General features: G+C 71.9%; 37 protein-coding genes and 2 pseudogenes (1 of these 39 only partly in view). 17 read left to right on the top strand and 22 right to left on the bottom strand.

Annotation, left to right across the window (positions count from 1 at the left end):
* Positions 1 to 152: 152 nt before the first annotated feature.
* From AB0J04_RS03920 to AB0J04_RS03900, 5 genes and pseudogenes are all read right to left on the bottom strand, one after another.
* Complete coding sequence (locus AB0J04_RS03920) at positions 153 to 1,595, bottom strand: SidA/IucD/PvdA family monooxygenase (RefSeq protein ID WP_363166775.1); 1,443 nt, start codon at positions 1,593 to 1,595, stop codon at positions 153 to 155.
* Positions 1,592 to 2,920: an aminotransferase class V-fold PLP-dependent enzyme gene (locus tag AB0J04_RS03915; RefSeq protein WP_363166780.1), complete on the bottom strand. Its 1,329-nt coding sequence runs from the start codon at positions 2,918 to 2,920 to the stop codon at positions 1,592 to 1,594. The genes AB0J04_RS03920 and AB0J04_RS03915 overlap by 4 nt, the downstream gene beginning before the upstream one ends.
* A 111-nt stretch (positions 2,921 to 3,031) precedes the next feature.
* Positions 3,032 to 3,439, bottom strand: a pseudogene (locus AB0J04_RS03910) (aspartate aminotransferase family protein); the annotation flags it as partial.
* 123 nt (positions 3,440 to 3,562) lie between these two features.
* Entirely contained in the window at positions 3,563 to 6,085 is a 2,523-nt protein-coding gene (gene pepN / locus AB0J04_RS03905) for an aminopeptidase N (RefSeq protein WP_363166774.1), read from the bottom strand.
* Between the two features lie 122 nt (positions 6,086 to 6,207).
* Positions 6,208 to 6,561 (bottom strand): chorismate mutase, encoded by a 354-nt coding sequence (locus AB0J04_RS03900; protein WP_363166773.1) that lies wholly within the window; start codon positions 6,559 to 6,561, stop codon positions 6,208 to 6,210.
* Between the two features lie 79 nt (positions 6,562 to 6,640).
* Here AB0J04_RS03900 and AB0J04_RS03895 point away from each other — a divergent pair, with 79 nt between their 5' ends.
* Positions 6,641 to 7,525, top strand: coding sequence for a hypothetical protein (locus AB0J04_RS03895; protein WP_363166772.1), 885 nt, complete (start codon positions 6,641 to 6,643; stop codon positions 7,523 to 7,525).
* 34 nt (positions 7,526 to 7,559) lie between these two features.
* Here the strand turns inward: AB0J04_RS03895 and AB0J04_RS03890 are convergent, their stop codons facing one another.
* Complete coding sequence (locus AB0J04_RS03890) at positions 7,560 to 8,465, bottom strand: SDR family oxidoreductase (protein WP_363166771.1); 906 nt, start codon at positions 8,463 to 8,465, stop codon at positions 7,560 to 7,562.
* A gap of 1 nt (position 8,466) precedes the next feature.
* Positions 8,467 to 9,309: an SDR family oxidoreductase gene (locus AB0J04_RS03885; protein ID WP_363166770.1), complete on the bottom strand. Its 843-nt coding sequence runs from the start codon at positions 9,307 to 9,309 to the stop codon at positions 8,467 to 8,469.
* A gap of 55 nt (positions 9,310 to 9,364) precedes the next feature.
* Between AB0J04_RS03885 and AB0J04_RS03880 the strand changes: the two genes are divergently transcribed.
* From AB0J04_RS03880 to AB0J04_RS03865, 4 genes are read left to right on the top strand one after another with little or no spacing between them, the layout of a single operon-like run.
* Positions 9,365 to 10,138 carry an enoyl-CoA hydratase family protein gene (locus tag AB0J04_RS03880; RefSeq protein ID WP_363166769.1) on the top strand — a complete coding sequence of 258 codons (774 nt, stop codon included), beginning with the start codon at positions 9,365 to 9,367 and terminating at the stop codon, positions 10,136 to 10,138.
* Positions 10,131 to 10,967, top strand: a complete 837-nt coding sequence (locus tag AB0J04_RS03875) for a CoA-transferase (protein ID WP_363166768.1) — start codon at positions 10,131 to 10,133, stop codon at positions 10,965 to 10,967. Before AB0J04_RS03880 ends, AB0J04_RS03875 begins: the two co-directional genes overlap by 8 nt.
* A complete protein-coding gene (locus AB0J04_RS03870; protein WP_363166767.1) occupies positions 10,964 to 11,695 on the top strand; it encodes a CoA-transferase in 732 nt (243 codons plus the stop codon). The genes AB0J04_RS03875 and AB0J04_RS03870 overlap by 4 nt, the downstream gene beginning before the upstream one ends.
* Positions 11,695 to 12,744 carry a nitronate monooxygenase gene (locus tag AB0J04_RS03865; RefSeq protein WP_363166766.1) on the top strand — a complete coding sequence of 350 codons (1,050 nt, stop codon included), beginning with the start codon at positions 11,695 to 11,697 and terminating at the stop codon, positions 12,742 to 12,744. Before AB0J04_RS03870 ends, AB0J04_RS03865 begins: the two co-directional genes overlap by 1 nt.
* Positions 12,745 to 12,759: 15 nt before the next feature.
* Here the strand turns inward: AB0J04_RS03865 and AB0J04_RS03860 are convergent, their stop codons facing one another.
* The 3 genes from AB0J04_RS03860 to AB0J04_RS03850 are packed head-to-tail and all read right to left on the bottom strand — an operon-like array spanning position 12,760 to position 15,386.
* A complete protein-coding gene (locus AB0J04_RS03860) occupies positions 12,760 to 13,917 on the bottom strand; it encodes an acetyl-CoA C-acetyltransferase (protein ID WP_363166765.1) in 1,158 nt (385 codons plus the stop codon).
* Positions 13,918 to 13,951: 34 nt separating this feature from the next.
* Entirely contained in the window at positions 13,952 to 14,563 is a 612-nt protein-coding gene (locus AB0J04_RS03855; RefSeq protein WP_363166764.1) for a TetR/AcrR family transcriptional regulator, read from the bottom strand.
* Positions 14,564 to 14,585: 22 nt separating this feature from the next.
* Positions 14,586 to 15,386 (bottom strand): SDR family oxidoreductase, encoded by an 801-nt coding sequence (locus AB0J04_RS03850; RefSeq protein WP_363166763.1) that lies wholly within the window; start codon positions 15,384 to 15,386, stop codon positions 14,586 to 14,588.
* A gap of 83 nt (positions 15,387 to 15,469) precedes the next feature.
* On the opposite strand from AB0J04_RS03850, the gene AB0J04_RS03845 reads away from it, so the two are divergent.
* Entirely contained in the window at positions 15,470 to 16,609 is a 1,140-nt protein-coding gene (locus AB0J04_RS03845) for an acyl-CoA dehydrogenase family protein (RefSeq protein WP_363166762.1), read from the top strand.
* Positions 16,609 to 17,559, top strand: a complete 951-nt coding sequence (locus AB0J04_RS03840) for an acyl-CoA dehydrogenase family protein (protein WP_363166761.1) — start codon at positions 16,609 to 16,611, stop codon at positions 17,557 to 17,559. Before AB0J04_RS03845 ends, AB0J04_RS03840 begins: the two co-directional genes overlap by 1 nt.
* Positions 17,560 to 17,586: 27 nt before the next feature.
* Here the strand turns inward: AB0J04_RS03840 and AB0J04_RS03835 are convergent, their stop codons facing one another.
* The gene (locus tag AB0J04_RS03835) at positions 17,587 to 18,078 is read right to left on the bottom strand and encodes an FBP domain-containing protein (RefSeq protein WP_363166760.1); all 492 of its coding nucleotides are present in this window, start codon (positions 18,076 to 18,078) and stop codon (positions 17,587 to 17,589) included.
* A 112-nt stretch (positions 18,079 to 18,190) separates the two neighbouring features.
* Here AB0J04_RS03835 and AB0J04_RS03830 point away from each other — a divergent pair, with 112 nt between their 5' ends.
* Both AB0J04_RS03830 and AB0J04_RS03825 read left to right on the top strand, forming a co-directional pair.
* Complete coding sequence (locus AB0J04_RS03830; RefSeq protein ID WP_363166759.1) at positions 18,191 to 18,760, top strand: WHG domain-containing protein; 570 nt, start codon at positions 18,191 to 18,193, stop codon at positions 18,758 to 18,760.
* A complete protein-coding gene (locus AB0J04_RS03825) occupies positions 18,757 to 19,971 on the top strand; it encodes a GDSL-type esterase/lipase family protein (protein ID WP_363166758.1) in 1,215 nt (404 codons plus the stop codon). Before AB0J04_RS03830 ends, AB0J04_RS03825 begins: the two co-directional genes overlap by 4 nt.
* Here AB0J04_RS03825 and AB0J04_RS03820 read toward each other — a convergent pair.
* The 3 genes from AB0J04_RS03820 to AB0J04_RS03810 all read right to left on the bottom strand — a co-directional run bounded on the left by AB0J04_RS03820 (position 19,931) and on the right by AB0J04_RS03810 (position 22,971).
* Positions 19,931 to 21,607: a cytochrome bc complex cytochrome b subunit gene (locus tag AB0J04_RS03820; RefSeq protein WP_363166757.1), complete on the bottom strand. Its 1,677-nt coding sequence runs from the start codon at positions 21,605 to 21,607 to the stop codon at positions 19,931 to 19,933. The genes AB0J04_RS03825 and AB0J04_RS03820 overlap by 41 nt on opposite strands.
* 84 nt (positions 21,608 to 21,691) lie before the next feature.
* Entirely contained in the window at positions 21,692 to 22,255 is a 564-nt protein-coding gene (locus AB0J04_RS03815; RefSeq protein ID WP_363166756.1) for a HutD family protein, read from the bottom strand.
* Positions 22,252 to 22,971, bottom strand: coding sequence for a VWA domain-containing protein (locus AB0J04_RS03810; protein WP_363166755.1), 720 nt, complete (start codon positions 22,969 to 22,971; stop codon positions 22,252 to 22,254). The genes AB0J04_RS03815 and AB0J04_RS03810 overlap by 4 nt, the downstream gene beginning before the upstream one ends.
* A 118-nt stretch (positions 22,972 to 23,089) precedes the next feature.
* Here AB0J04_RS03810 and AB0J04_RS03805 point away from each other — a divergent pair, with 118 nt between their 5' ends.
* Complete coding sequence (locus AB0J04_RS03805) at positions 23,090 to 23,920, top strand: chitosanase (RefSeq protein ID WP_363166754.1); 831 nt, start codon at positions 23,090 to 23,092, stop codon at positions 23,918 to 23,920.
* A 141-nt stretch (positions 23,921 to 24,061) separates the two neighbouring features.
* Here AB0J04_RS03805 and AB0J04_RS03800 read toward each other — a convergent pair whose 3' ends face one another.
* The 3 genes from AB0J04_RS03800 to AB0J04_RS03790 all read right to left on the bottom strand — a co-directional run bounded on the left by AB0J04_RS03800 (position 24,062) and on the right by AB0J04_RS03790 (position 31,258).
* Positions 24,062 to 25,522, bottom strand: a complete 1,461-nt coding sequence (locus AB0J04_RS03800) for a glutamate synthase subunit beta (RefSeq protein ID WP_363166753.1) — start codon at positions 25,520 to 25,522, stop codon at positions 24,062 to 24,064.
* Entirely contained in the window at positions 25,515 to 30,113 is a 4,599-nt protein-coding gene (gene gltB, locus AB0J04_RS03795; protein ID WP_363166752.1) for a glutamate synthase large subunit, read from the bottom strand. Before gltB ends, AB0J04_RS03800 begins: the two co-directional genes overlap by 8 nt.
* 413 nt (positions 30,114 to 30,526) lie before the next feature.
* On the bottom strand, positions 30,527 to 31,258 hold the full coding sequence (locus AB0J04_RS03790) for a VIT1/CCC1 transporter family protein (protein WP_363166779.1): 732 nt from the start codon (positions 31,256 to 31,258) through the stop codon (positions 30,527 to 30,529).
* A 280-nt stretch (positions 31,259 to 31,538) separates the two neighbouring features.
* Here AB0J04_RS03790 and AB0J04_RS03785 point away from each other — a divergent pair, with 280 nt between their 5' ends.
* From AB0J04_RS03785 to AB0J04_RS03755, 7 genes and pseudogenes are all read left to right on the top strand, one after another.
* Positions 31,539 to 32,573, top strand: a complete 1,035-nt coding sequence (locus AB0J04_RS03785; RefSeq protein WP_363166751.1) for an ADP-ribosylglycohydrolase family protein — start codon at positions 31,539 to 31,541, stop codon at positions 32,571 to 32,573.
* A 26-nt stretch (positions 32,574 to 32,599) separates the two neighbouring features.
* On the top strand, positions 32,600 to 33,817 hold the full coding sequence (locus AB0J04_RS03780) for an ADP-ribosylglycohydrolase family protein (protein ID WP_363166750.1): 1,218 nt from the start codon (positions 32,600 to 32,602) through the stop codon (positions 33,815 to 33,817).
* A gap of 8 nt (positions 33,818 to 33,825) precedes the next feature.
* The gene (locus tag AB0J04_RS03775) at positions 33,826 to 35,025 is read left to right on the top strand and encodes an ADP-ribosylglycohydrolase family protein (RefSeq protein ID WP_363166749.1); all 1,200 of its coding nucleotides are present in this window, start codon (positions 33,826 to 33,828) and stop codon (positions 35,023 to 35,025) included.
* Complete coding sequence (locus AB0J04_RS03770; RefSeq protein WP_363166748.1) at positions 35,013 to 36,386, top strand: ADP-ribosylglycohydrolase family protein; 1,374 nt, start codon at positions 35,013 to 35,015, stop codon at positions 36,384 to 36,386. Before AB0J04_RS03775 ends, AB0J04_RS03770 begins: the two co-directional genes overlap by 13 nt.
* Positions 36,383 to 36,607: pseudogene (locus AB0J04_RS03765) on the top strand (PfkB family carbohydrate kinase); the annotation flags it as partial. The gene AB0J04_RS03770 and the pseudogene AB0J04_RS03765, both read left to right, overlap by 4 nt.
* Positions 36,608 to 36,720: 113 nt before the next feature.
* Positions 36,721 to 37,947, top strand: a complete 1,227-nt coding sequence (locus AB0J04_RS03760) for a CoA transferase (RefSeq protein WP_363166747.1) — start codon at positions 36,721 to 36,723, stop codon at positions 37,945 to 37,947.
* Positions 37,944 to 38,774, top strand: a complete 831-nt coding sequence (locus AB0J04_RS03755) for a CoA ester lyase (RefSeq protein WP_363166746.1) — start codon at positions 37,944 to 37,946, stop codon at positions 38,772 to 38,774. The genes AB0J04_RS03760 and AB0J04_RS03755 overlap by 4 nt, the downstream gene beginning before the upstream one ends.
* Before the next feature lie 64 nt (positions 38,775 to 38,838).
* On the opposite strand, the gene lgt is transcribed toward AB0J04_RS03755, so the two are convergent.
* The 5 genes from lgt to trpC form a co-directional block, all read right to left on the bottom strand.
* On the bottom strand, positions 38,839 to 39,888 hold the full coding sequence (gene lgt, locus AB0J04_RS03750; RefSeq protein ID WP_363166745.1) for a prolipoprotein diacylglyceryl transferase: 1,050 nt from the start codon (positions 39,886 to 39,888) through the stop codon (positions 38,839 to 38,841).
* Between the two features lie 106 nt (positions 39,889 to 39,994).
* Positions 39,995 to 40,771, bottom strand: coding sequence for a thioredoxin domain-containing protein (locus AB0J04_RS03745; protein ID WP_363166744.1), 777 nt, complete (start codon positions 40,769 to 40,771; stop codon positions 39,995 to 39,997).
* A 105-nt stretch (positions 40,772 to 40,876) separates the two neighbouring features.
* Entirely contained in the window at positions 40,877 to 41,695 is an 819-nt protein-coding gene (gene trpA / locus AB0J04_RS03740) for a tryptophan synthase subunit alpha (protein WP_363166743.1), read from the bottom strand.
* The gene (trpB, locus tag AB0J04_RS03735) at positions 41,692 to 42,975 is read right to left on the bottom strand and encodes a tryptophan synthase subunit beta (RefSeq protein WP_363166742.1); all 1,284 of its coding nucleotides are present in this window, start codon (positions 42,973 to 42,975) and stop codon (positions 41,692 to 41,694) included. The genes trpA and trpB overlap by 4 nt, the downstream gene beginning before the upstream one ends.
* Before the next feature lie 328 nt (positions 42,976 to 43,303).
* A protein-coding gene (trpC, locus tag AB0J04_RS03730; protein WP_363166741.1) for an indole-3-glycerol phosphate synthase TrpC crosses the window boundary here: on the bottom strand, positions 43,304 to 43,618 show its 3' end. The gene runs 495 nt beyond the window's last position; 315 of the gene's 810 nt are visible here — the last part of the coding sequence; its start codon lies off the right edge, out of view; it ends in the stop codon at positions 43,304 to 43,306.

Here is a 43,618-nt window from a genome sequence, read left to right as displayed (position 1 = left end):
GTCGCTGAGCTGGTGGATCGGGGCGAAGCCGGAGCTGCCGCTCTCGGCGTGCCGGCCGGAAGTCCTCGTACTGGACGTACTTGGGCTTTCGGCCGGTGCGGCGAGAGTGCGCACCGGACGCCGCGACGGGGCGAACGTTGCCTGCCGCGGCACTAGCGTCGGTCGACGAGGGGGGTGAGGGTGGGTGGGGCTTGTCGGGCGGGTGGGACTCGGGGTTGTTGTTCGAGTCCGAAGGTGGTGAAGGCGGTTCGGGTGGGGAGGGGGTAGGTCTCTTTGTCGGTGAGGGTGTTGAGGATGGTGGCGCTGCGCCAGGCGGCGAGGCCGAGGTCGGGGGCTCCTACGCCGTGGGTGTGGCGTTCGGCGTTCTGGACGTAGATGTTGCAGCCGGTGGCGGTGACGGAGGGGTCGAGGACGAGGCGGAAGTGTTGGTCGACGCGGGGGCGTTCGCTGTTGTCGCGGCGGATGTAGGGGTCGAGGCCGGCGAGGATGCGGTCGAGGGGGCGTTCGCGGTGGCCGGTGGCGAGGACGACGGCGTCGGTGGTGAGGCGGGTGCGGGTGTTCTGCTGGATGTGTTCGAGGTGAAGTTCGATTTTGGTGGTGGCGATGCGGCCTGCGGTGCGGACGCGGACGCCGGGGGTGAGGACGGTGTCGGGCCAGCCGCCGTTCAGGGTGCGGCGGTATAGCTCGTCGTGGATGGCGGCGAGGGTGTCGGCGTCGATGCCTTTGTGGAGTCGCCATTGGGTGGTGACGAGGCGGTCGCGGACGCCTTCGGGGAGGGCGTGGAAGTAGCGGGTGTAGTCGGGGGTGAAGTGTTCGAGGCCGAGTTTGGAGTACTCCATGGGGGCGAACGCGTCGGTGCGGCCGATCCAGTGGAGTTGTTCGCGGCCGGTGGGGCGGTTGCGGAGGAGGTCGAGGAAGACTTCGGCGCCGGATTGTCCTGAGCCGACGACGGTGACGTGGCCGGCGGTGAGGAGGGTGTCGCGGTGGGCGAGGTAGTCGGTGGCGTGGACGACGGGGACGCCGGGGGCGTCGACGAGGGGGCGTAGGGGGTCGGGGACGTAGGGCTCGGTGCCGATGCCGAGGACGATGTTTCTGGTGTGGGTGCGGCCGAGGGCTTCGGCTTCGCCGTCGGCGTCGAGGTGGGTGAAGTCGACTTCGAAGACGTCGTGTTCGGGGTTCCAGCGGACGGCGTCCACCTGGTGGCGGAAGTGGAGTCCGGGGAGGTTGTCGGCGACCCAGCGGCAGTAGGTGTCGTATTCGGCGCGTTGGATGTGGAAGCGCTCGGCGAAGTAGAAGGGGTAGAGGCGTTGGTGGGTCTTGAGGTAGTTGAGGAAGGTCCAGGGGCTGGTGGGGTCGGCGAGGGTGACGAGGTCGGCGAGGAAGGGGACCTGGATGCGGGCGCCGTCGATGAGGAGGCCGGGGTGCCAGTCGAAGCGGGGGCGTTGTTCGTAGAAGACGGCGTCGAGTTCGGCGAGGGGGTGGGCGAGGGCGGCGAGGGAGAGGTTGCTGGGGCCGATGCCGATGCCGACGAGGTCGCGGGGGGTGTCGGTGTCGTGGGGGGTGGTGGGGTGGTCGGGGTGTGGGGGCGTGTTCATGCGGGGGTGTGTCCTTCCACCAGTCGCAGGAGGGCGGTGAGGTCTTCGGGCCGGGTGTGGGGGTTGAGGAGGGTGGTCTTGAGCCAGAGCCGGCCGTCGAGGTGGGCGCGGCCGAGGACGGCGTGGCCGTCGGTGAGGAGGCGGCGGCGTATCTCGGCCACGGTGTCGTCGGTGGCGCCTGCGGGGCGGAAGAGGACGGTGCTGATGGTGGGCGGGGAGTGGAGTTCGAGGCGGGGGTGGTCTCGGATGGTCCGGGCGAACTCCTGGGCTTGTTCGCAGACTTGGTCGATGAGGGCGGCGAGTCCGGTGCGGCCGAGGGTTTTGAGGGTGACGGCGATTTTGAGGGTGTCGGGGCGGCGGGTGGTGCGCAGGGAGCGGCCGAGGAGGTCGGGGAGGCCGGCTTCGGTGTCGTCGTCTGCGTTGAGGTAGTCGGCGTGGTGGTGGAGGGGGTCGAGGTCGTGGGGGTCGCGGACGGCGAGGAGTCCGGCGGCGATGGGCTGCCAGCCGAGTTTGTGCAGGTCGAGGGTGAGGGTGTGGGCGGTGTCGAGGCCGGTGAGTTTGGTGCGGTGCCGGTTGCTGAAGAGCAGGCCGCCTCCGTAGGCGGCGTCGATGTGGAGGCGGGCGTGGTGGGTGGCGCAGACGGCGGCGATCTCGGGGAGGGGGTCGATGAGTCCGGCGTCGGTGGTGCCGGCGGTGGCGGCGACGAGGACGGGGCCGTCGGGGAGGGCGGCGGCGAGGGCGGTGGGGTCGAGGGTGCCGGTGGGGGTGGGGATGACGAGGGGTTCGGGGAGGCCGAGGAGCCAGGCGGCGCGGGGCAGCGAGTGGTGGGCGTTGGCGCCGCAGACGAGCCGTAGATCGCGTCCGTGTGCTTCGCGGGCGAGGAGGAGGGCGAGTTGGTTGGCTTCGGTACCGCCGGTGGTGATGATGGCGTCGCCGATCCGGGCGGGCGTGGACCGACCCGGCGTCCGCCTGCTGGACGCGCTGCCGGTCCGGGGGCTGCCGACCCGGAGTTCGGCGGCCCTCGGACCACCGGACTCCGTGCCGCCGGACTCCGTGCCGCCGGACTCCGTGCCGCCGGACCTCGGGCCGCCGCCCTGGCGGCTGCCGGGCTCCACACCACCGGAACCGAGGCCACCGGGACCAAGGCCGCTCGGCCCGAGGCCGCCAGACCCCGCACTACCGGACCCCTCACGGCGGGAGTGCGGGCTGCGGGAGCCGAGGCCGCCGGACCCCGGACTGCAGGAGCCTGAGCCGCCAGACCCCGGACTGCCGGCCCCCCGACTGCGGGAGCCCAGGCCATCCGAGCCCAGACCTCCGGCGCCCAGGCCGTCGGGCGCATCCTCGTCGGGTGCATTCCCGTCCGGCGCATCCCCGTCCGGCGCATCCCCGTCCGGCGCATCCCCGTCCGGCGCATCCCCGTCGGGTGCTCGCCCGTAGATCTCTGTGGCGAGTACCCGCGTGACCAGTGTCTCGAGTTCGGAGGCGGCTGGGGACTGGTCCCAGGAGTCGAGGGACGGGTTGAGGGTGGAGATGGCGAGGTCGGCTGCGGTGGCGACGGCGAGGGGCGGGCAGTGGAGGTGGGCGGCGCAGTGGGGGTGGGCGGGGTCGGCGGCGCCTTCGGCGAGGGCGTGGACGAGGGTGGCGAGGGCGGTGGGGTCGCCGTGGTCGGGGAATACGTCGCCGGTCGCTTCGCGTAGGCGGGCGGCGACGGCTGCCGGGCCGCCGGCGGGGAGTGGTCCGCCGCGGGCGGTGCGGCCGGTGTCGAGTGCGGCGAGGACGGTGTCGAGCAACGGCCGTAGGGCGCCGGTGCCTTCGGTGCCTGAGGCGAGCGGTGGGGTGCTCATGGGCGGCTCCGGGCGGGCGCGGGGCGGAGGGGGTTTCCAGCTTGTACGCCGTTGTGGAGACACGCCCGAAAACAGCAGCGATCGGTACCCGAAAGGGGGTACCGATCGCTGCTGGTGCGGGGGTTACGCCTGGTGTGCGGGGTCGTGTGCGGAGTCGTGTGCGGAGCGGACTTTCAACACCCGTGCGAGGTCGTCGAGTTGGTCGACGAGTTTGCGGCGCAGGGCCGGGATGGGGTCGACGTCGGCGTCGGCGAGGCATTCCTGGCCGAGGCGGAGGGTGTCGGGGTCGACGGCGTGGGCGGGGAAGGCCCAGCGTCCGGCGGCGTCGGCGATGGCGGGGCCGCGGCGGGCGGCGACGGCGACGGCGTCCTTGTAGAAGCGGGGGACGTATTCGCGTACGAGGTCGGCCTGTTCGGGTTGCCAGAAGCCTTGGGCGGTGGCGGTGAAGAGGTAGTTGGAGAGGTCGTCGTGGTCGAACATGGCGGCCCAGGCGGTGTGCTTGGCGTCCGGGTCGGGGAGGGCGGCGCGGCAGCGGGCGGCGCCTTCGCGGCCGGTGGCGGAGGGGTCGCGGGCGAGTTCGGCCGCGATGGCGGCTTCGTCGGTGGCGCCGAGGACGGCGAGTCGGGCGAGGACGCGCCAGCGCAGGTCGGGGTCGAGTTCGGGTCCGCCGGGGACGGTGCCGTCGGCGAGCCAGGCGGCGATGGTCTCGGGGTGGGCGGCGACGTCGATGTAGTGGCGTACGGCGATGAGGCGCAGGCCGGGGTGGTCGCCGTCCTCGGTGCGGCGGATGAGGTCGCGGCACAGGGCGGTGAGGGTGGCGAGGGCGGCGGGGCGGCGGTCGGGGGTGAGGTAGCGGTCGGCGGCCTGGCCGGAGGCGAAGGCGAGGACGCCTTGGACGAGGGCGAGGTCGGTTTCCTGCGGGAGGTGGGCGCGGGCCGCTTCGAGGTAGGCGGTGGGGGCGAGTTCGCCGTCGCGGACGGCGTCGCGCAGGGCGTTCCAGACGACGGCGCGGGTGAGCGGGTCGGGCAGGCCGGAGAGGTTGGTGCGGATGGTCTCGAAGGATTCGGGGTCGAAGCGGATCTTGGTGTAGGTGAGGTCCTGGTCGTTGAGGAGGAGCAGGGCGGGGCGTTTGCCGATGGGCTGGGGTGTGCTGTGCGGGATGTCGACTTCGAGGCGGCGGCGCAGGGTGAGGTGGCGGGCTTCGTCGGCGAGGTCGAGGTCGTAGAGGCCGACGGCGATGCGGTGGGGGCGGCTGCCGTGGTGTTCGACGGTGAGGGTGCGGTCGCCGTTGACGCCGCTGACGGTGGGGGTGAGGGTGTCGACGCCGGTGGTGCGCAGCCAGGCGTCGGCCCAGGCATGGACGTCGCGGTCGGTGTGGGCGGCGAGGGAGTCGATGAAGTCGGCGAGGGTGGCGTTGGCGAACTTGTGGCGGGTGAAGTGGGTGTTGATGCCGGCGAGGAAGTCGTCCTCGCCGAGCCAGGTGACCAGTTGTCGTAGTGCGGAGGCGCCCTTGGCGTAGGAGATGCCGTCGAAGTTGAGGAGGGCGGCGGCGGTGTCGTCGACGTTCTCGGGGGCGACGGGGTGGGTGGAGGGGCGTTGGTCGGCGTCGTAGCCCCAGGCTTTGCGGACGACTCCGAAGTCGGTCCAGGTGTCGGTGAAGCGGGTGGCTTCGGTGAGGGTCTGGTAGCCCATGTACTCGGCGAAGGACTCGTTGAGCCAGATGTCGTCCCACCACTGGAGGGTGACGAGGTCGCCGAACCACATGTGGGCCATCTCGTGGGCGATGACCATGGCGCGGGTCTGGCGTTCGGTGTCGGTGACGGCGGAGCGGTAGACGAACTCGTCGCGGAAGGTGACGAGGCCGGGGTTCTCCATGGCGCCGGCGTTGAACTCGGGGACGAAGGCCTGGTCGTAGGAGTCGAAGGGGTAGGGCTCGGCGAACTTCTCGTGGTAGCGGTCGTAGCACTGCCGGGTGATGTCGAGGAGTTCGTCGGCGTCGGCGTCGAGGTGGGGGGCGAGGGAGCGGCGGCAGTGGATGCCGAAGGGGAGTCCGCGGTGTTCGGTGCGCACGGAGTGCCAGGGGCCGGCGGCGACGGCGACGAGGTAGGTGGAGATGAGGGGGGTGGGGGCGGCCTGCCAGCGGCCTTCGCCGAGGTGTTCGGTGATGCCGTTGGCGAGGACGGTCCAGGTTTCGGGGGCCTTGACGGTGACCTCGAAGACGGCTTTGAGGTCGGGCTGGTCGAAGGCGGCGAAGACGCGCTGGACGTCGTCCATGAAGAGCTGGGTGTAGAGGTAGGTCTCGTCGTCGGTGGGGTCGGTGAAGCGGTGCATGCCCTCGCCGGTGCGGGAGTAGCGCATGCGGGCCCGGACGCGCAGTTCGTGGTCGCCGGCGGTGAGGTTGTTCAGGGGGAGCCGGTTGTCGTCCAGGGTCGCCGGGTCGAGGGGCTCGCCGTCGAGGGTGACGGAGTGCAGTTCGGCGGGCCTGACCTCGACGAAGGTGTCTCCGCCCGTACGCGCGGCGAACCGGATGACGGTGAGGGACTCGAAGGTCTCGTCGCCGGTCGTCACATCGAGCTCGATGGTGTAGCGGTGAACGTCGAGGAGCTTGGCACGGTTCTGCGCTTCGTCGCGCGTCAGTACGGACATGCACGACATGCTGCCTGATACCGCTGCTCGGGCACAGGGGCGGATCGGTACGCGCGCTATGTCCGTTCCCGTGCCGGAGCGCCGCTGCGGGTCGACCGGTGGGGCGGGGGGTGGCTCGCAGGTCAGCCGGTTGCGGGGGCGGAGCCGTTGACGGTGTCCTCGGCGATGCGCTCGTGGTGGCGGATGACCTCGGCGATGATGAAGTTGAGGAACTTCTCGGCGAAGGCGGGGTCGAGCTTGGCGTTCTCGGCGAGGCTGCGCAGCCGGGCGATCTGGCTGGCCTCGCGGGCCTGGTCGGCGGGCGGCAGCTGGTGGCGGGCCTTGAGGTGGCCGACCTGCTGGGTGGCCTTGAAGCGTTCGGCGAGCATGTGGACGACGGCCGCGTCGATGTTGTCGATGCTGTCGCGCAGCCGGGCGAGCTCCTCGCGGACGGCGGGGTCGACGTCTGCGGGTCCGGGGGTGTTGCTGGTGGTCATGGGCGTTCAGCCTAGTGCGCCGGGTCCTCGTACAGTGGAACCGGGTGTACTGGGTGCACGGCGTCTTGGGGGTGCGGACGTGGCGAACGGCGGTCCGGTCGAGCACGGTTACCCGCACCTGGAGACGGTGCGGGCGGCTGTGACGGCGTTGTACAGGCGGTTGTCGTACGACACGATCCACCAGTTCGCGGCGAGTGTGGCCCCGGCGGACGTGGCGTTCTGCGACACCGACGATCTGCATCTGGGGGCGCAGCGGGTGGCGCGTGAGCTGGTGCGGCACTATCGGCTGCCGGATGCGCGGATGATCGTCGCGTTCCGGGAGATGGAGCATGCGGCGAATGTGGAGCTGACCGCGGGGCCGGAGTACTTCGTGGAGCTGAACGATCGTTTCCGGACGCATCGGCGGGACATCGGCGCGGCGCTGGCGCACGAGATCATGCATGTGTATCTGCATCGGGTGGGGCTGTCGTTCCCGGGCACGCGGGACAACGAGATCCTGACGGACACGGCGACGACGTATCTGGGGGCGGGCTGGCTGCTGCTGGACGCGTACCGGGAGGACGCGGCGTCGTCGCAGAAGCTGGGGTATCTGACGCCGGAGGAGTTCGGGTATGTGCTGGCGAAGCGGGCGTCGGTCTTCGGTGAGGATCCGTCGGTGTGGTTCACCAGTCCGCAGGCGTACACGTCGTATGTGAAGGGGCGGGCGCGGGCCCGGGAGGACGGGGAGCAGCCTCCGTTGACGGGGGCGGGGTGGGCGGGGCGGCGGCGGTATGCGCGGGATCGGCGGCATGCGGCTGCGCCGCAGCAGCCTGGGGTGCCCTATGTCTTCACCCCCGATGGCGGGGGGCGTCTGCGGGTCTCGTTCCCCTGCCCTACCTGTCATCAGCGGGTCCGGGTGCCGGTGCGGGGGCGGGTGCGGGCTCGGTGTGCGTTGTGTCGGACGGTGTTGGAGTGCGATACGTGAGGGTCGCGGCCCCGCGCCTCCAGGGGGTGTCCCGCTACGCTCCGTATACGTGTCCTGGCGTTTCCGCTTGGCCCAGTAGCTTCAGTGCTGTTTCTCCTGCCTCCGACGGGGTCCACCTTGCGCCCTTGTCTGTTGTGGGGCCTGGCCGCCAGCCCTCCATGACCGTGATCCGGCCTGCCTCTGTCTCGAAGATCCTGCCGGTCACGCCCTCGCTCGCCGCTGAGCCGAGCCAGACGACCAGGGGGGAGACGTTCTCGGGGGCCATGGCGTCGAAGCCGGTCTCGGGGGCTGTCATGGTCGCGGCGAAGGTCTGTTCCGTCATGCGGGTGCGGGCGGCCGGGGCGATCGCGTTGACCTGGACTCCGTAGCGGGCGAGTTCCGCGGCCGCGACGAGCGTCAGGCCGACGATCCCGGCCTTCGCGGCGCTGTAGTTGCCCTGGCCGACCGAGCCGAGGAGTCCCGCGCCGCTGCTGGTGTTGACGATGCGGGCGACCGGTGTGCGGCCTGCCTTGGCTTCGGCGCGCCAGTGTGCGGCGGCGTGTCTGAGGGTGAGGAAGTGGCCCTTGAGGTGGACGCGTACGACGGCGTCCCAGTCGTCCTCGGCGAGGTTGACGAGCATGCGGTCGCGCAGGAAGCCGGCGTTGTTGACGAGGGTGTCGAGCCGGCCGTAGGTCTCCAGGGCGGTCGTGACGAGGGACGCGGCGCCCTCGGGCGTGGCGATGTCGCCGCCGTGCGCGACCGCTTCGCCGCCTGCCGCGCGGATCTCCGCCACGACCTGGGCGGCCGGGCTGTCGGGGTCGGGGGTGCCGTCGAGTCCGACGCCGAGGTCGTTGACGACGAGCCGTGCGCCCTCCGCCGCGTACGCGAGGGCGTGCGCGCGTCCGAGGCCGCGGCCCGCGCCGGTGACGACGACGACCCGGCCTGCGCAGATTCCGCTCACTTCACTCCTTCTTGTGGTCGGCGTTCTTGTTGTTGTCGGCGTTCTTGTTGTTGTCGGCGTTCTTGTGGTCGGCGTTCTTGTTGTTGTCGGCGTTCTTGTGGTCGGCGTTCTTGTTGTTGGCGGTCGCGGCGTCGAGGAACGCGGGCCGTTCCCCGCCGCCGTGCACGAGCAGGCTCGCCCCGCTGATGTACGCGGACGCGTCGGAGGCGAGGAAGACGGCTGCCGCGCCCACGTCGGCGGGCTGGGCGAGCCGGCCGAGCGGGACGGTTCGCGCGACGGCCTCGACGCCCTCGGCGCCGCCGTAGTGGAGATGGGCCAGTTCGGTGTGGACCATGCCGACGACGAGCGTGTTGACCCGCACCTCGGGCGCCCACTCGACGGCCATCGAGCGGGCGAGGTTCTCCAGACCGGCCTTGGCGGCTCCGTAGGCCGCCGAGCCGGGTGACGGGCGGCTGCCGCTGACGCTGCCGATCATCACGACCGAGCCCCGGGCCCGTCTGAGGTGCTCGTGGGCGGCGAGGGAGACGGTCAGCGGGGCGAGCAGGTTGAGCTCGATCACGCGCGCGTGGCGCTCGGCGTCGGCCTGGGCGAGCGGCCGGTAGGGAGCGCCGCCCGCGTTGTTGACGAGGACGTCGAGTCGGGGCAGCCCGGCGAAGAACTCCCGTACGGCGTCGCAGTCGCGTACGTCCAGCGCCATGAACCCGGTCCTGGGCAGCGGGACTTCGGGCGGTCGGCGCGCGACGACGATCACCTCCGCGCCGGCGCGCGCGAAGGAGCGCGCGATGCCTGCGCCCACTCCGCGGGTGCCGCCGGTGACGACGGCGACCTTCCCGTCCAGCTCCATTCGCTGCTACCTTTCCACCTAACAAACGTTTGGTGGAAAGGTAGCTGATGCTTCCATGACTGTCTCCACCTCGTCCCCGGAAAAGGGGCCGGAAAAAAATGGAATCGCGGTACTGACGGTCGACTTCCCGCCCGTCAACGCGCTGCCGGTGAGCGGTTGGTTCGCGCTGGCCGACGCCGTGCGCGCGGCCGGCCGCGATCCGGAGACCCGGTGCGTGGTGCTGACCGCCCAGGGGCGGGGGTTCAACGCGGGCGTGGACATCAAGGAGATACAGGCGCGGGGCGCGGGCGCGCTCATCGGGGCCAACCGCGGCTGCTTCGAGGCGTTCGCGGCGGTGTACGAGTGCGAGGTACCGGTGGTCGCGGCCGTGCACGGCTTCTGTCTGGGCGGGGGCATCGGACTCGTCGGAAACGCGGACGTGATCGTGGCCAGCGAGGACGCCGTGTTCGGGCTTCCCGAGCTGGACCGCGGCGCGCTCGGCGCGGCCACGCACCTCTCCCGCCTGGTCCCCCAGCATCTGCTGCGCGCCCTGTACTACACCTCGCGCACCGTCACCGCGGCCGAGCTGCACACGCACGGCTCGGTGTGGCGGGTGGTGCCCCCGGGCGAACTGCACGCGGCCGCCCTGGAGTTGGCCGGCGAGATCGCCGCGAAGGACGGCGAGCTGCTACGGCTGGCCAAGGCGGCCCTCAACGGCATCGACCCGGTCGACGTGCGCCGCAGCTACCGCTTCGAGCAGGGCTTCACCTACGAGGCGAGCGTCGGCGGGGTCGCCGACCGGGTCCGGGACACCTTCGGCAAGGAGAAGGAGGGGCGTGGGCGTGAGTGACAAGACGATGACCGCCGAGGAGGCGGTCTCCCGGCTGGAGAGCGGCATGACCCTCGGCATCGGCGGCTGGGGCTCGCGCCGTAAGCCGATGGCCCTGGTGCGGGCGCTGCTGCGGTCGGAGGTCACCGACCTGACGGTGGTGTCGTACGGCGGCCCGGACGTCGGCATGCTGGCGGCGGCCGGACGGATCCGCAAGCTGGTCGCCGCCTTCGTCACCCTCGACTCGATCCCGCTGGAACCGCACTACCGCGCGGCCCGTGAGCGCGGTGCGTTCGAGCTGATGGAGATCGACGAGGCGATGTTCATGTGGGGGCTTCGGGCGGCCGCGAACCGGCTGCCCTTCCTGCCGGTGCGGGCTGGCCTCGGCTCGGACGTGATGCGGGTCAACCCCGGCCTGCGGACGGTGACTTCGCCGTACGACGACCAGGAGACGTTCGTCGCGATGCCCGCGCTGCGCCTCGACGCGGCGCTGGTGCACGTCAACCGGGCCGACCGGCTGGGCAACGGGCAGTACCTGGGCCCGGACCCGTACTTCGACGACCTGTTCTGCGAGGCGGCGGACACGGCGTACGTGTCGTGCGAACGGGTCGTCGACACGGCCGAGTTGACGAAGGAGGCGGCCCCGCAGTCGCTGCTTCTCAAGCGGCATGTGGTGACGGGTGTCGTCGAGGCCCCGAACGGGGCGCACTTCACGTCCTGCGCGCCCGACTACGGCCGGGACGAGGCGTTCCAGAAGCGGTACGCGACCACGCCCTGGCCAGAGTTCGCGGCCCGGTATCTCGCGGGGGACGAACAGGCCTACCGGTCGGCGGTCGGGGAGGACTCATGACACAGCCCTTGACGGCGATCACGCGCGCGGAGTACTGCGTGATCGCCTGCGCCGAGGCCTGGCGCGGTGCGGGTGAGATCGTGGCCAGCCCGATGGGCCTGATCCCGTCCGTGGGGGCCCGCCTCGCGCGGCTCACCTTCGCGCCGGACCTCCTGCTCACCGACGGCGAGGCGCTGATCGTCCGTCCGGACGGCACTTCCGAGGGCTGGCTGCCCTACCGGCAGCACCTGGCGCTGGTCACCGGCGGGCGGCGGCACGTGATGATGGGCGCGAGCCAGATCGACCGGTACGGCAACCAGAACATCTCCTGCATCGGCGACTGGGCGAGGCCGACGCGGCAGCTGCTCGGGGTGCGCGGAGCACCGGTCAACACCCTCAACAATCCGACGAGTTACTGGATACCGCGGCACTCCCGGCGGGTGTTCGTCGAGAAGGTCGACATGGTGTGCGGGGTGGGCTACGACCGTGCGGCCGGCGCCCGCTTCCACCGCATCCCGCGGGTCGTGTCCGACCTGGGCGTCTTCGACTTCGCCACGCCCGACCGCTCGATGCGGCCGGCCTCGCTGCATCCGGGCGTCACGCCGGAGGAGGTCAGGGAGGCGACCGGCTTCGCGCTGAGGGTCCCGGACGAGGTGCCGGCGACCCGTGAGCCCACCGCCGAGGAGCTGCGGCTGATCCGCGAGGTCCTCGACCCCGCGGGCGCCCGTTCCCGGGAGGTCCCCGCCTGATGGACACGCCACTGACCCGACTGGTCGGGGTCCGCCATCCGATCGTGCAGACCGGGATGGGCTGGGTGGCGGGCCCGCGCCTGGTGTCGGCGACGGCGAACGCGGGGGCGCTGGGCGTCCTGGCCTCCGCCACGATGACCCTCGACCAGCTGCGGTCGGCGGTGCGCGAGGTGAAGTCCCGGACGGGCGCGCCGTTCGGGGTCAACCTGCGGGCCGACGCGGCGGACGCCGGGGACCGGGTGCGGATCATCCTCGACGAGGGGGTGCGGGTCGCGTCCTTCGCCCTCGCGCCCTCCCCGGAGCTGATCGCCGAGCTCAAGGAGGCGGGGGTCGTCGTCATCCCCTCCATCGGGGCCCGCCGGCATGCCGAGAAGGTCGCCGCGTGGGGTGCGGACGCGGTGATCGTGCAGGGCGGCGAGGGCGGCGGCCACACCGGGGAGGTGGCGACGACGGTACTGCTGCCGCAGGTGGTGGACGCCGTGGACATCCCGGTCGTCGCGGCGGGCGGCTTCTTCGACGGACGGGGGCTGGTGGCGGCGCTGGCGTACGGGGCGGCGGGCGTCGCGATGGGCACGCGGTTCCTGCTGACGTCGGACTCGACGGTGCCGGACGCGGTGAAGGCCCGCTATCTGGCGGCGACGGTCCGGGACGTCACGGTCACCCGGGCGGTGGACGGCCTGCCGCACCGCATGCTGCGCACGCCCCTGGTGGCCGACCTGGAGGCCGCCGGCCGCACCAGAACCCTCTTCCGGGCCCTGCGCCACGCGGCCGGCTTCCGCAGGCTGTCCGGCCTCACCTGGCCCCAGCTGGTCCGCGAGGGCCTGGCGCTGCGCCACGGCAAGGAGCTGTCCTGGAGCCAGGTCCTGCTCGCCGCCAACACCCCGATGCTGCTGAGATCGGCGATGGTGGACGGCCGCACGGACCTCGGCGTCATGGCCTCCGGGCAGGTCGCCGGGGTGCTCGACGACCTGCCGTCCTGTGCGGAACTGGTGGAGCGGATCATGAAGGAGGCGGAGCAGGTCAAAGACCGGCTCACCGCCTCTCGATGACCGTCACACCCGCCTTCACAGCCTCTCGATGATCGTCACGTTCGCCTGACCGCCGCCCTCGCACATCGTTTGCAACCCGTACCGGCCGCCCGTGCGCTCCAGTTCGTGCAGCAAGGTCGTCATCAGCTTCGCTCCCGTCGCGCCCAGGGGGTGGCCGAGGGCGATCGCGCCGCCGTTGACGTTGACCTTCTCCGGGTCGGCGCCGGTCTCCTTCAGCCAGGCCAGGACGACGGGCGCGAAGGCCTCGTTGATCTCGACGAGGTCGATGTCGTCCATGGACAGCCCGGTCTTCTTCAGGGCGTGCGCGGTGGCCGGGATCGGGGCCGTCAGCATGCGGATGGGGTCCTCGCCGCGTACGGAGAGGTGGTGCACGCGCGCGCGTGGCGTCAGCCCGTGCTCGCGCACCGCCCGCTCGGAGGCGAGCAGCAGCGCGGCCGCGCCGTCGGAGACCTGCGAGGAGCAGGCGGCGGTGACGGTCCCGCCGTCGATGACGGGCTTCAGCGCGGCCATCTTCTCCAGGGTGGTGTCCCGGCGCGGCCCCTCGTCGGCGGTCACCGGCCCGTAGGCGACGGTCTCCCGCGCGAAGCGGCCCTCGTCGATCGCGCGCACCGCCCGCCGGTGCGAGCGCAGGGCGAACTCCTCCTGGTCCTGCCTGCTGACGCCCCACTTGGCGGCGATCATCTCGGCCCCGGCGAACTGGTTGACGGGCCGGTTCCCGTACCGTGCGCGCCAGCCCTCGCTGCCCGCGAAGGGCCCCTGGGTGAAGCCGAGCGGCTCGGCGGCCTGGCGGGTGGCGTAGGCGATGGGGATCTGCGACATGTTCTGCACGCCGCCCGCGACCACCAGGTCCTGCGTCCCGGACAGCACGCCCTGGGCGGCGAAGTGCACGGCCTGCTGCGAGGAGCCGCACTGCCGGTCCACGGTCACGCCCGGCACCTCCTCGGGCAGCCCGGCGGCCAGCCAGCAGGTGCGCGCGATGTCACCGGCCTGCGGTCCGACCGCGTCGAGGCAACCGAAGACGACGTCCTCGACGGCCGCCGGGTCGATGCCGGAGCGCGCGACCAGTTCCTTGAGGACATGCGCCCCGAGGTCGGCCGGATGCACCTCGGACAGCCCTCCCCCGCGCCGCCCCACGGGCGTACGGACCGCTTCGACGATATAGGCCTCGGCCATGGCGACTCCCCAACGAGTACCGGTGAACAGTGGGTTATGTGCGTACGGCGATCCCGTCCAGCACCATCGACAGGTACTGCCGGGCGATCTCCTCCGGGCTGTGCTGTCCGCCGGGCCGGTACCAGGACGCGGCGACCCACACCGTGTCACGGACGAACCGGTAGGTGAGGCGGACGTCGAGGTCGGATCGGAAGACCTGTTCCTCGACCCCGCGTTCCAGCGTGGACAGCCACGCCTTCTCGAATCTGCGCTGCGAGTCGGCGAGGAACGCGAACCGTTCCTGCGCGACCAACTGCTTGCTCTCCTTCTGGTAGATCGCGACGGCGGCGCGGTGCCGGTCGATCTCCCGGAACGACTCGGTGACCAGTGCCTCCAGCGTCTCGCGGGGGCCGCTCCCGGCGTCCAGGACGGTGTCGTAGCCGTCCCAGAGTTCGTCGAGGAAGGTGCGCAGGATCTCTTCCAGCATCGATTCCTTGGAGTCGAAGTGGTAGTAGAGGCTGCCCGCGAGCATGCCCGCGTGGTCGGCGATCTTGCGCACGGTGGTGGCGTTGTAGCCCTGCTCGGCGAATACCTCGGCGGCGGTGTTCAACAGCTCGCCGCGTCGGGCCGGCGCGGCGGTCACCTGGGGCTTCTTCTTGGTCGGCACGCGTCCATTGTCGTCTGTCGCCCTACGCGTGCTGGCTGCTGACGGAGACGGCCTCGCCGGTCATGTACGAGGAGTAGCCCGACGCCAGGAACACGATCACGTTGGCGACCTCCCAGGGTTCGGCGTACCTGCCGAAGGCCTCGCGCGCGGTGAGCTCCGCCAGCAGCTCGGGGGTGGTGACCTTGACCAGGTGCGGGTGCATGGCCAGGCTCGGCGAGACGGCGTTGACCCGTACCCCGTACTCGGCCGCCTCCACGGCCGCGCACCGGGTCAGCGCCATCACGCCCGCCTTCGCGGCGGCGTAGTGCGCCTGTCCGGCCTGGGCGCGCCAGCCGACGACGGAGGCGTTGTTGACGATGACGCCTCCCCCGCCGGCCTCCCGCATCAGCCGCAGGGCGGCTCTGGTGCAGCGGAAGGTTCCGTTCAGCGTGACGTCCAGGACCCGCGACCACTGTTCGTCGGTCATGTCCACGAGCGGTGAGGTCCCGCCGAGGCCCGCGTTGTTGACGACGACGTCCAGCCGCCCGTGTGCGGTGACGGCCGCTTCGAACAGCGCCCGTACCTGGCTCTCGTCGGTGACGTCACAGGGCAGCGCCGCCACGGCCGCCGCGCCGAACTCCTCGGCCAGTTCGGCCTCGTAGGCCTTGAGCCGCCGGGTGTGGGCGTCGCTGATCAGCACGCGCGCGCCCTCTTCCAGGAAGCGGCGCGCGGTCGCTCCGCCGATGCCCGCGCCGGCCGCCGCGGTGACGACGGCGGTGCGGCCCTTCAGCAGCCCGTGTCCGGGTACGTATGCCGGACTCTCCGGACTCTCGACGCCTGTCATGGCTCCACGCTAACCTACCAAACACTTGTTAGGGAAGAAGTGCCGGAGAAGCGCAGGCGAGCAGAAGGAGAGGGACGGGTCGTATGGATCTCGCCGTCACGCAGGAGGACGACGCCTTCCGCGCCGCGGCCCGCGCCTGGCTCGCCGCGCATGTGCCGCGCACTCCCCTGCCGTCCCTGGAGACGGCGGAGGGCTTCGCCGCGCACCGCGCGTGGGAGGCCGAACTGGCCGCGGACCGCTGGTCGGCGGTGAACTGGCCGGCGCAGTACGGCGGCCGGGACTCGGGGCTGGTCCGGTGGCTGCTCTTCGAGGAGGAGTACTGGGCGGCCGGCGCACCCGGACGCGTCAACCAGAACGGGATCAGCCTTCTCGCGCCCACCCTCCTCGACCACGGCACGCGCGAGCAACGCGCGCGCGTGCTGCCGTCGATGGCGGCCGGCGAGGTGGTCTGGGCGCAGGCCTGGTCGGAGCCGGAGGCGGGTTCGGATCTGGCGGCGCTCGGTTCGAGAGCCGTGCGCGCGGACGGCGGCTGGCTGCTGAGCGGCCAGAAGACCTGGTCCTCCCGCGCGGCCTTCGCCGACCGCGCCTTCGGTCTGTTCCGCAGCGATCCGCAGGCCCCGAAGCCCCACCAGGGGCTGACCTACGTGATGTTCGACCTGCGCGCCCCGGGCGTCACGGTCCGCCCGATCGGCCGGCTGGACGGGAAGCCGGCCTTCGCCGAGCTGTTCCTGGACGGGGTGTTCGTGCCGGACGAGGACGTGATCGGGGAGCCCGGCGAGGGCTGGCGGATCGCGATGTCCACGGCGGCCAACGAACGCGGCCTCACCCTGCGCTCCCCCGGCCGTTTCCTCGCCGCCGCCGACCGGCTGCACGCCCTCTGGCAGGCGCAGGGCAGTCCCGCCGCGACGGCGGACCGGGTCGCCGACGTGCTCGTCCGGGCGCGCGCCCACCAGCTGTTCACGCATGCGGCGGCGTCCCGCTTCCTGGCGGGGGACCGGCTCGGCCCGGAGTCGAGCCTGAACAAGGTGTTCTGGTCGGAACTGGACATCGCGCTGCACGAGACGGCGCTCGATCTGCTCGGCGAGGAAGGCGAGACGGGCGACACCGACTGGGCCGAGGGGTATGTGTTCGCGCTCGCCGGGCCGATCTACGCGGGGACGAACGAGATCCAGCGCGACATCGTCGCCGAGCGCCTGCTCGGCCTGCCGAAGGGGCGCCGCTGATGCGTTTTCTCCTCGACACCGAGCAACGGGCGTTCGCGGACTCCCTGAACGCCCTGCTGACGGCCGCCGACACGCCGGGGGTGATCCGGGAGTGGAGCCGGGGCGAGCACGCGCGCGGGCGTGCCCTGTGGTCCCGGATCGCCGATGCCGGAGTGTTCGCGCTGGCGGTGCCGGAGGCGTACGAGGGTCTCGGGCCGCGCCCGGTGGAACTCGCCGTGGCCTTCGTCGAGCTGGGGCGGCACGCGGTGCCGGGGCCACTGGTGGAGACGGTGACGGCGGCGGCCCTGCTCCGGGAACCGGGTCCGGCCAAGCGGCTGCTGCCCGCGCTGGCCTCGGGCGAGTCGATGGCGACGGTGGCGTACGAGGGGTCGTACGCGCCGGACGGCGACGCGGCGGACGTACGGCTGTCGCTGGCCGCCGACGGTCTGCGCCTCGCCCCCGGCCACGACGCCGTGCGGCCTTCCCTGGATCCCGCGCGGCGGCTCACCCGGCTCGCGCCGGGCGGGGAACTCCTCGCCGCCGCCCCGCCCGTGCCGCAGGCCCTGCTCTGGGCTCGGCTGGCGACCGCCGCGCAGGCCCTCGGCGTCGGACTGGCGCTGCTCGACCGGACGGTGGCGTACGTCGGGCAGCGCACCCAGTTCGGGGCGCCCGTCGGCTCGTTCCAGGCCGTGAAGCACCGGCTGGCCGATGCGAAGATCGCGTTGGAGTTCGCCCGGCCGCTGGTTCTCGGGGCCGCCGTCACGATGAGCGCGGCGGATGTCGCCGCGGCGAAGGCGAGCGCCTGCGAGGCGGCGTACAGGGCCGCCCGCACCGCGCTCCAGCTGCACGGCGCGATCGGCTACACGGCGGAGTACGACCTGTCGCTGTGGCTGACCAAGGCCCGCGCCCTGCGCACGGCGTGGGGCACACCGGCGCAGTGCAGAGCCGCCGTGCTCGCCGCTCGCCCATGACGGTCGGACAGTCGGGCGGTCGGGCGGTCAGGCGGTCACCTTGGCGATGAAGGCGGCGAGGTTGGCCACGGTCCTCGCGATCTTCTCCTCCAGCGTGATCGTCTCGTGCAGCCGGGCCCCGATGCCCGCGTCCCGCTTGCCCCGCACATACAGCGAGCAGGCGAGATCGCTGCAGATGTAGGCGCCCACCGAGTTGCCCTGCTGGCCGGCCCGCCCGGCCTTCGGCGCGACCAGCAGCGAGACGCCGCCGGAGTGGGTGGTGAGGCACATCGTGCACATGCTGCGCCGGGACTGCCCGACCGCGCCCGGCGAGGCGCGTAGGGCGAGCGCCTTCAGGCCGCCGTCCAGCTCGGCGACGAGGTAGGCGCGGTCGGGGGCCTGGGGGTCGCGCCAGCCGAGGTAGTCCAGGTCGTCCCAGGGGCGCTCGGCCAGGTCGCGCGGCACGGACAGGCGCTTGGCCTCGCCCTTCGTGCAGTTCACGAAGGCGGCGCGGATCTCTTGCTCGGTCAGCGGCTTCATGTGGGTGAGGCTAATTTGCCTAAAGCTTTTAGGCAAACGCATAATGAACTTAGGCCGATGAGGTCTGACGAAGGCCGATGAGACTTACGAAGGCCGATGAAAGGGCGACGGCATGGGGCGCGTAGGGCTGAGCACGGAACGCCTGGTCCGGGCGGGCGCGGAGCTGGCCGACGAGGTCGGCTTCGACCAGGTGACCGTCTCGGCGCTCGCCAGACGGTTCGACGTCAAGGTCGCGAGCCTGTACTCGCACGTGAAGAACTCGGACGACCTGAGGACCCGGATCGCCCTGCTCGCCCTGGAGGAGCTGGCCGACCGGGCCGCCGAGGCGCTGGCGGGGCGGGCCGGCAAGGACGCCCTGACGGCGCTGGCGAACGTCTACCGCGACTACGCCCACGAGCACCCCGGCCGCTACGCCGCCGCCCAGCTCAGACTGGACCCGGAGACGGCCGCCGCGAGCGCGGGCGGGCGGCACGCGCAGATGACCCGGGCGATCCTGCGCGGCTACGACCTGACGGAACCGGACCGCACCCACGCGGTCCGCCTGCTGGGGAGCGTCTTCCACGGGTACGTCGGTCTGGAGCTGGGCGGCGGCTTCAGCCACAGCGCCCCCGACACGGACGAGACCTGGACCCGGGTCCTGGACGCCCTGGACGCCCTGCTGCGCAACTGGCCCGCGGCATGAGCCCCGCGAACCCCGCGAGCCGCGCGAACGAGCCCGACTGGATCACCACACCCGTCACCGCCGAGCTGCTGCGCGGCGCGCTCGACCTGGAGCGCACCGAGCACGGTGTGCTGCCGCACCGGCTGCCCGCACACGCGCGTGCCCAGTGCGCCGACCCGCAGCTCGCGATGGCCGAGTCCCAGCCGTCGGGGGTGCGGCTGGTCTTCCGCTCCGCCGCCACCTCCGTCGAGCTGACGGCGCTGCCCACCCGGCGGATCTACGTGGGCGCGCCGCCCAGGCCGGACGGCGTGTACGAGTTGCTCGTGGACGGCCGCCCGGCCGGCCGGGGAAGCGTGACGGGCGACGGCCGCACGGTGACGATCGACCTGGCCGCGGGCACCACCGAGTTCCGGGCCGGAGAGCCCGGCGCCGTCCGCTTCACCGATCTGCCCGAGGGCGTCAAGGACATCGAGATCTGGCTCCCGCACAACGAGACCACCGAGCTGGTCGCCCTGCGCACCGACGCCCCCGTCGCACCCGCCCCGCCCAGCGAGCGCCCGGTGTGGCTGCATCACGGCAGCTCGATCAGCCACGGCTCGGACGCCGTGCTCCCCACGGCCGTCTGGCCCGCGCTCGCCGCCTCGCTCGGCGGGGTGGAGCTGATCAACCTGGGCCTGGGCGGCAGCGCCCTGCTCGACCCGTTCACCGCCCGGGCGCTGCGGGACACCCCGGCCGATCTGATCAGCGTCAAGCTCGGCATCAACCTCGTCAACACCGATCTGATGCGGCTGCGGGCGTTCGGGCCGGCCGTCCACGGCTTCCTCGACACCGTCCGCGAGGGCCATCCGACCGTGCCCCTGCTGGTCGTCTCGCCGATCCTGTGCCCGATGCACGAGGAGACGCCCGGCCCGACCGCCCTCGACTTCACCGCCGTCGCCGAGGGCCGGCTGTGGTTCCAGCCCATGGGCGACCGGGCCGAGGTCGCGCACGGGAAGCTGACCCTGCGCGTCATCCGCGCCGAACTGGCCCGGATCGTGGCCCAGCGCGCGGCCGACGACCCGAACCTGCACTACGTCGACGGCCGCGACCTCTACGGCGAGCCCGACGCCGCCGAGCTCCCGCTCCCCGACGGCCTGCACCCGGACGCGGCCACCCACCGGCGGATCGGCGAGCGCTTCGCGGAACGGGTCCTCAGTGCCCATGTCCTCCCGAATGCCCGGACCCGCCGGTGAGTTCGCGGTACTCCTCGGGCGTCGGCTTCGGGACGTGCGTGTTCTGGCCGAACATGGCCCGCGCCAGCCGCGCCCGCACCCGCTGCGAGGCGGTGACCGGCCGGCGCACGCCGTTGTGGTCGACGAGCGGGCCGATCGCGTACGGCGGCTCCTGCTCGTGCTGGGTGAGGGTGAACAGCTGAGCCTGGTCCAGGGGCTCGTGGACCTCGACGTACTCGCCGTGCGGAAGGCGCTTGACGGTCCCCGTCTCGCGGCCGTGCAGGACCTTGTCCCGGTCCCGGAGCTGGAGTCCCAGGCAGATCCGCTTGGTCACCATGAAGGCGACGACGGGGGCGACGAACACGGAGACCCGTACGAACCAGGTGATCGCGTTGATGGACAGATGCAGATGCGTGGCCACGATGTCGTTGCCGCCGCCGATGAGCAGCACCGCGTACAGGGTGAGCCAGGCCACGCCGAGGCCGGTGCGCACGGGCGCGTTGCGCGGCCGGTCGAGGATGTGGTGTTCCCGCTTGTCTCCGGTGATCCAGGCCTCGATGAACGGATAGAGGCCGATGGCGAGCAGGATCAGCGGGAACAGCGAGAACGGGATGAGGACGCCCGGTGCCAGGGTGTGGCCCCAGGCGTTGATCTCCCATCCCGGCATCACCCGGATCAGGCCTTCGGAGAAACCGAGGTACCAGTCCGGTTGTGCGCCGGTGGTGACCAGGTCCGGCCGATAGGGCCCGAAGGCCCACACGGGGTTGATGCTGGCGATGCCGCCCATCACCGCCAGCACGCCGAAGACCAGGAAGAAGAACCCGCCCGCCTTCGCCATGTAGACCGGCATGAAGGGCATGCCGACCACGCTCTTCTGGTCGCGTCCGGGCCCTGGGTACTGGGTGTGCTTGTGGAAGAACACCAGGATGAGGTGGGCGACGACGAGCCCCAGCATGATCCCCGGCAGCAGCAGCACATGGATCGGGAAGAACCGCGCGATGATGTCGTGCCCCGGGAACTCCCCTCCGAAGAGGAAGAACGAGAGGTACGTCCCGACGATCGGGATGGACAGGATCGCGCCGTCGGCGAACCGGACGCCGGTGCCGGAGAGCAGGTCGTCGGGGAGCGAGTAGCCGGTCAGGCCGGTGAGGATGCCGAGGAACAGCAGGGTCCAGCCGAACAGCCAGTTGACCTCGCGCGGCTTGCGGAACGCGCCGGTGAAGAACACCCGCATCATGTGCACGAGCATGCCGGTGACGAAGACCAGCGCCGCCCAGTGGTGGATCTGCCGGATCAGCAGCCCGCCGCGCACGTCGAAGCTGATGTGCAGCGTCGACTCGTACGCCCGCGTCATCGTGATGCCCTGGAGCGGGACGTAGGAGCCGTCGTAGACGACCTCGGCGCTGCTCGCCTCGAAGAACAGGGTGAGGTAGACGCCGGTGAGGATCAGGACCAGGAAGCTGTAGAGGCAGATCTCTCCCAGCATGAAGGACCAGTGGTCCGGGAACACCTTGCGCAGGTTGGCCTTGGCCACCGTGTACAGCCCCAGTCGGCTGTCGGCCCAGTCGGCGACCTTCTCCCCTTTGCCCGGCTCGCCCCGCCGTCTTGAACTCCCGCCGTCCGCAGCGTAGTTCGCCGCTTGCGCACCGTCGCTCATACCTCGTGGTCCTCCCCGTCGGATCATCCTCAGGGTGGCACGGCGACCCCGCTGAGCCAACGGTGCCGACAGCGGAGATCGCCGTTATGGCCTAAGACCGACGACCGCTGCCGGTCCGGGCGCGTGCAGCAGTGCGTTCTCCCCGCTCAGCAGGACGGCGTCATGGCGGGCGAGCCGCACCCCGCCGCCGCCCTCGCCCCCGTCCACATCGACGTCCGTGCCTTCCTCGAGGGCGACGATCAGGGCGTGCGCCGCCCGCAGGGCGAGCCTGCCGCGTACGACGGCGACGGTCGGGGCCGGACCGCCCCTGCGCCACATCACGTTGAGGTTGACGACGGGCCCGTCGAGCAGCCGGCAGTCGGTGGGCGCGTCGCCGGGGAAGTCCTGGGGCACGTACCGGGTGTCCACGAGCCGCCGCCGCCCGCCCACGGTCAGGTCCATGCCCGCGCCCTCGACCAGCGTGAGGGTCCGTTCCACCTCGGGGAACGCGGAGAACGGCCCGTCCGCCGCGACCTCGGCGAGGCTGACGCGCCAGGCGAAGTCGGCCGTGCCGGCCCCCGCCGGGGAGGCGGCGAGACCACGGGTCACCCCGCCGCCGTTCTTCCAGGCCACGGCCGCGCGGTCGGCGGCGGGCAGCAGGACGCTCATCGGGTGATCCCCTGCGCCCGCGCCGCCGCCAGCCACTTCGGGAACTCCCCCACCAGCCGGTCGTACAGTTCCGCGTCCGACACCTTCGCCGGATCCGGACCGGCGTGGAAGAAGCCGGCGTTGTCGACCGCCCGCTTCGCCGGCACGGGCAGTTCGTCGAGCTTGCGCAGGAAGTCGAACTGCTTGCTGCCCCGGTCGCCGAAGCCGATGAACTGCCAGAACAGCGGCAGCCTGGACGCCTTGCAGAGGTAGCGTTCCGCGGCGAGCTTGTTGATGGGGCCGCCGTCGGTCTGGAAGACGACGAGCGCGGGCTCGCGCGAGCCGCTGTCCAGGTAGTGGTCGATGACGGCGTCCATGGCGAGGTGGTAGCTGGTCTTGCCCATGTGTCCGAGCCCGGCCACGATGCGGTCCACCCGCCCCTGATGGTCGGCGAGGGCGATGTCGGTGACGGCGTCGACGTCGGTGGAGAAGAAGACGACCGGCACCCGGCCGTCGTCGTCGAGATGCGCGGACAGCCCCAGCACCCGGTCGGCGAGCGCCTGGACACTGCCGTCCTGGTAGAACGGCTTCATCGACCCCGAGTAGTCGACGACGAGATAGACGGCGGCCCGCTGCCCGTCGAGACCGTGTTTCGTGAGGGACACCCCGGCGCTCTTGTACAAGTCGACCAGCGCGGGTGCGGTCTCCTGGACCTTGGTGAGACTGATCGCGACCATGGCCGACAGCCTCCCACACCCACCCGCGCACGCCGTTTCGTTCGCCTATTTGTTCGTTTGTCAGCTAATTAGGATGGAATGACAAGGAACACGACATTCCAGCCTTAGGGTGTGCGGCATGAAACGTGCCGCCGTCCTGGTCTGCGCCGCCGTCGCCTCGACGGCGTGCCTCTTCACTCCCGCCCGGCCCGCCCAGCCGACCACCGGCGTCCCGGCGACGAGCGAGGTCCGGGCCACCCCGCCGGGCCTCGCCGCCCCGGGGCAGAAGGAACTGGCCCAGCAGATCGTGGCCAGCGCCGAGAACGGGACCCTGAACTGGCGCAGCGCGTACGCCTACGTCGAGGACATCGGCGACGGCCAGGGGTACACGGCGGGGCTGATCGGTTTCTGCACCGGCACCCACGATCTGCTCACCCTGGTCGAGCGCTACACCCGCGACCACCCGGGCAACGCCCTCGCCCGCTATCTCCCGGCCCTGCGCCGCGTCGACGGCACCGACTCGCACGCGGGCCTGGACCCCGGTTTCCCGGCCGCCTGGCGGACCGAGTCCGCCGTGCCCGCCTTCCGCGCCGCCCAGGACAAGGAGCGCGACCACGTCTACTTCAACCCGGCGGTCGGCCGCGGCCGGTCCGACGGCCTGGGCGCGCTGGGCCAGTTCGTCTACTACGACGCCCTGGTCTTCCACGGCCCCGGCACGGGCCCGACCAGCTTCGACGGCATCCGCGCGCGGGCGATGCGGCAGGCCCGCACCCCCGCCCAGGGCGGCGACGAGGCCTCCTATCTCGGCGCCTTCCTCGACGCCCGACGCAGCGCGATGCTGACCCGGCACCCGGGGATCGACACCTCCCGCGTCGACACGACCCAGCGCCGCTTCCTGCGCGACGGCAACCTGGAACTTCAGCCGCCGCTCCAGTGGCAGATGTACGGGGAGACGTACCGGGTGCCGTAGACCGGCAGGCGCAGGCGGACACAGGCGGGCGGACATGCGACGGCGCCTGCCCGGTCGTCCGGTCGGGGACTGTTGGGCAGGCGCTGTCCGTGTTCCGCACGCCTTTGTGCGGGACGTAGGGGGCCCTGGCTGAGGGGGCCGTCAGACCATCAGCGAGCGGTCCGTCGGACGGATCGGGGCCGGCAGCTCGCTCGCGCCGGTCAGGAACCGGTCGACGCCGCGGGCGGCCGAGCGGCCCTCGGCGATCGCCCACACGATGAGCGACTGGCCGCGGCCCGCGTCGCCGGCGACGTAGACGCCCGGCACGTTGGTCTGGAAGTCGGCGTCGCGGGCGATGTTGCCGCGCTCGTCGAGCTCCAGGCCGAACTGCTCCACCACGCCGTTCTCCCGGTCGGTGCCGGTGAAGCCCATCGCGAGGGTGACCAGCTGGGCGGGGATCTTGCGCTCCGTGCCCGGCTTCGAGGTCAGCTTGCCGTCGACGAACTCGACCTCGGAGAGGTGCAGCCACTGGACGTTGCCGTCCTCGTCGCCCTCGAAGTGGGTGGTGGAGACGGAGTAGACCCGCTCGCCGCCCTCCTCGTGGGCCGAGGTGACCTTGTAGAGCATCGGGAAGGTCGGCCACGGCTGGTGCGGCGCGCGGTCCTCGCCCGGCCGGGGCATGATCTCCAGCTGGGTGACGGAGGCCGCGCCCTGACGGTGGGCGGTGCCCACGCAGTCCGCGCCGGTGTCGCCGCCGCCGATGACCACGACGTGCTTGCCCTCGGCCGAGATCGGGGGCGCCACGAAGTCGCCCTCCTGGACCTTGTTGGCCAGCGGCAGGTACTCCATGGCCTGGTGGACGCCCTTGAGCTCACGGCCGGGGACCGGCAGATCACGGGCGGTGGTGGCGCCGGCCGCGATGACGATCGCGTCGTAGCGCTTCTTCAGGTCGGTCGCCTTGAGGTCACGGCCGATCTCGATGCCGGTGCGGAAGCGGGTTCCCTCCGCGCGCATCTGCTCGATACGGCGGTTGATGTGCCGCTTCTCCATCTTGAACTCGGGGATGCCGTACCGGAGGAGGCCTCCGATGCGGTCCGCGCGCTCGTAGACGGCGACGGTGTGACCGGCCCGGGTCAGCTGCTGGGCGGCGGCGAGGCCCGCCGGGCCCGAGCCGATGACCGCGACGGTCTTGCCGGACAGCCGCTCGGGGGCCTGCGGGGCGACGTCACCGGTCTCCCACGCCTTGTCGATGATCGAGACCTCGACGTTCTTGATGGTGACGGCCGGCTGGTTGATGCCGAGCACGCACGCCGACTCGCAGGGGGCCGGGCACAGCCGCCCGGTGAACTCCGGGAAGTTGTTGGTGGCGTGCAGCCGCTCGGAGGCGTTCTGCCAGTCCTCGCGGTAGGCGTAGTCGTTCCACTCGGGGATCAGGTTCCCCAGCGGACAGCCGTTGTGGCAGAAGGGGATGCCGCAGTCCATGCACCGGCCTGCCTGCTTGCTGATGATCGGCAGCAGCGAGCCGGGGACGTAGACCTCGTTCCAGTCCTTCAGACGCACGTCGACGGGACGGGACTTGGCGACCTCACGGCCGTGGTTCAGGAAGCCCTTCGGGTCAGCCATTGGTCGCCGCCTCCATCATCTTCTCGGTGATCTCGGACTCGGAGAGTCCCGCCTGCTCGGCGGCGTCCTTGGCGGCGAGCACTGCCTTGTACGTGCTGGGGATGATCTTGCTGAAGCGCTCCACGGCCGTGTCCCAGTCGGCGAGCAGCTTCCCGGCGACCGTCGAGGCGGTCTCCTCGGCGTGCCGGCGCACCACGTCGTGCAGCCACTGCTTGTCGCTGTCGTCCAGGGCCTCGACCGCGCCGAGGTTGCCGACGTTGACGTTGTCGCGGTTCAGGTCGATCACATAGGCGACGCCGCCCGACATGCCGGCCGCGAAGTTGCGGCCCGTCTCGCCGAGGACGACCGCGTGACCGCCGGTCATGTACTCGCAGCCGTGGTCGCCCACGCCCTCGGAGACGACCGTCGCGCCGGAGTTGCGGACGCAGAACCGCTCGCCGGTGCGGCCGCGCAGGAACAGCTCGCCGCCGGTCGCGCCGTAGGCGATGGTGTTGCCCGCGATCGTCGAGTACTCGGCGAGGTGGTCGGCGCCCCGGTCCGGGCGGACGACGACCCGGCCGCCGGAGAGGCCCTTGCCGACGTAGTCGTTGGCGTCGCCCTCCAGTCGCAGCGTGACGCCGCGCGGGAGGAAGGCGCCGAAGGACTGGCCGGCGGAGCCGGTGAAGGTGATGTCGATGGTGTCCTCGGGCAGGCCCGCACCGCCGAACTTCTTCGTCACCTCGTGGCCGAGCATGGTGCCGACCGTGCGGTTGATGTTGCGGACCTTGACCTGGGCGCGCACCGGCTGGGCGTCCGTCGCGGAGTCCGCGGCGAGGGCGTCGGCGGCGAGCTTGATGAGCTCGTTGTCGAGCGCCTTCTCCAGTCCGTGGTCCTGGGCGACGACCTGGTGCAGGGCGGCGCCCTCGGGCAGCGCGGGCACGTGGAAGAGCGGGGCGAGGTTGAGGCCCTGCGCCTTCCAGTGGTCGACGGCGCGCTCGACGTCGAGGACCTCGGCGTGGCCGACGGCCTCCTCGATCGAGCGGAAGCCCAGCTCGGCCAGCAGCTCGCGGACTTCCTCGGCGATGAACTTGAAGAAGTTCACGACGTACTCGGCCTTGCCGGCGAACCGGTCGCGCAGCACCGGGTTCTGGGTGGCGATGCCGACGGGGCAGGTGTCCAGGTGGCAGACGCGCATCATGACGCAGCCGGAGACGACGAGCGGCGCGGTCGCGAAACCGAACTCCTCGGCGCCGAGCAGCGCGGCGATGACGACGTCACGGCCGGTCTTGAGCTGGCCGTCGGTCTGCACGACGATGCGGTCGCGCAGGCCGTTGAGCAGCAGCGTCTGCTGGGTCTCGGCGAGGCCGAGCTCCCAGGGGCCGCCCGCGTGCTTCAGGGAGGTGAGGGGCGAGGCGCCCGTGCCGCCGTCGTGGCCGGAGATCAGCACGACGTCCGCGTGCGCCTTCGACACACCGGCGGCGACGGTGCCGACGCCGACCTCGGAGACCAGCTTCACGTGGATCCGCGCCTGCGGGTTCGCGTTCTTCAGGTCGTGGATCAGCTGGGCGAGGTCCTCGATGGAGTAGATGTCGTGGTGCGGCGGCGGGGAGATCAGACCGACGCCCGGGGTGGAGTGCCGGGTCTTGGCGACCCACGGGTACACCTTGTGGCCGGGCAGCTGGCCGCCCTCGCCGGGCTTGGCGCCCTGGGCCATCTTGATCTGGATGTCGTCCGCGTTGACCAGGTACTCGCTCGTGACGCCGAAGCGGCCGGAGGCGACCTGCTTGATGCTGGAGCGGCGCGCCGGGTCGTAGAGCCGGTCCGCGTCCTCGCCGCCCTCGCCGGTGTTGGACTTGCCGCCCAGCTGGTTCATCGCGATGGCGAGCGTCTCGTGCGCTTCCTTCGAGATGGAGCCGTAGGACATGGCGCCGGTGGAGAAGCGCTTGACGATCTCGGAGACGGGCTCGACCTCGTCGATGGAGATCGCTTCCCGGCCGCTGTCGAAGCCGAAGAGGCCGCGCAGCGTCATCAGGCGCTCGGACTGCTCGTTCACGCGGTCCGTGTACTTCTTGAAGATGTCGTAGCGGTTCGCACGCGTCGAGTGCTGGAGGCGGAAGACCGTCTCCGGGTCGAACAGGTGCGGCTCGCCCTCGCGGCGCCACTGGTACTCGCCGCCTATCTCCAGGGCGCGGTGGGCCGGCGCGATGCCGCTGGCCGGGTAGGCCTTGGCGTGGCGGGCGGCGACCTCCTTGGCGATGACGTCGATGCCGACGCCGCCGATCTTGGTGGCGGTGCCGCTGAAGTACTTGGTGACGAAGGCGTCGTCGAGACCGACGGCCTCGAAGACCTGGGCGCCGCGGTAGGAGGCGACGGTCGAGATGCCCATCTTGGACATGACCTTCAGGACGCCCTTGCCGAGCGCGTAGATCAGGTTGCGGATCGCCTGCTCGGGCTCCATGCCGTTGAGGAAGGTGCCCGCGCGCAGCAGGTCCTCGACCGACTCCATGGCCAGGTACGGGTTGACGGCGGCGGCGCCGAAGCCGATCAGCAGGGCCACGTGGTGGACCTCGCGGACGTCGCCGGCCTCGACCAGGAGGCCCACCTCGGTGCGCTGCTTGGTGCGGATGAGGTGGTGGTGGACGGCGGCGGTGAGCAGCAGCGAGGGGATCGGCGCGTGCTCGGCGTCCGAGTGGCGGTCCGACAGGACGATGAGCCGGGCGCCGTTGTCGATGGCGGCGTCGGCCTCGGCGCAGATCTCCTCGATGCGGGCGGCGAGGGAGTCGCCGCCGCCGGAGACCCGGTACAGACCGGAGAGCGTGGCGGCCTTGAAGCCGGGCATGTCGCCGTCGGCGTTGATGTGGATGAGCTTGGCCAGCTCGTCGTTGTCGATCACCGGGAACGGCAGGGTGACGGTCCGGCAGGACGCGGCGCTCGGCTCGAGCAGGTTGCCCTGCGGGCCGAGGGAGGAGCGCAGCGAGGTGACGAGCTCCTCGCGGATGGCGTCCAGCGGCGGGTTGGTGACCTGCGCGAACAGCTGGGTGAAGTAGTCGAAGAGCAGCCGGGGGCGCGCGGAGAGCGCGGCGATCGGCGAGTCGGTGCCCATGGAGCCGAGCGGCTCGCCGGCGGTCTTGGCCATCGGCGCGAGGATGACGCGCAGCTCTTCCTCGGTGTAGCCGAAGGTCTGCTGGCGGCGGGTGACCGAGGCGTGCGTGTGCACGATGTGCTCGCGCTCGGGCAGGTCGACCAGCTCGATCTCGCCGGCCTCCAGCCACTCCGCGTAGGGCTTCTCGGCGGCGAGGCCGGCCTTGATCTCGTCGTCCTCGATGATGCGGTGCTCGGCGGTGTCGACGAGGAACATCTTGCCGGGCTGGAGGCGGCCCTTGCGGACGACCTTGGCGGGGTCGATGTCGAGGACGCCGACCTCGGAGCCGAGGACGACGAGGCCCTCGTCGGTGACCCAGTAGCGGCCGGGGCGCAGGCCGTTGCGGTCGAGGACCGCGCCGACCTGGGTGCCGTCGGTGAAGGTGACGCAGGCCGGGCCGTCCCAGGGCTCCATCATCGTGGAGTGGAACTCGTAGAACGCGCGCCGGGCGGGGTCCATGGAGTCGTGGTTCTCCCACGCCTCCGGGATCATCATCAGCACGGAGTGCGGCAGCGAGCGGCCGCCGAGGTGGAGCAGTTCGAGGACCTCGTCGAAGGACGCCGAGTCGGAGGCGTCCGGCGTACAGACGGGGAAGATCCGCTCGATGGACTTCTCGTCCGCTCCGAAGAGGTCCGAGACGAGCTGCGACTCGCGGGCGCGCATCCAGTTGCGGTTGCCCTTGACGGTGTTGATCTCGCCGTTGTGCGCGACGAAGCGGTACGGGTGCGCGAGCGGCCACGACGGGAAGGTGTTCGTGGAGAAGCGCGAGTGGACGAGCGACACGGCCGAGGCGAAGCGGCGGTCGGACAGGTCCGGGAAGAAGGGCTCGAGCTGGCCGGTGGTCAGCATGCCCTTGTAGACGATCGTGCGGGCGGAGAGCGACGGGAAGTACACGCCGGCCTCGCGTTCGGCGCGCTTGCGCAGCACGAACGCCTTGCGGTCGAGGTCGATGCCCGTGCTGGCGTTGTCCGTCACGAAGACCTGCCGGAAGGCGGGCATCGTCGAGCGGGCGGTGGCGCCGAGCAGCTCGGGGGCGACGGGGACCTCGCGCCAGCCGAGGACGGTGAGGCCCTCGTCGGCGGCGATCGTCTCGATCTGTGAGACGGCCGTCTGCAGGCCGTCCTCCGGGAGGAAGGCGATGCCGGCGGCGTAGTGGCCGGCATCGGGGAGCTCGAATTCGGCCACCGCGCGGAAGAACGCGTCCGGGACCTGGGTCAGGATGCCCGCGCCGTCGCCGGAGTCGGGCTCCGAGCCGGTGGCGCCGCGGTGTTCGAGGTTGCGCAGAACGGTGAGCGCCTGCTCGACCAGCGTGTGGCTCGCCTCGCCGGTGAGGTTGGCCACGAAGCCGACGCCGCAGGCGTCGTGCTCGTTGCGGGGGTCGTACATACCCTGCGCAGCAGGGCGAGCATCCATGAAGGACCAGTTCTGGCCATTCCCGGAATGCTGGGACGGCTGGCGCGGCGTACGCATCGGCTCTCCCGTCGTCGTCTCAAGTGGCTGTGGATTCCTCCCAGGCCCTCGGGGCTCTGGGGGAGCTGCTTGCGAAGGGACGACGTTGGCCCTCTGCGAGTGCAAAATTTCACGCAGGTTACATGATGGAGCGGTTCTCGGGAACCGGATACTCCGTTCCAGCATGCGGACGCCATGGGTGTGCGACAAGGGTGCCGCGCACGTGGCTGAGAGTATGTGGGACCGAACGGGACGAGATCGATCAGATCGGTGTCCGTCGGGGCCGGGAGGGCGGAGGGAGCGGCGTCACTCACCCCGCGAGTGCGCCGCAGGCGTCATTGCCCACAGCGCTTACGGCTCATGCCCGCTGGTTAAGTGCTCGAAACCAGTCAGTAACGACTACTTATGCGGCCCAACGCATAAGTGCATCCGGCCTATCCTACGGCCGTTCCGAACAGGCTGCCCAGGGCGTACGTCACACCGGCCGCGGCGCCCCCGAGGACGAGCTGCCGCAGCCCGCTGAACCACCAGGTCCGCGCGGTCACCCGGGCCACCACGGCGCCGCAGCCGAACAGCCCGAGCAGGGCGAGCAGCACGGCCGGCCACAGCGAGGCCGCCCCGAGCAGATACGGCAGCACCGGCAGCAGCGCGCCCAGTGCGAACGCCCCGAAGCTGGACACGGCGGCGAGCGCCGGCGAGGGCAGGTCGGACGGATCGATGCCCAGCTCCTCACGGGCGTGGATCTCCAACGCCTGCTCGGGATCGCGCGACAGCTGCCTCGCGACCCGTCGGGCCAGCGCGGGCTCGACCCCCCGCGCCTCGTACAGCCCGGCGAGCTCCGCCTCCTCGTCCTCCGGGTGCTTTCTCAGCTCCCGGCGCTCGACGTCCAGTTCGGCCTCGACGAGGTCGCGCTGCGAGGCGACGGAGGTGTACTCACCGGCGGCCATGGAGAAGGCGCCGGCGGCCAGCCCGGCGAGCCCGGTGATGACGACGGCCTGGTGCCCGACCGAGCCGCCGGCGACCCCGGACATCAGGGCGAGGTTGGACACCAGGCCGTCCATCGCCCCGAACACCGCGGGACGCAGCCAGCCCCCGTTGACGTCCCGGTGCGTGTGGTTGTCGCGGTGCGCCTCGTGCAGCGGCGCCTCGGTGTCGATGACGGACATGATCGACATGGGGTCCCCCAGAAAAGCTGAGCCTAAGCTAACTTTAGACAGATTCCAACTTATGACAACGCCCAAGTTACCCTCACGCATTCCCGTCCGCCAGGAAGGCGAGGATGCCCTAACCTGCGGCTTTGCCTTCGATCGCTCATTCGATCGGGGTGCCGCACAGATGTCGACCGGGTGACATGAGGGGGTTTGAGGCTGAGGTCAACCGCCGATGGTGGGACACATCCGCAAAGGGTTCCGCGCCCGTGCGGGATCCCCGAAGGAGAGGCCGCGCATGCCATCGATCCGTGAACGGGCCCGCGGCGCCCTGCTCGGCCTCGCCGTGGGCGACGCCCTGGGCGCCCCCGCGGAGAACATGAAGCCGTCGCAGATCCGCGCCCGCTGGGGCCGCATCACGGGCTACGTCACCGACCGGCCGGCCGGCACCGACGACACCGAGTACGCGATCTTCTCCGGCCTGCTGCTCGCCCGGCACGGCTCCGCGCTCACCCCGGCCCACGTGGAGTCGGCCTGGCACCAGTGGATCGCCGACCTCGACGAGGGCCCCTTCCGCGGCGCCGGCTTCAGCGAACGCGGCACCCTGGAGAACCTCCGCCGCGGCCTCGCCGCACCGATCTCCGCCCAGCACCGGCACGCCTGGAGCGACGGCCTCGCCATGCGCGCCGCGCCCTTCGGCGTCTTCGCCGCGGGCCGCCCGGCGGAGGCCGCCCGGCTCGTCGCGATCGACGGCGCGGTGAGCCACGACGGCGAGGGCATCTACGGCGGCCAGGCGGTCGCGGCGGGAGTGGCGGCGGCGATGGCGGGCGCACCGGCGATCGCGGTGGTGGCCGCGGCCCTGGCCGTGGTCCCCGAGGACTCCTGGACGGCACGTTCCCTGCGCCGCGCGGCGGCCGTCGCCCACCGCGGCGAACGGGCGGTCCGCTCCGCCGTCGTCATCGGCGGCTACCCCTGGACCGACCTGGCCCCCGAGGCCGTCGCCCTCGCCTTCGGCGCGTACGCGGCAGCCGACGGCGACTTCCGCGAAGCCGTCCTCACGGCGGTGAACATGGGCCGCGACGCGGACACGACGGCCGCCGTGGCAGGCGCCCTGGCCGGCGCGACCCGGGGCGTCTCGGCGATCCCACCGGACTGGGCGGCCGCCATCGGCCCGGCCCGCGGCACCTGCCTCCCGTCGATGGCCGGCCACCACGTCCTGGACGTGGCGGAACTGCTGGTCCCGGAAGAGGGCGGAAAGTGGGGCGAGGGAATGATCGCGGAAGAACTCGTACCGAGCCTGATGGGCAGCGCCGGGACGGGGGCACGACCATGAGGCCGCCGGGACCGTGGGACGAGGGAATGACGGCGGGAACGGCGACGGCTGCCCCGCACACAGCCACGGCCGCCGACGGCGGGACCGCCCCACAGGGGCCACCCGCACCGCAGCCGCAGGCGAAAACGCAGGTACACCGCATCGAAGGCCTGCTCCTGGGCCTCGCCGCGGGCGACGCCGCCGGATGGCCCGCCGCCCGCCACCGAGCCGCCCGCATGCCCGAGTGGACCCGCCGCCTCACCCGCGAACTCGACACCTTCGCCGAGCACAACGCGACGACCACCCTCCCCGTCCCCATCGCCCTCAACCAACCTCCCGAACCCCTGCGCCTCGGCCCCTCCGACGACGCCGAATGGGCGGCGTTCGCCGCGGAAGCGGTCCTCAGGGCAGGAGACGACACCGCCCTCGGCGACCTCAGCAGGGCCCGCCGTATGCGCGCCGCGATCGACCTCGCCTGGAACGCCCTGGCCAGCGAGGTCGCCGCGGCGGCGGACCGCGCACCCGAGGTCGAGTCCGCCGTCCTCCCCCTGCGGGCCCGGATCTCCGTCCGGGCCGGCCTCGGCAACCTCGCCGCCGGGCTGCGGCCCCCCGCCACCGGCCACGACAACCCCCACTACTTCGACGACGCGGCCTGCGTACGCGCCTGCGTCCTCGCGGCGGCCCACCCCGGCGACCCCCGACTCGCCGCCGAACTCGCCGAGTTCGACGCCCGCTACACCCAGGACGGCGACGGCGTGCACGGCGCCCGCGCGATGGCGGCGGCCCTCGCACTGGCCCTCGTCGGCGCGGACCCCGAGGCCTGCGTGACGGCGGCGCTCGCCGAACTCCCCGAGCACACCGAGATCGGCCGCAACGCCCGGCACGCGCTCAAGCTGGCGCACGACGCCGACAGCGCCTTCGCGCTCATCCCCCTCCTGGAACACCAGATCGTCGACCACGTCTACAGCTACGGCATCGCGGCGGCGGAGACGGTCCCGGTGGCCCTCGCCCTCGTGGCGGCGTCCGGCGGCCGGATCTCCGAAGCGGTGCCGGCGGCGGCCTGTCTCTCCCGGGTCGCGGACTCGGCCCCCGCCCTCGCGGGCGCGCTGACCGGCGCGTTGGGCGGCGGCGCCACGATCCCCGCCTCGTGGCGGGACAGCTGCAACACCCTCTCCGGCTGCGTACTCCCCCGGCTCACCGGCACGGACCTGGTGGAACTCGCCGAACTCCTGGAAGCCACACAACCGGCCCCACCAGGAGGATGATTCGGGGCATGAGCCCCAAAACGCAAGAAAGCAACGGCGGAAGCAGCGGGGGAGGCGACGGCGCGACCCTCGCCGAACGCATCACCGGCGCCCTGGTCGGCGCGGCCGTCGGCGACGCCCTCGGCGGCCCCGTCGAGGGCTACTCCCCCGAGCAGATCGCCGAACGGCACGGCGGCCGCGTCCACGGCATCGTCGGCCCCTGGAACGGCGACGACTGGCGCACCGCCCGCCCCATCGCCCCGTACCACAAGGGCGACGGGCACGTCACCGACGACACCTTGATGACCCACGCGCTGATCAGGGTCTACGCCACGGTCCGCGACCACCTGGACGCCTACGCGATCGCCGACCACCTGGTCCCGGACCTCATGACGACCCCCCGCTGGATCCCGGAACTGGAGGCCGAGGCGCTCCCCCTCCAGCGCATCTTCCTCGCGGAGAAATGGCTGGTCACCCGAGTCCACTACGGCCATGCCGACCCCCGCGAGGCCGGCGTCGGCAACATCGTCAACTGCGGTGCGGCGATGTACATGGCCCCCGTCGGCCTGGTCAACGCGGCCGATCCGGCGGGCGCGTACGCCGAGGCGCTGGACATCGCGGGCGCCCACCAGTCGTCCTACGGCCGTGAGGCGGCGGGTGTCTTCGCGGCGGCGGTGGCGGCCGCGTGCGCTCCGGGCGCGACCGCGGAGTCGGTCGTGACGGCCTGCCTGGCCCTGGCGAAGGACGGCACCCGCACGGCGATCGAGAAGGTCTGCGAAACGGCGGCCCGCCACACCGACTTCGAGTCCGCGCTGGTCCCGCTGCGGGAGGCGGTGGCCCCGTACGACACGGTGGGCCCCGACTACCGTCGGCCCTCCCTGGCCGCCCGCCGCCCCTCCCGCCTGCACGCGATCGAGGAACTCCCCGTCGCCCTGGGCATGTTGCTGGTCGCGGACGGCGACTACCGGCAGGCGGTCCTCGGCTCCGTGAACTACGGCCGCGACTGCGACTCGATCGCGACGATGGCCGCAGCGATGGCCGGCGCCCTCGGCTCGCCGGTCCCGGACGACTGGTCGAAGCAGGTCGCCGAGGCCAGCCGGCTCGACCTGTGGCAACCGGCGGCCACGCTCACCGAGGTCGCCCGCGAGGTCTTCGACCGCGACGCCGAACGCCGCCGCGCCCACGAGCAGGCGTTCCGCGCCCTCGGAGGCCCGCGATGCTCCGACTGACCTGGGTCCAGCCGGAGGACCTCCTCGGCCACGAACTGCGCCAGGCGGCCGAGGACGGCCGCGAGCCATGGGCGATCGCCGCCCGCTGGAAAGCGGCGGGAGGCTGCGAGGCGCCGGCCCGAGCGGGTGCGTCCCCCCACCGCGTCTCACGCTATCTGCGGCTCCTCGCGGAAGACCTGCTGGACGAACTGGCGGACCTGCCCAGCAGATTGACGGACGACGAGCCGACCGAACTGATGCAGATCAAGGCCCTGTGCCCACAGTGGCCGAGCCCGCCCGGCGGCGATCCCACCCCCTCCCCGTCCCGCCTGGAAGCCGCCTGGCTGGGCCGGGCCGTCGGCTGTCTTCTCGGCAAGCCCGTCGAGAAGCTCCCCCTGGACGCCATCCGCGACCTCGCCCGCGCCACCGGCAACTGGCCGCTGACCTCCTACTTCACCGCTCGGGGAGTCCCGCAGCCGCTGCTCGACGCCCACCCCTGGAACCGCCGCTCGGCACCCACCTCCCTCGCCGAGAACATCGACGGCATGCCCGAGGACGACGACCTCAACTACCCGCTTCTCAACCTCCTCCTGCTGGAGCGTCACGGCAGGAACTTCACCACCGCGGACGTGGCCCGGCTCTGGCTGGACGAGCTCCCCGCAGGCCGCGCCTTCACCGCCGAACGCGTCGCCCTGCGCAACCTCCTCTGCGGCATCGAGCCCCCGCACACGGCCCGCCACCGCAACCCGTTCCGCGAATGGATCGGCGCGCTGATCCGCGCCGACGTCCACGGCTGGACCAACCCCGGCGACCCGGCCGCCGCGGCCGAGCAGGCCCACCGCGACGCCGTCCTCACCCACACCGCCAACGGCGTCTACGCGGCGATGTTCACGGCGGCCGCCATCGCCACGGCCGCGACCGGCGCCCACGACGTCCACGCCTGTCTGCGCACCGGCCTGACGGTCGTACCGCCCCGTTCCCGTCTCGCCCGGGCCGTCACCCACGCCGTCCGACTCGCCGAGGAACACCCCGACTTCGACACGGTCGTCGACGAACTCCACGCCGCCCACAAGACGGCCCACTGGGTGCACGCCGTCCCCAACACCGCCCTGATCGCCGCCGCCCTCACCCACGCGGACGGCGACTTCAGCGGCTCCATCTGCCGTGCGGTGTCCGGGGGTTGGGACACCGACTCCAACGGCGCGACGGCCGGCAGCGTCGCCGCGCTCCTCGCCGGCGACCCGGCCGACCTCCCCGACCGGTGGACGGCCCCCCTCAAGAACCGGCTGGCCACCTCCGTCACCGACCTCAACGGCGTCGGCTTCGACGCCCTGGCCCGTCTCACCTGGTCCCTCACCCACCGGGAGGCTTCCCAGCCATGACCGACATCGTCGTGCTCGGCAGCACGAACATGGACCTCGTCGCCTACGTCGAGAAACCCCCGCAGCGCGGGGAGACCGTGACCGGACGGGAGTTCCGTACGATCCCGGGCGGCAAGGGCGCCGACCAGGCGATCGCCGCGGCCCACGCGGGCGCCGTCGTCTCGACGATCGGCGCGGTCGGCAACGACGCCTTCGGCGCCCGCCTGCGCTCCACCCTCGAACTCCCCGTACGGGAGGCGCCGGCGTGGGCCGCCGCGGCGGCGCTGTCGGTCCGACGGCCGGGCGCCTCCGCCTCGATGCCGTACCGCTCCGAGAGCGAAACGCAGTACGCGTCATGACCGAGAAGACCGCTACCGCGGAAACCACCGCCGAGAAGACCACCCCCCTGCACGGTGTGCGCGTCCTCGACCTGGCCACCCTCTTCGCCGGCCCCCTCGCCGCGACCATGCTCGGCGACTTCGGCGCGGAGGTCGTCAAGGTCGAGCACCCCACCAAGCCCGACCCCTCCCGAGGCCACGGCCCCTCCAAGGACGGCGTGGGCCTCTGGTGGAAGCTCCTGGGCCGTAACAAGCGCACGATCACCCTGAACCTCTCCAGGCCCGGCGGCCGCGCCACCCTCCTGCGGCTCGCCGTCACCGCCGACGTGATCATCGAGAACTTCCGCCCCGGCACCCTGGAGAAGTGGGATCTCGGCTGGGAGGAACTGTCGGCGGCCAACCCCCGCCTGGTCCTCGCCCGCGTCACCGCCTTCGGCCAGTTCGGCCCCTACGCGCACCGCCCCGGCTTCGGCACCCTCGCCGAGGCGATGAGCGGATTCGCCGCGATCACCGGAGAACCGGACGCCTCCCCCACCCTCCCGCCGTTCGGCCTGGCCGACTCGATCGCGGGCCTGGCCACCGCCTACGCCGTCATGACAGCCCTCGCCGCCCGCGAGCGCACCGGCGAGGGCCAGGTCGTCGACATGGCGATCATCGAGCCCATCCTCACCGTCCTCGGCCCCCAGCCCCTCTGGTACGACCAGCTGGGCTACGTCCAGGCCCGCACCGGCAACCGGTCCGCCAACAACGCCCCGCGCAACACCTACCGCACGGCCGACGGCAGTTGGGTCGCCGTCTCGACCTCCGCCCAGTCGATCGCCGAGCGGGTGCTGCGGCTGGTCGGCCGCCCCGAGCTGATCGACGAGCCGTGGTTCGCGACCGGCGCGGACCGGGCCGCCCACGCCGACGTCCTCGACGAGGCGGTCGGCGCCTGGATCGCCGCCCGCACCCGCACCGACGTCCTCGCCGCCTTCGAGAAGGCCGAGGCCGCGATCGCCCCGATCCAGGACGTACGGGACGTGATGACCGACCCCCAGTACCAGGCCCTCGACACGATCACCGCGGTCGACGACCCCGAACTGGGCCGGATCCGCATGCAGAACGTCCTCTTCCGGCTCTCCTCGACCCCCGGCGCGATCCGCTGGACCGGCCGCCCGCACGGTGCCGACACCGAGACGGTCCTGACCGAACTGGGCCTCACCCCGGCCGAGCTGACCGCCCTGCGCACCGAGGGCGCCCTATGACGGCACCCCCGCTGACCTGGCTCTACGTACCCGGCGACCACCCGAAGACCGTCACCAAGGCCCTTGCCTGCGGCGCCGACGTCGTCATCATCGACCTGGAGGACGCGGTCGCCCCCGACCGCAAGGAGTACGCCCGCAAAGCCACCGCCGAACGCCTGTCCGAACCCCAGCCGGTCCCGGTCCACGTCCGGGTGAACGCCCTGGACACCCCGTTCGCCGCCGCGGACGTCCGCACGATGGCCGCCCTCCCCGGGGTCTGCGGCCTGCGCCTGCCGAAGGTGACCTCCCCGCACCAGATCACCCGGGTCGCCGAGACCGCGCCCCGCGCCGACGCCGGGGCCACCCCGCTGCACGCCCTGCTGGAAACAGCCCTCGGCATCGAACACGCCTACGCCATCGCGTCCGCCCACCCTTCCCTGCGCGGCATCGCCCTCGGCGAGGCTGATCTCCGCGCCGACCTCGGCGTCCGCGAGGACGCGGGCCTCGACTGGTCCCGCTCCCGCGTCGTGGTCGCCGCCCGGGCCGCCGGCCTCGCGCCCCCACCCCAGTCGGTCCACCCCGACATCCGCGACCTGGACGGCCTGGCCACCAGCTGCGCCCACGGCCGCACCCTCGGCTTCCTGGGCCGCGCCGCCATCCACCCCCGCCAGCTCCCGATCATCGAACGGGCCTACCTGCCCACCCAGCAGGAGCTGGAGGACGCCGAGACGATCGTCAAGGCGGCAGCCACCGACCAGGGCGCCCAGGCCCTCCCGGACGGCCGCTTCATCGACGCGGCCGTGGTGGCGACGGCCCACCGCACGCTGTCACTGGCCCGCAGCACCTAGCGCCACACACACGACGAGGGCGCCCGGCAGACCCCGGGCGCCCTCGTCGTCGTACGAGCAGCCGTCAGCCCTTCTTACCGGCCGACTCGGCTTCGTCCTTCTTCACGTCGACAGCGTCGGCCTCGGACTCGACCTTCGCCTCGTCATCGTCCTTGGCTTCAGCCTTGACGCCGGCCTTGGTGTCGGTGTCGGTGTCTGTGTCGTCAGCTTCGGCGTCGGCCTTGTCCTTGGCCGCGTCCTCCGACTTGGCCTCGCCGTCGCCCTCGCCGTCGGCTTCCGCCTCGCCGTCGGAGGCCTCCGCACCGGGCTCGACAACCTCTTCGCGCCCCGGCCGCTTCTTCGCCGAGATCACGATGTACGTCACCGCGAGCAGGAACACGATCAGCGCGGTCCAGACGTTGAGCCGCAGGCCGAGGATGTGGTGGGCGTCGTCGACACGCATGTTCTCGATCCACGCGCGGCCCGCGCAGTACCCGGCGACATACAGCGCGAACGCGCGGCCGTGGCCCAGCTTGAAGCGGCGGTCGGCCCAGATGACGAGGAGCGCGACGCCGATGCACCACAGCGACTCGTACAGGAACGTCGGGTGGTAGTAGCCCGGCACCCGGCCGTCCGCGGAGGACGTGATGTGCAGTGCCCAGGGGAGGTCGGTCTCCTTGCCGTACAGCTCCTGGTTGAACCAGTTGCCCCAGCGGCCGATGGCCTGTGCGAGGGCGATGCCGGGCGCGATGGCGTCCGCGTACGCCGGCAGTGCGATGCCCCGACGGCGGCAGCCGATCCACGCGCCCACCGCACCGAGCGAGATCGCGCCCCAGATACCGAGGCCGCCCTCCCACACCTTGAAGGAGTCCACCCAGTCACGGCCCTCGCTGAAGTACAGCTCGTAGTCCGTGATCACGTGGTAGAGCCGGCCGCCCAGCAGTCCGAAGGGCACCGCCCAGACGGCGATGTCGGCGACCGTGCCGGCCCGCCCGCCCCGGGCGAGCCAACGCCTGTTGCCGAGCCAGACCGCGACGAAGACGCCGATGATGATGCAGAACGCGTAGCCGCGCAGCGGAACGGGGCCGAGGTACAGCACTCCGTGCGACGGGCTGGGAATGTAGGCAAGTTCCATGGCAGGGTCGACGCTACCTTGCCGGACCGGGCCAGCGGCAAGGCGGCCCGGCTACGGCTCCATAACGGGAGGGTGTGAAAAGACTCGCCCCGGGGCTCACCCAGCGTCACCCGTTGTCGGCGTCCTGCACCATCTGCTTCAGCTTCGCCGGCGTCATCGACTGGTCCTGGTAGATGTTCTTGCCGTTGAACAACACGGTCGGCGTGCCGCCGAAGCGGCCGTTCTGGAAGGCCTGGTTCGACTTGTCGACCCAGCTGTTGTGCGTGCCGTCCTCGACACAGGTGCGAAACGCCGGCGTGTCGAGACCGTCGACCTCGGCCGCGAGCTCGATGAGTCTGCTGTTCTCGGCGTAGGTGTCCTTCGTTTCCTCCGGCTGGTTCTCGAACAGCACGTCGTGGTAAGCGGTGAACTTTCCGACGTCCTGGGCGCAGGCCGCCGCGTTGGCCGCGTTGCGGGAGCCGCTGCCGCCCATGTTCCCGTCGATGAGGGTGGCCAGGTGGTACTCGACCTTGAGCTTTCCGGCTTCCGCCAGCTCGTGGATCGTGGGTCGGTACGCCGTCTCGAAGGCCTTGCAGGCCGGGCAGCGGAAGTCCTCCCACACCGTGAGCGTGGACTTGGCGGTGTCCTTGCCGACGGGGATCGCCAGCGCGTCCTCGCCCTGCGCGCCCGAGGGCGCCACGATCGGGCCCGCCTTGTCGCTGCTGTCGTCCTTGCCGGAGTTCGCGGCGACGACGCCGATCACCGCGGCCAGCCCCAGCACACAGACCACGCTCGCGCCGACGATCAGTGTGCGCCGACGCCGCTCGGCGGCCTTCTGCTTGTCGCGCTCCGCGGCCAGCCGCTCCCGGGCAGTGCGCTTTCCGTCACGATTCTTCTCGCTCACACCCCCAGAACGAACCGGGGAGGCGCAATGCGCCTCCCCGACCCCAGGTCCACCCGTTCGGGTGACCGAACCTCCCGTTACGCCTGAGCGCTCATGCCCGACCGCTCACGCCTGTCCGCGCACGCCCTTCGCCAGGTCGCCCGCGAGCGCGCGGACCGCCTCGACGCCGGCCGCGTCGTCCGGCGCGTCCAGCATCCGCTTGACGAAGGCCGAGCCGACGATCACGCCGTCGGCGAAGCCCGCCACCTCGGCGGCCTGCCGCGCGTCGGAGACGCCGAGGCCGACGCAGACGGGCAGGCCGGTGCCGGTGGCCCGGGTCCGCTCCACCAGGTCCTGGGCCTGCGCGCCGACCGACTCACGGGTGCCGGTGACGCCCATCAGCGAGGCGGCGTAGACGAAGCCGCTGCCCGCCTCGGTGATCTGCGCGAGCCGTGCGTCCTTGCTGCTCGGCGCCACGACGAAGACCGTCGCGAGGCCGTGCTTCGCGGCGTGTTCCCTCCACAGCGCCGCCTCCTGCACCGGCAGGTCGGGCAGGATGCAGCCCGCCCCGCCCGCCTCGGCCAGCTCGGCGGTGAACCGCTCGACGCCGTAGCGGTCGATGGGGTTCCAGTACGTCATGACGAGGATCGGCCTGCCGGTGGCCTCGAAGGCCTCGCGCACCGTGCGCATGACGTCCGCGATACGCACCCCGCCGCGCAGGGCGATGTCGTCGGCGGTCTGGATGACCGGGCCGTCGAGGACGGGGTCGCTGTGCGGCAGACCGACCTCGACCACGTCCGCGCCGCCGTCGAGCACGGCCTTGATCGCCTCGATGCCGCCGTCCACGGTCGGGAACCCGGCCGGGAGGTAGGCGATGAGCGCGGCCCGGCCGTCCGCCTTGGCGGCGGCGAGGGTGTCCGACAGCAGTTGGATGTTGCCGCTCACTTGGCGTCCCCCTCGATCTCGGCGGTGTCGGCCGTGTTGGCGGCGACCTCGGCGTCGGTGTCGTACAGCCCGAAGTAGCGGGCGGCCGTGTCCATGTCCTTGTCCCCGCGGCCGGACAGGTTGACGATGATCAGCCCGTCCTTGCCGAGCTCCCTGCCGACCTCCAGGGCCCCGGCCAGCGCGTGGGCGCTCTCGATGGCCGGGATGATGCCCTCGGTGCGCGACAGCAGACGCAGCGCCTGCATGGCCGCGTCGTCGGTGACCGCGCGGTACTCGCCGCGGCCGCTGTCCTTGAGGTAGGAGTGCTCGGGGCCGATGCCCGGGTAGTCCAGGCCCGCCGAGATGGAGTACGGCTCGGTGATCTGACCCTCGTCGTCCTGGAGGACGTAGGAGCGGGAGCCGTGCAGGATGCCGGGCTCGCCCGCGGTGAGGGTGGCCGCGTGCTCGCCGGTCTCGATGCCGTGGCCGGCCGGCTCGCAGCCGATCAGCCGGACGTCGGCGTCCGGGATGAACGCGTGGAAGAGGCCGATGGCGTTGGAGCCGCCGCCGACGCAGGCGACCGCCGCGTCGGGCAGGCGGCCGGCGCGCTCCAGGATCTGGCGGCGGGCCTCGACGCCGATGACGCGGTGGAAGTCGCGGACCATCGCCGGGAAGGGGTGCGGGCCTGCGACCGTGCCGAACAGGTAGTGGGTGCGGTCGACGTTGGCGACCCAGTCGCGGAAGGCCTCGTTGATGGCGTCCTTCAGCGTGCGGCTGCCGGACTTCACGGCCACGACCTCGGCGCCCAGCATGCGCATACGGGCCACGTTGAGGGCCTGGCGCCGGGTGTCGATCTCGCCCATGTAGATCGTGCACTCGAGACCGAACAGGGCGCAGGCGGTGGCCGTGGCCACGCCGTGCTGGCCCGCGCCGGTCTCGGCGATCACGCGCGTCTTGCCCATGCGCTTGGTGAGCAGCGCCTGGCCGAGCACGTTGTTGATCTTGTGAGAGCCGGTGTGGTTGAGATCCTCGCGCTTGAGGAAGACCCGGGCGCCGCCCGCTTCCGCGGCGAACCGGGGGACCTCGGTGAGCTGCGAGGGGCGGCCGGTGTAGTGGACCAGCAGGTCCTCGAGCTCGCGCGCGAACTCGGGGTCGTGCTTGGCCTTGTCGTACTCGACGGCGACCTCGTCGACGGCGGCGACGAGGGCCTCCGGGATGAACTTGCCGCCGAACGCGCCGAAGTAGCCCTCGGTGTTGGGGACTTGACCCTCGGGGTCGGGAATGAAGAACTCGCTGGGCATGCGGAAACCTCACGGTGAGTTTGTGGAAAACACTGATCGCCGTGGGGGCGGAGCTTGTCGGACGGCCTCAGGCCGGATGTGGCTGGTGACGCCCGCGCGGCGGAAGCCGCAGATCGAACAGAGCCCCGCGCCCCTCAGGGGCGCGCTGCCATCGCATGCCGTTCACCTGGCCCGGCTCGTCTCCGATGACGTACCGCACCCTGCGGCCGTGCACCCTGCGTGCCGGCGCGCGGCAGCCACGCGGACGGCAGCCACGCGCGAGGCGGGCGTACCGGTCCATGGCGGACGCGGGTGTCGTCGGAGTCATCGGGGCAAGCCTACCGGGTGATCAACTGCGGCCGTGGCGCAGTGCCGGGTGTTCGCCCGCCGCGACCAGGTCGGCCACCGCCGTCTTCGGGTCGCGGCCCGTCACCAGGGACTCGCCGACCAGGACCGCGTCGGCGCCGGCGTTGGCGTAGGCGATGAGGTCATGCGGGCCACGGACTCCGGACTCGGCGATCTTGACGATGTGAGCCGGGATCTCGGGGGCGACGCGCTCGAAGGTGCCCCGGTCGACCTCGAGGGTCTTCAGGTTGCGCGCGTTGACCCCGATCACCTTGGCGCCCGCGTCGACCGCGCGGTCGACCTCGTCCTCGTCGTGGAC

It is taken from the genome of Streptomyces sp. NPDC050263 (assembly GCF_040655955.1).
Lineage (GTDB): Bacteria > Actinomycetota > Actinomycetes > Streptomycetales > Streptomycetaceae > Streptomyces.
Note: the sequence above shows the minus strand (reverse complement) of the source record. Positions and strands in the feature narration are given on the sequence as shown.

Bases quoted from the DNA above. Each gene is read 5' to 3' on its own strand.
- AB0J04_RS03920 (WP_363166775.1), bottom strand. From the start codon at position 1,595: ATGAACACGCCCCCACACCCCGACCACCCCACCACCCCCCACGACACC.
- pepN (WP_363166774.1), bottom strand. From the start codon at position 6,085: ATGTCCGTACTGACGCGCGACGAAGCGCAGAACCGTGCCAAGCTCCTC.
- AB0J04_RS03900 (WP_363166773.1), bottom strand. From the start codon at position 6,561: ATGACCACCAGCAACACCCCCGGACCCGCAGACGTCGACCCCGCCGTC.
- AB0J04_RS03885 (WP_363166770.1), bottom strand. From the start codon at position 9,309: ATGGAGCTGGACGGGAAGGTCGCCGTCGTCACCGGCGGCACCCGCGGA.
- AB0J04_RS03880 (WP_363166769.1), top strand. From the start codon at position 9,365: ATGACTGTCTCCACCTCGTCCCCGGAAAAGGGGCCGGAAAAAAATGGA.
- AB0J04_RS03870 (WP_363166767.1), top strand. From the start codon at position 10,964: ATGACACAGCCCTTGACGGCGATCACGCGCGCGGAGTACTGCGTGATC.
- AB0J04_RS03865 (WP_363166766.1), top strand. From the start codon at position 11,695: ATGGACACGCCACTGACCCGACTGGTCGGGGTCCGCCATCCGATCGTG.
- AB0J04_RS03860 (WP_363166765.1), bottom strand. From the start codon at position 13,917: ATGGCCGAGGCCTATATCGTCGAAGCGGTCCGTACGCCCGTGGGGCGG.
- AB0J04_RS03850 (WP_363166763.1), bottom strand. From the start codon at position 15,386: ATGACAGGCGTCGAGAGTCCGGAGAGTCCGGCATACGTACCCGGACAC.
- AB0J04_RS03845 (WP_363166762.1), top strand. From the start codon at position 15,470: ATGGATCTCGCCGTCACGCAGGAGGACGACGCCTTCCGCGCCGCGGCC.
- AB0J04_RS03840 (WP_363166761.1), top strand. From the start codon at position 16,609: ATGCGTTTTCTCCTCGACACCGAGCAACGGGCGTTCGCGGACTCCCTG.
- AB0J04_RS03835 (WP_363166760.1), bottom strand. From the start codon at position 18,078: ATGAAGCCGCTGACCGAGCAAGAGATCCGCGCCGCCTTCGTGAACTGC.
- AB0J04_RS03830 (WP_363166759.1), top strand. From the start codon at position 18,191: ATGGGGCGCGTAGGGCTGAGCACGGAACGCCTGGTCCGGGCGGGCGCG.
- AB0J04_RS03825 (WP_363166758.1), top strand. From the start codon at position 18,757: ATGAGCCCCGCGAACCCCGCGAGCCGCGCGAACGAGCCCGACTGGATC.
- AB0J04_RS03820 (WP_363166757.1), bottom strand. From the start codon at position 21,607: ATGAGCGACGGTGCGCAAGCGGCGAACTACGCTGCGGACGGCGGGAGT.
- AB0J04_RS03815 (WP_363166756.1), bottom strand. From the start codon at position 22,255: ATGAGCGTCCTGCTGCCCGCCGCCGACCGCGCGGCCGTGGCCTGGAAG.
- AB0J04_RS03810 (WP_363166755.1), bottom strand. From the start codon at position 22,971: ATGGTCGCGATCAGTCTCACCAAGGTCCAGGAGACCGCACCCGCGCTG.
- AB0J04_RS03805 (WP_363166754.1), top strand. From the start codon at position 23,090: ATGAAACGTGCCGCCGTCCTGGTCTGCGCCGCCGTCGCCTCGACGGCG.
- AB0J04_RS03800 (WP_363166753.1), bottom strand. From the start codon at position 25,522: ATGGCTGACCCGAAGGGCTTCCTGAACCACGGCCGTGAGGTCGCCAAG.
- gltB (WP_363166752.1), bottom strand. From the start codon at position 30,113: ATGCGTACGCCGCGCCAGCCGTCCCAGCATTCCGGGAATGGCCAGAAC.
- AB0J04_RS03790 (WP_363166779.1), bottom strand. From the start codon at position 31,258: ATGTCCGTCATCGACACCGAGGCGCCGCTGCACGAGGCGCACCGCGAC.
- AB0J04_RS03785 (WP_363166751.1), top strand. From the start codon at position 31,539: ATGCCATCGATCCGTGAACGGGCCCGCGGCGCCCTGCTCGGCCTCGCC.
- AB0J04_RS03780 (WP_363166750.1), top strand. From the start codon at position 32,600: ATGACGGCGGGAACGGCGACGGCTGCCCCGCACACAGCCACGGCCGCC.
- AB0J04_RS03775 (WP_363166749.1), top strand. From the start codon at position 33,826: ATGAGCCCCAAAACGCAAGAAAGCAACGGCGGAAGCAGCGGGGGAGGC.
- AB0J04_RS03770 (WP_363166748.1), top strand. From the start codon at position 35,013: ATGCTCCGACTGACCTGGGTCCAGCCGGAGGACCTCCTCGGCCACGAA.
- AB0J04_RS03760 (WP_363166747.1), top strand. From the start codon at position 36,721: ATGACCGAGAAGACCGCTACCGCGGAAACCACCGCCGAGAAGACCACC.
- AB0J04_RS03755 (WP_363166746.1), top strand. From the start codon at position 37,944: ATGACGGCACCCCCGCTGACCTGGCTCTACGTACCCGGCGACCACCCG.
- lgt (WP_363166745.1), bottom strand. From the start codon at position 39,888: ATGGAACTTGCCTACATTCCCAGCCCGTCGCACGGAGTGCTGTACCTC.
- trpB (WP_363166742.1), bottom strand. From the start codon at position 42,975: ATGCCCAGCGAGTTCTTCATTCCCGACCCCGAGGGTCAAGTCCCCAAC.